The sequence below is a fragment of the Rhizobium sp. N122 genome, assembly GCF_002211295.1.
Taxonomy (GTDB): domain Bacteria; phylum Pseudomonadota; class Alphaproteobacteria; order Rhizobiales; family Rhizobiaceae; genus Rhizobium.
Genome location: NZ_LOKU01000015.1, coordinates 55,348 through 100,958, shown reverse-complemented (window position 1 = coordinate 100,958; position 45,611 = coordinate 55,348). Strand labels below are relative to the sequence as shown.

Here is a 45,611-nt window from a genome sequence, read left to right as displayed (position 1 = left end):
TCAATGGAACGGCGGACGGAGACCCAGGCTCTCCCACGGGCTTGGTGTCCCAAAGGTGCAACGGTCTTCCATCCGCCACCGCAATAGGCAGTACTACGCCAATAGCGGGTAAAGGGAAGTTACAAGGCGCAGGACAGGCTCGACCGGCCTGCGGCATTTTCGCCGCAGCGGCGATTCTGCAATCCACCCCCTTGTGCATTGCACAAGCTCAATATATCTATCAATATTATAAGTATGCTTATAAATTAACGATCGCAGGTTTTCATGAGCGCCACGCCCACCCTCGGCTTCCTTCTCCACGACGTCGCACGGCTGCTGCGCAAGCGGTTCGAGCAACGCGCGAAGTGCCTTGGGCTGACCCGGTCGCAGTGGCAGACGCTGGCCTATCTTTCCAACAATGAAGGCATCCATCAAAGCGGCCTTGCCGAAACCCTCGAAGTCGAGCCGATCACGCTGGTGCGCATCCTCGATAAGCTCGCCGAACGCGGGCTGATCGAGCGCCGCCAGCACCCGACCGACCGGCGCATCTGGCTGCTCTACATGCGCGAGGAAGCGCATCCGCTGCTCGCCGAAATGCGCGAGCTTGGCGACACCACCCGTGCGGAAGCGCTGCAAAGCATTACGGCCGAGCAGCGCGAGCAGCTTTTCCACATCCTATCCGTAATGAAGACGAACCTGGTTCAGGCATGCCGGAGCCCGGTCGACGAGAATGAGACGAACGATGGCTGATCAATCCCCCCTCCGCGTCGTTGCCGACGCCAATGCCAAGACACCTGTCGAAGAAAACCAAGCCAAACAACAGGAAACGGTAGCCGAAGCGCCTTCATCCAATTCAGCGCCGGCTGCCGCCGTGGCTGCGCCTGGCGGCAATAAGGTCCGCCGCCGGCGCAGCCTCACGCGGCCGATCCTGTTTGCCCTGCTGCCGGTGGCCCTTGTCGTCGGCGGTTACTATTACGTCAATGGCGGCCAGGTGATGTCGACCGACAACGCCTATCTCCAGGCCGATATGGTCGGGCTGACCACCGACGTCTCGGGCATCGTCGAGAAGATCGACGTGCACGAGAACGAGGCTGTAAAGGCGGGGCAGGTGCTCTTCAGCCTGAGAGCCGATTCCTTCAAGATCGCGCTCGACGGCGCCAAGGCGCAGCTCGGCGTGCAGCGCAACCAGATCATGAATCTCAAGGCCAGCTATCAGCAGTCGCTGGCCGAGATCACCCAGGCGCAAGCCGATCTGCCTTATTACCAGGATCAGTTCGACCGGCAGCAGAACCTGGTCAACAACGGCAGCGCGACGCAATCGGCCTATGACGAGGCCAAGCATAATCTCGAGGCCGCCCGGCAGAAGGTGACCGTCGCCAAGGCGGAAGCCGCAACCACGCTTGCCCAGCTCGGCGGTTCAGCCGATCAGCCGATCGAGGAGAACCCGCTCTATCTGCAAGCCAAGTCGAATGTCGACAATGCCCAGCGCGAACTCGATCACAGCGTCGTCAAGGCGCCGTTCGATGGCATCGTCACCAATGTCAACGCGCTGCAGGTCGGTTCCTACCTGCAGGCCTCGCAGCAGGCCTTCTCGCTCGTTGCCACCGATCATCTGTGGATCGCCGCCAGCCCGAAGGAAACCGAACTTACCTATGTCAAGCCGGGCCAGACCGCCGAGATCTACGTCGACACCTATCCCGGCGTGATGTGGAAGGGCAAGGTCGAGAGCATCAGCCCGGCCTCCGGCTCCAGCTTTTCGCTGCTGCCGGCGCAGAATACCACGGGCAACTGGGTGAAGGTGGTCCAGCGCATTCCGATGCGCGTCAGCATCGAGGATACCGAGGGCAAGCCGCCGCTTCGCGTCGGCATGAGCACGGTCGTCGATGTCGAGACCGGCCACGCCCGCGGCCTGCCCGATTTCGTCAACAAGCTTCTGGGCCGGCCTCAGGGCGGGGATGATGAGTAACGCTTCCGCTACCCCGGTCGCCAATCGCGGCGCAATCACGGCCTGCGTCATTCTCGCCGTCATCATGCAGGCGCTGGACACGACGATCGCCAATGTGGCGCTGCCCTATATCCAGGGCAGCGTGTCGGCCTCCGCCGACCAGATCAACTGGGTCCTGACCTCCTACATCGTCGCGGCGGCGATCATGACGCCGCCGTCCGGCTTCCTTGCCGCCAAGTTCGGCCGCAAGCGCGTGCTGCTCGTCGCCATCGCCGGCTTCGTGGCTGCCTCGGTGCTCTGCGGCCTGGCACAATCGCTGAACCAGATCGTCGCCTTCCGTCTGCTGCAGGGCCTGTTCGGCGCATCATTGGTGCCGCTTTCCCAGGGCATTCTCCTCGACATCTATACGGTCGAGGAACGCGGCTCGGCCATGGCCCTCTTCGGCGTCTCGGTCATGGTCGGGCCGGTCCTCGGGCCGGTTATCGGCGGCTGGCTGACCGACAACATCAGCTGGCGCTGGGTGTTCTACATCAACGTGCCGATCGGCGCGCTTGCCTTTGCCGGTATCGTCGTCTTCGTTTCGGAGACGAAGCGGGATGCGCTCGCTAAGCTGGATTGGTTCGGCTTCGGGATGATGAGCCTGTTCATCGCCTCGCTGCAGCTCTTCCTCGATCGCGGTGAGCAGCTCGACTGGTTCTCCTCCGGTGAGATCATGCTGGAAGCGATCATCTGCGCTGCCGCCTTCTATCTGCTTCTGGTGCATACGCTGACGGCGGAGAAATCCTTCGTCAATCCGAAGCTGTTCCTCGACCAGAATTTTTCGATCAGCATGGTCTTCATCTTCGTGATCGGCATTACCTATCTCGCCTCGCTGGCGCTGATGACGCCCTATCTGCAGACGCTGATGGGCTATCCGGTCATTACCGCCGGCATCGTCATGGGGCCGCGCGGGCTCGGCACCATGCTCTGCATGTTCATCGTCGGGCGGCTGGTCGGCAAAGTCGATACGCGCGCGTTGCTGGCGCTGGGCCTCGGGCTCACCGCATGGGCGATGTACGACATGACCGGCTGGACACCCGACGTCTCGCAATGGACGATCGTCTCGGTCGGCTTCATCCAGGGCGCCGGTCTCGGCTTTCTGTTCGTGCCGCTGACGACGATCGCTTTTTCGACGCTGCCAGCCCATATGCGCGGCGACGGCACCGGCCTCTACAACCTGTCGCGCAACATCGGCTCGGCGGTCGGCATCTCGATCGTTTCGGCGCTGATCGTCGAGAACACGCAGAGCAATCATGAATCGATTGCGGCCTATGTGACGCCGTTCAACCACGCCTTCAACGCGGTGGCGGCGCAGGGGCTCAGCCCGGTGACGGCGGCGGGGCGCGCTTCGCTCAACGAGATCATCACGCTGCAATCGACGATCATCGCCTACATGGACGATTTCAAGCTCTTGATGCTGATGTCACTCGCGGTCATTCCGCTGGTGCTCTTGCTGCGCAAGCCGAAGGCGGCGCCCGCCGTCGATCATAGCGCCGTCATGGAATAGGCTCTGGACTTTCACGCAATTCCGGACGCAAACCGCTGCACACTTTTGGTGGAATTGCTTAACGGAACGGCTTGCTGAGATAACGCGATCCCTGAATGCCGAAGCGCCATGGTGCTTCGGCATTTTTGGTGATGCCGATACGTTTTCCCGAGACGACAGGCACCGGCGCGGACGGCGTCAGCGCATAGGGCGGGCGGTCGAGCAGCCTGTCGTTGATCTCGATATCGATGCCGAGCGCCTGGCAAAGTTTGCCGGGGCCGCTGCAAAGCGCGGTCAGCCTGTCGGTGCCGCGCCGCTCCATCATCTGCGGGATTCCGGCTTCCGGCTCAAGGGCGCGGATGAGCACGGCCGAGCCCGGGTGGCAGACGAAATTCAGGCACCAGTACATGCCGTAAATGCGGTAGATGTAGACATTGCCGGGCCGGCCGTACATGGCGCCGTTGCGTTTGGTCGGGCCACGGAAACTGTGCGAGGCCTCGTCATCGGGAAAATAGGCTTCCGTCTCGGTGATGCGGCCGCCGGCGCCGCCGATCGTGAGATGGCAGCCGAGCAGGTCACGGGCAACGGCGATCGCGTCGCGCTCGAAAAACGCCCTGAGGCTTTCGCCATTAAGCGCGCCGGCGCCGATCGCGCCCGATATCATTCCACTCTCGGTCATGGCCGATGCAGATAACATCCCGGGCATCCGCGGTCATCCCGAAACCGCTTCATGCTTTGGGCCCACCCGTGTCAGCGGCCGGTATTCGGATCGCGCATCGGGATCGAGGATGATGTGACCGAGACCGCGTCACTCGCCGGGAAGGAATCCTCCAGGCCTTCCTGCAGCTCCTCTTCCAGCAAGGCCGGATCCTTGCCGCGCGCGCCGTCGTTATGGGCAGGTTCGATTGCTGCCGCAAGCAGGAGATTCGCTCGCAGCACGGCGTTTTCCGGGGTCAGTTCGGGCGTGCTTCGCAACGTCACGGCAATGCTGTCTTCGCCTTCGCCGCCGAATTCGACAACGAAGCCGTCTTCCGTCTGGTAGACGGTGATATCGTTGAGTGCCATGGCCGCTCTCCCCAAACGCTCATATTAGCAAAGCGCGTTTTCCGAATTTTGTCGAGCGAAGACCGTCACCAGCCAGTCGATGAAGACGCGTACGCGCGGCGAAAGCTGGCGGTTGCGGGGGTAGAGCACCGAGACCGATGTCGGGGTCGGCGGAAAATCCTCAAGCACATGGATCAGCGTTCCCTCGGCAAGATCTTTTGCGGCGTGATAACGCGGGATCTGGATCAGGCCCAGGCCCATCCTTGCTGCGGAAATGTAGCTTTCGGCGGCGTTGACCGTGATGGTGGCGGGAACGGTGACTTCGTGCACAGCGCCGTCGACGATGAATTCGAGCGGCAACAGGCTGCCGGTGCCGCTGGAGCGGAAGCCGACCATGCGGTGGCCGGTCAGCCGGTCGGGATGCTGTGGCAGGCCATGGGCGGCGATATAATCGGGTGAGGCGAGGGTGATCTCGTCGAGCATGGCGACACGCCTGATGATCATGTCGCTATCCCCGGGCGTGCCGGCGCGCAGCACGCAGTCGATGCCTTCGCGCACCAGATCGACCAGCCGATCGCCTTCGCTCATGTAGAATTCGATCTCCGGGTAGGTCCGGAGAAAAGACGGCAGGCTCGGCAGCACGAAATGGCGGGCGAGCGTGCCGTGCACATCGACGCGCAGCAGGCCCTTGGGCCTGGCGCCGGCAAAGGCGCCTTCGGCGTCCTCGATATCGGCGAGGATCGACAGGCAGCGCTGGTAATAGACTTCGCCGTCCAGCGTCGGGCTGACATGGCGCGTCGTGCGCTGGAGCAGGCGCACGCCGAGACGGCCCTCGAGCCGCTTCACTGCATCGGTGACGGTCGAGCGCGGCAGGCCGGTGTCTTCGGCGGCAAGGGTGAAGCTGCGACGCTCCACGACGCGGCAAAACACCCGCATGGCATCGAATCTGTCCATCTATTTGTTCGCCATTCCCGGATAGTGATGCCGAAGAATGCCAGATTATCCGTGAGACGAAAAGGCGCATCTTCTCCTCATCGAAACCCGATCAAGGAGAACGACAATGGCTTCCCACGAAAACGGCAAGATTGCCTTGGTCACCGGTGCTTCCCGCGGCATCGGCGCGGCCGTCGCCAAGCGCCTCGCCAAGGACGGTTTCACCGTGATCATCAATTATTCCAGCAATGCGGCCCCGGCCGAGGAGCTCGCCCGGGCGATCGAGCAGGCCGGCGGCAAGGCGCTGACCGAGCAAGCCGATGTCAGCGACGCGCAGGCCGTCCACCGCATGTTCGATGCCGCGGAAACGGCCGTTGGCGGTATCGACGTTCTCGTCAACAATGCCGGCATCATGATGCTCTCCTCGCTCGCCGAGGCTGACGATGCCAATTTCGACCGCCAGATCGCCGTCAATCTCAAGGGCACCTTCAATACGCTGAGAGAAGCGGCCAGACGCCTGCGCGACGGCGGCCGGGTCGTCAACCTCTCGACCTCGGTGGTCGGGCTGAAGCTGGAAACCTACGGCGTCTATGCCGCCACCAAGGCTGCCGTGGAAATGTTGACGGCGATCATGGCCAAGGAGATGCGCGGCCGCAACATCACCGTCAACGCCATCGCGCCCGGCCCTGTCGCCACCGATCTTTTCCTCAACGGCAAATCGGAGGAACTCGTGGCCCGCATGGCGAAGATGAATCCGCTGGAGCGCCTCGGCTCGCCTGAAGACATTGCCGCCGCAGTGGCCTTCCTCGCCGGCCCGGACGGCGGCTGGATCAATGGTCAGACGCTGCGCGCCAATGGCGGCCTGATCTGACGGGGGCCGTGCTCGCAATTATGTGAACGGGCTTGCGGAATTTTCCCTTACAATCCTGCGGAGAGTGCCTATATCTGTCTTATCGCGAAAGAGTGGAATTCCCTGCCGCTCTTTCCCGAATCTCCACAGCCTGCCGTGCCCTTCCTGCGGTGCGACAGGCTTGATGTTCAAAGTTGCACATTGCGGTCCGTTGAAGGTTCCCCCTGCCTTCCGGGCCGTTTTCTTTTGGCGCTCAGAAGTCGTTCAGTCTCGCCTCTACCAGAAGCTTGACCAGCCAGTCGACAAAGACGCGCACCTTGTTGCTGAGGTGGCGGTTCGGGGGGTAGACGACGTAGAGCGGCAGCGGATCGCGGCGCCAGTCCGGGAGCACGCGGACGAGTTCACCCTTTGCCATCGGCTCGCGCGCCATGAAGATCGGCACCTGCGCGATGCCGAGACCCGTCAGCGCAGCCGTCAGATAAGTGCGGCTATCGTTGACCGAGGCGATGTAACGCGGATTGGTCTCGATCACCTCGTTGTGCCGGCGAAATTCGAATGGCAACGTTCGGTTGTTTTGGGCGCGGAAATAGTTGACGGAGTAATGATCGGCCTCCAGCTCCTCCGGCCGCTCGGGCATGCCGAATTTCTCGATATAACCCGGCGAAGCGCAGGTGATCATCTCGACTTCGGAGACACGTCGCGCGATCAGCGACTGGTCGGCCGGGGTGCCGCCCCGCAGCGCGCAGTCGACATTTTCCGCAAGATAATCGACCGTGCGGTCGCCGACGCCGAGGTCGATGCGGATATCGGGATAACGCTGATAAAAATCGCAGAGGGCGGGAACGACGATCCAATCGGCGAAAGCACCGGCCATTTCGACGCGCAGCCGCCCGCTCGGCAGGCTCTGCGAATTGGAGAGGCTGCCGTCGAGTTCCTCCAGCTCCGAAATGATCTGAGCGGCCCGCTCGTAATAGAGTGCGCCATCCGTGGTCACCATGACCCGGCGCGTCGTACGATTCAAAAGCTTGGTGCGCAGATGCGCCTCCAGGCCCTGGATGAGATTGGTGACCGTCGCCTTGGGCATGGCGAGCATGTCGGCGGCGCGGGTGAAATTGCCCGTCTCCACTACGCGGATGAAGACGCGCATTGCCGAGAGCTGATCCATCGGTTTGAAATCCGCAGTTTGCGTTGCAACATTGTTCGAGATCTGGAACAGTGTAATCGCGATATCGCTTCTTATTCCCTGATTGGAATAACAATATCTTTTTTGTGCAAAATGCAAGCGGCAGGCGTTGTCCGCTTGTGGCTGGTGCAAAGAGACCGAAGCATGACGGTGGAATGGAAAGATATGATGCTGGATAAGGTGGCCATCGGCCCCGTTTCCGCACGCATCTACCAGGGCGCCGATTACGGCAAGGGTCCGCCCATCGTGCTTTACCTCCATGGCGGCGCTTTTCTCGACAGCGAGACGAATATCGACCGGCCGGTGGCGATCAGCCTCGCCAAATCAGGCGCCATCGTCGCCGCCGTCGACTACAGCAGCCTGTCCGGCAACCTGTTTCCGAAGGCGCTGGAAGTTTCCTTCTCAGTTCTCAGCTATCTCGCCAACAAGCGCGCCGCCGGTCTTGGCGACCGCAAGTCGCTGCTCTTCGTCGCCGCCGGCGTGGCGCTGAAGGCCCGCGACCAGATGCCGGATGCGCTCGACGGCCAGGTCTTGATTTCGCCGCTGCTCGATCCCTTCATGGGCACGTCCTCGATCCGCAAGGCCGACGCGATCGGCATGCGTCAGCGCTGGACGGAGGGCTGGAGCCATTACCTCAGCGGGGGCGGCTGCCACCCTTATGCGGCGCCCTGTCTCTGTTCGCGTCTTTCCGGCGTCGCGCCGGCATTGATCTTCACCGCCGAGGACGATCCTCTGCATGATGAAACACTCGGTTACGGTGCCCGCCTGAAACAGGCCGGCGTCGGTGTGCGCCAGCACGTCCTTCCCGCCGGGACGGGCTGGCCCTCGATTTATGGTGGGAAATCCGAAGGCGTGCCCGAATGGCAGGGGCATGTCAGCCGCCATTTCGGAAGCTTCCTTCGAGATGTAGGCGTCCAACCGCAATTGCATTGATCTGATATTTCGGCGGCTTGGGGCCGCAAGGAGAGTACTGATGACGTCCAGAAGTAAGCGCTGGGCCCTGGTGGGCGCCGGCATGGGCCTTGTTGCGTCGGTTTCAGGCGCCGCACTGTTTTTCGAACTGCCGATGAGCACAACCGCCACGGCCGCGTCCGCCCCGGCGCAGCCGCCTGCCATGCCGGTGACGGTTGCCGTCGTCGCGGCGCGTGACGTGACGGCCTGGGAAAGTTTCTCCGGCCGTCTCGAAGCCGTCGACCGTGTCCAGGTTCGTTCCCGCGTCGCCGGCGCCATCCTGTCGGTGGCCTTCCGCGAAGGGGCGCTGGTCAAGCAGGGCGACCTGCTCTTCACCATCGACCCCGCTCCTTACCAGGCGAGTGTGGCGCAGGCGCAGGGCCAGGTCGCTTCGGCCGAAGCCAAGGTCAGCCTGGCGCAGACCGAGCTCGATCGCGGCCGCAGGCTTTCCGACAATCGCACCATCTCCCAGAGCGATCTCGACCAGCGCCAGAGCGCGCTGGCCGAGGCGCAGGCGGGACTGCGTTCGGCGCAGGCCGCGCTGCAGTCGGCCCAGCTCGATCTCGATTACACCGAGGTGCGGGCGCCGGTGTCCGGCCGCATCGGCAAGATCGAAGTGACTGCCGGTAACCTGGTGGCGGCCGGCTCGACTTCGCCTGAACTGACGACGCTCGTTTCGGTCGATCCGATCTATGCGAGCTTCAATGCCAGCGAAGAAATGGTGACGCGTGCCCTTGCCCAGCTTCCGCAGACCGACAGCGCCCTGCCGCCGGTCGAGCAGATCCCAGTCGAGGTCGGCACGCTGGCCGACAGCGGCACACCGATCAAAGGCAGGCTGCAACTGATCGACAACGAGGTCGATGCCGCAAGCGGCACGATCGGCGTGCGCGCCGTCTTCGACAATCCGGGCGGGCGTCTGATCCCCGGCCAGTTTGTGCGGGTGCGCATGGGCCAGCCGAAGGCCGAGAACAAGATCGTCATCAGCGACCGTGCGGTCGGCACGGACCAGGACAAGAAGTTCGTCTTCGTCGTCGACGGCGAAAACAAGGTCGCCTACCGGCAGGTCCAGCTCGGCACACTGGCCGACGGCCAGCGGGTGGTCGAAAGCGGCCTGAGCGCCGGCGAGAAGATCGTCGTCAACGGTCTGCAGCGCATTCGTCCGGGCGCCGTCGTCATCCCGCAGATGGAAGAGAAGGTCGCGACCGCTCAGTAAGATTTCGCCCTCCCTGGGGGCAAGGCGATGCCTCGCCCGGGGAGGGCCCATGCCCGAAATGATATGACCTGTCGGTGGCCCCCAAGCCGCCGGAGAGGGACGTTGCATCCATGTTCACCCGGAGAGGGCTTTGAAATGAACATCTCCAGATTCTTTGTCGACCGCCCGGTCTTTGCCGGCGTTCTTTCAGTCCTCATCGTGGTTGCCGGCCTGATCGGTCTGCGCGCGCTGCCGATTTCCGAATATCCGGAGGTCGTGCCGCCGTCGATCGTCGTGCGCGCCACCTATCCCGGCGCCAACCCGTCCGTCATCGCCGAAACGGTGGCGACGCCGCTTGAGGAGCAGATCAACGGTGTCGAAGGCATGCTTTACATGGCCAGCCAGGCGACATCCGACGGTGTGCTCAACGTCACCGTCACCTTCAAACTCGGCACCGATCCTGACAAGGCACAGCAGCTCGTGCAGAACCGCGTTTCGCAAGCCGAACCGCGCCTGCCGGCGGAAGTCCGCGCACTCGGCATCACCACAGTCAAAAGTTCGCCCAACTTCATCATGGTGGTGAACCTCGTCTCCGACGGGGACAATCACGACATCACCTATCTGCGCAACTACGCGACCTTGAACGTCAAGGATCGTCTCGCCCGTATTGCAGGCGTCGGTCAGGTACAGGTCTTCGGCGCAGGCGACTATTCCATGCGTGTCTGGATCGACCCGCAGAAGGCCGCCGAGCACAATCTCGCCGCCAGCGACATCAGCAACGCGATCAGCTCCCAGAACATCCAGGCCGCTGCCGGCATCATCGGCGCGTCGCCGAGCCAGCCGGGCGTGGATCTGCAGCTCAACGTCAATGCCCAGGGCCGCCTGCGCACGCCCGAGGAGTTCGGCAACATCATCGTCAAGACGGGCGCCAGCGGCGAGATCACCCGCCTTCGCGATGTCGCCCGCATCGAGCTCGGCGCTGCGGATTACACCCTGCGTTCGCTGCTCGACGGCAAGCCGGCCGTTGCGGTTGCCGTGCTTCAGGCGCCCGGTTCGAACGCGATCGAGATCGCCGACAATGTAAACGCGACCATGAACCAGTTGCAGCTCGCCATGCCCGAGGGCGTGAAATACGAGATCGTTTACGATACGACGAAATTCGTGCGTGCCTCGATCGAGAAGGTCATCGACACGCTGCTCGAAGCCATTGCGCTGGTTGTTCTCGTCGTCATCCTGTTCCTGCAGACGTGGCGCGCCTCGATCATCCCGCTGATCGCGGTTCCGGTGTCGATCATCGGCACCTTCGCGGTCATGTATGTCTTCGGCTTCTCGATCAACGCGCTCAGCCTGTTCGGGCTGGTGCTGGCGATCGGTATCGTCGTCGACGACGCGATTGTCGTCGTCGAAAACGTCGAGCGCAATATCGAGCAAGGCTTGTCGCCGCGGGCCGCCACCTACAAGGCGATGAAGGAAGTCTCCGGTCCGATCGTCGCGATCGCGCTAGTCCTCGTCGCGGTCTTCGTGCCGCTCGCCTTCATCTCCGGCCTGTCGGGCCAGTTCTATCGCCAGTTCGCGCTGACGATCGCAATCTCGACCGTCATCTCGGCCTTCAACTCGCTCACTCTGTCCCCGGCGCTGGCCGCCCTTCTGCTGAAGGGCCATCATCAGCCGAAGGACTGGCTGACGCGGTTCATGGACGCCATCTTCGGCTGGTTCTTCCGCGGCTTCAACCGGGTCTTCGGCGCCGGCTCGAATGCCTACGGCAAGGGCGTGGGCGGATTGCTGTCGCGCAAGAGCATCGTCATGGTGATCTACCTAGCGCTGGTCGGTGCGACCTACAGCCTGTTCAGCACCGTGCCCGGCGGCTTCGTGCCGTCACAGGACAAGCAGTATCTGATCGGCTTCGCCCAGTTGCCGGATGCTGCAAGCCTCGACCGTACCGAAGACGTCATCAAGCGCATGACCGACATCGCGCTGGCGCAGCCGGGCGTCGCCAATGCAATCGCCTTCCCGGGCCTTTCGATCAACGGCTTCACCAACTCGTCCAATGCCGGCATCGTCTTCGTGACGCTGAAGGATTTCAAGGAGCGCAAGACGCCGGATCTGTCGGGGGGCGCCATCGCCATGGCGCTGAACCAGAAATTCGCAGCCATCCAGGATGCCTTCATCGCCATGTTCCCGCCGCCGCCGGTCAATGGTCTCGGCACGACGGGTGGTTTCAAGCTGCAGATCGAAGATCGTGCCGGCCTCGGCAACCAGGCGCTCGACGAGGCGACCAAGGCCGTGCTTGCCAAGGCCTATCAGACGCCTGAGCTTGCCGGGCTGTTCTCCAGCTTCCAGATCAACGTGCCGCAGCTCTATGCCGATCTCGACCGCGCCAAGGCCGAGCAGCTCGGGGTTTCCGTCACTGACGTCTTCCAGACGCTGCAGATCTATCTCGGTTCGCTCTATGTGAACGACTTCAACGCCTTTGGCCGCACCTACAGCGTCCGGGTGCAGGCCGATGCGAAATTCCGCGCCCAGCCGGAAGATATCGGCCAGTTGAAGGTCCGTTCGGCGTCCGGTGAGATGATCCCGCTTTCGGCCCTCCTGAAGGTGGAGCCGAGCACCGGTCCGGAGCGTGCAAACCGCTACAACGGCTTCCTTGCCGCCGATATCAACGGCGGTCCGGCACCGGGCTTCTCGTCCGGCCAGGCGCAGGCTGCGATCGAGAAGATCCTGCACGAGACCCTGCCTGCGGGCATCGACTTCGAATGGACGGATCTGACCTATCAGCAGATCCTTGCCGGTAATTCGAGCGTTGTCGTCTTCCCGCTGGCGCTGCTGCTCGTCTTCCTGGTGCTGGCCGCCCAGTATGAAAGCCTGACGCTGCCGCTTGCGATCATCATGATCGTGCCGATGGGTGTGCTGGCCGCGCTGACAGGCGTCTGGCTCACGGGTGGAGACAACAATATCTTCACCCAGATCGGTCTCGTGGTGCTTGTCGGTCTATCGGCAAAGAACGCGATCCTGATCGTGGAGTTCGCCCGCGAACTGGAGTTCGAGGGACGGACGCCGCGGGAGGCTGCGATCGAGGCCAGCCGCCTTCGTCTTCGCCCGATCCTGATGACCTCGCTGGCCTTCATCATGGGTGTCGTGCCGCTCGTCGTCTCCACCGGCGCCGGCGCGGAGATGCGCGCGGCCATGGGTGTCGCGGTCTTCTCGGGCATGATCGGCGTGACCTTCTTCGGCATCTTCATGACGCCGGTGTTCTACGTGCTGCTGCGCCGGATGACGGGTAACCGCCCGCTGGTCCAGCACAAGCCGGACGAACACAAGGAAGAAGAGGCGGAGGTCATCCGGCTCGCGGCGGAATAAACGGAATTCAACCTTCCTTTGTCGAGTAAATCGGGCGGGAACTTCGGTTCTCGCCCGTATCGTTTTCGGGCGGATGCGTCATCAAAACGGTTGCAACGATGGGTGAGGGGGCTATCAAAGACGAACAACAGTTGGGAGGACTGAATGACAGGTTCGAGCAGAGGTCATGACGGCAGGCGGATCGCCTTTCTCGGCACGGGGCTGATGGGCGCGCCGATGGCCCGCCGGCTGCTGGGCGCGGGCTTTGCCGTCACCGTCTGGAATCGCGATAGCAGCAAGGCCGAGGCCCTTGCGGGCGACGGCGCGACCTGCGCGGAAACACCAGCGGACGCCGTTTCGGGCGCCGACGTCGTCATCACCATGCTGACCAATGCCGAGGCGGTGAAGGACGTGCTGTTCGACCGCAAAGCGGCCGATGCGATGACATCGGGGGCCACGGTTATCGATATGAGTTCGATTGCCCCACATTTTGCCCGCGACCATTCCGCCAGGCTTGCCGAGCGCGGCATCGCTCATGTCGATGCGCCGGTTTCCGGCGGCGTCGTCGGGGCCGATGCCGGTACGCTCGCCATCATGGCGGGTGGCGAGAAGGATGTGATCGACGCGCTTGCCGATGTCTTTGCGCCGATGGGACGGGTGACCCGCGTCGGCCCAAGCGGGGCCGGCCAGCTTGCCAAGCTCGCCAACCAGCAAATCGTCGCGGTGACGATCGGCGCGGTCGCCGAAGCGATGATGCTGATTGCGGCCGGAGGCGGCTCGCCCGCCGCCTTTCGCGACGCCATTCGCGGCGGCTTTGCCGAGAGCCGTATCCTTGAACTCCACGGTAAACGCATGGTCGAGCGGCAGTTTACCCCAGGCGGTTCGTCCAGCAACCAGCTGAAGGACCTGAACGCCGCCATGGAGACCGCCAAGGCGCTGTCGCTGACGCTGCCCCTGACTGCGGCGGTGCACGCCGAATTCAGCGAATTCGTCGCAAACGGCAATGGCGAAAAAGATCATAGCGGCCTGCTCTTGTATCTCGAAGAGAAGAACGTCCTGCCGGGAGGCAAGAGGTGACGGACAGCCATTCTCCGAAGCGGCGACTGCGTTCGCAGGATTGGTTCGACAATCCCGACCATATCGATATGGCAGCGCTCTATCTCGAGCGTTTCATGAATTACGGTATCACCCCCGAAGAGCTGCGTTCCGGCAAGCCGATCATCGGGATTGCCCAGAGCGGCAGCGATCTCACGCCTTGCAACAGGGTGCATGTCGAGCTTGCCAAGCGCGTGCGCGACGGCATTCGCGATGCCGGCGGCATTCCGATCGAATTTCCCACGCATCCGATCTTCGAGAACTGCAAGCGCCCGACGGCGGCGCTCGACCGCAATCTCGCCTATCTCGGCCTCGTTGAAATCCTCTACGGCTATCCGCTCGACGGTGTCGTGCTGACGACCGGCTGCGACAAGACCACGCCTTCGGCGATCATGGCGGCGTCGACGGTCGATATTCCGGCGATCGTGCTCTCCGGCGGCCCGATGCTCGACGGCTGGCACGAGGGGGAACTGGCGGGCTCCGGCACGGTGATCTGGCGGATGCGGCGAAAATATGCGGCCGGCGAGATCGATCGGGAGGAATTCCTGCAGGCGGCGCTCGATTCGGCACCTTCCGTCGGCCATTGCAATACGATGGGCACGGCTTCGACGATGAACGCCCTTGCCGAGGCGCTCGGCCTTTCGCTGACCGGCTGTGGCGCCATTCCGGCTGCCTACCGCGAACGGGGCCAGATGGCCTACCGTACCGGGCGGCGCGCCGTCGAGATCGTCTTCGAGGACCTAAAGCCGTCGGATATTCTGACCCGCGAGGCTTTCCTCAACGCAATCCGCACCAACTCGGCGATCGGCGGTTCCACCAACGCACAGCCGCATCTGGCCGCGATGGCCAAGCACGCCGGCGTCGAGCTTCATCCCGACGACTGGCAGGTGCACGGCTTCGATATCCCGCTGCTGGCCAATGTCCAGCCGGCGGGGGCCTATCTCGGCGAGCGTTTTCATCGCGCCGGCGGCACGCCGGCGATCATGTGGGAATTGCTGCAGGCCGGAAAGCTCGATGGGAACTGTCGCACGGTGACGGGCGGGACAATGGCCGAGAACCTGCAGGGCAGCGAAGCCCGCGACCGCGAGGTTATCCGGCCCTTCGGCGAGCCGCTGAAAGAGAGGGCCGGCTTCCTTGTTCTCAAGGGCAATCTCTTCGATTTCGCGATCATGAAGATGAGCGTCGTCTCGGAGGATTTTCGCCGGCGCTACCTTCAGGAACCAGGGCGCGAAGGCGTCTTCGAGGGCAGGGCGGTGGTTTTCGACGGTTCCGAGGATTATCACCGGCGCATCAACGATCCCGATCTCGTCATCGACGAAAATACCATCCTCGTCATTCGCGGCGCCGGGCCGCTCGGCTGGCCGGGTTCGGCCGAGGTGGTCAACATGCAGCCGCCGGATCACCTGCTGAAACGCGGCATAAGCAGCCTGCCGACGATCGGCGATGGCCGCCAATCGGGCACGGCGGACAGCCCCTCGATCCTCAACGCTTCGCCGGAAAGCGCTGCCGGCGGCGGTCTCGCCTGGCTTCGCACCGGCGACATCATCCACATCGACTTCAACCACGGGCGTTGCGACATGCTGGTCGACGAGGCCGAGATCGAACGGCGCAAGGGCGACGGTATTCCGCCGGTGCCGGCGGATGCGACGCCATGGCAGCAGATCTATCGCCGCTCGGTGACGCAATTGTCGGACGGCGCGGTTCTGGAGGGGGCGGCGGAATTCCGCCGGATCGCCAAAAATCCGCCGCGGCACAACCACTGATCCTTCAGGGCGCCGTGGGCTGCAAGTTCTTTGATCCAAAAGGGGAAAATCGTAACGGACGGTTCACCTAGTGACTAGTTCGAGCATCGGGACAAGGCTTCATTAATGCCGGCTTGAGACCATATTGCAGTTATGGAAGCTTCTAAGGCTGAGACCGCGTTGCCAGAAAATAGACCCACCCGATCCGAACAAGAGTTTCAGGATCTGCTGCGCCGGCTCGAACTCGCTCTCGATGCATCCCGGATCGGTGTCTGGGAGCACAGCATCGCCAGGGACGGGATCTTATGGGATGCGCAGATGCACCGCCTCTACGAGACCGGCGAGACATGCCGGGAGGTGCCCGCATGGTTATGGTCGAATGCGATTCATCCCGACGATCGCGAACAGGCCGAACGCGACTTCGACCTGGCGATCGCCACCCGGGGCGCCTATAATTCGCAATTCCGGATCGTGCTGCCGAGCGGCGAAATCCGCCATCTGCGCTCACGCGCACATTTCTACGTGGATGCCGAGGGCCTGCCCTCCTTTATCGGCGCCGAATGGGATGTCACCGCCGACGTTCTGCTCAACGCTGAACTCGCCGGCCAGAAGATGGTGGCCGAGGCGAGAGCGCTGGCGCTCGAGGAAAGTAATGCCCGCATCGAGCATGTCGCCGATCACGATTATCTCACCGGCCTGCCGAACCGGCGCCTGCTCGACAAGCGGCTCGCCGAGCTGCCGGCCGACAGGAACATCACAACGCTTGCCGTGCTGCATCTCGACCTCGACCAGTTCAAGCAGATCAATGACAGCCACGGTCATGCGGCAGGCGACGCCGTGCTCAGGGCCGCGGCCCTTCGCATCACTGCCGCCATTCCCGCCAATGGTATGGTTGCCCGTGTCGGCGGCGACGAATTCGTTATCGTGCTCGTCAATTTCAGCGATCTCACCGAGTTGAAGCTGATTACCGACGACCTCCAGCGCCGGCTGCGCAAGAAGATCCGCTTCGGCCAGGAGATGCTGCAATCCGGCGCCTCGATCGGCGTTTCCTGGAGCGGCGATCGGCGGGCGCGCAATCTGTTTGCCGAATCCGACCTGGCGCTCTACCAGGCCAAGAAACTCGGGCGCAACCGCGTCGAATTCTTCACGCGGCAACTGCAGGAGGATCTGCGCGCCAAGCGTCGCCTTGCCGAGGAGCTGAAGCTCGGGCTGGAGCGCGGCGAGATCGTTCCCTATTATCAGGTGCAACTCGACGCCCGGACGCGTGAGGTCATCGGCTTCGAGGCTCTGGCGCGCTGGAAACATCCGGAGAAGGGCGTGCTCGCGCCGGGGGTATTCCTGAAGATCGCCGACGAGCACGGGCTTGCGGCCGAGATCGATGCGGCGATCCTCAAAAATGTTCTCGAAGACCGGTTGTTCTGGCTGTTGCAGGGCCTTGCGGTGCCGCGCATCGCCGTCAACATCTCGGCATCACGCCTTGCCGATCCGACGTTGCTCGGCAAGCTGAGGAAACTCGACATTCCGCCCGGCGTGATCGTCTTCGAACTGGTCGAGACGATCTTCCTCGACGACAGCGACGAAAAACTGCTCGATCATATCGGCGATATCAAACAGATGGGCATCGACATCGAGATCGATGATTTCGGATCCGGCCATGCCTCGCTCATCGGTCTCGTCAAGCTGCGGCCGAAGCGGCTGAAGATCGACCGGCAGCTCATCGCCGATGTCGTCACTTCAGCCGAGCAGCGGCACGTGGTGGGTTCGATCGTGGAAATTGCCAAGGCGCTCGATGTCGAAGTGATCGCCGAGGGCATCGAGACCGAGGCGCATGCCGTCGTGCTGGCGCAGCTCGGCTGCGATGGCCTGCAGGGTTACGCGTTTGGTTACCCCGCACCGGCGGCCGAGACGGCTCGTCTTTTCTCACCCATGGCGAGCGGGATCGAAAAGCATAAGACGGCGATGGGCGGAACGGCCCGGTGATCTGTCGGTCGGGACCGCCGGCAGGCTTTCGCGGTCGCGGAGAGATAATTGGCGCGCAAGTAATTTTCTTGAGGTTGCATCGGCATTGTTTCATGCTAATGCGGAAATCAAGCTTTCTGCATTGCACCGAAAAATGATTATACGCGTGGTCAAGATCATGAGCGCGGCTTTCCATCATTCGCAGCTGCAATCGGGGAGCCGGGGACCTGACAATTGCTTTGCGGTTGCCGGGATGGACTTGCGGGACATTCAATCTGGGAAAGTCGCATGAATTCGGAATTTGCCGTTCGTTCGATGCGGCCCGGCGAACTGGAACTCGTGCTCGAATGGGCGCGTCAGGAGGGCTGGAACCCCGGTCTCGACGATTCGCTTGCATTCCTCGAGGCCGATCCCTCGGGATTTTTCGTCGGCGCTATCGGTGAAGTCCCCGTCGGATCGATCTCCGTCGTCAAATACGGCGAGAGTTTCGCCTTCCTGGGCCTCTACATCGTCCATCCCGATTTCCGCGGCAAGGGTTACGGCAAGGCGATCTGGGAGACGGGCATATCAAGCGCGGGGCACCGCACGATCGGCCTCGACGGCGTCGCCGCACAGCAGGACAACTACCGCAAGGCGGGCTTCGAACCTGCCTATTCCACCATTCGCTACGGCGGCGTCGCCACCACCCTGCCGGTCTCGGCGCTTGCCGCGCACCCGGTCATGGATTCGCGCCTCGAAGGCCTGCAGCGTTTTGATTCAGCGATCTTTCCGCAGCCGCGGGATGGCTTCCTTGCCGCCTGGTGCACCGCTCGCAAGGGCCGCCGCTCGGCGGTGGTGCGCAAGAGCGGCAAGATCCGCGGTTACGGCACGATCCGCCGCTGCTACGAGGGTTACAAGATCGGGCCGCTCTTTGCCAATGATGCCGACAGCGCCGCAGCACTGCTTGCCGAATTGATCCCCGAGGCGAAAGGGGCTGGCCTCTTCATCGATGTGCCCGCGGAGAACCATGAGGCGGTGGCACTTGCCGAAGGCCTCGGGCTTCAACCGGTGTTCGAGACGACACGCATGTATCGCGGGCCGGCGCCGGCCACTCCGCTGAAGCACGTCTTCGGCGTCACGACCCTGGAGCTTGGTTAGCACAATGCGTTAATCCGCAGGTGAGGCCGGAACGGTCGGAGCCGAAGCTTTCGGCCGGCCTTTTTCGGCGATGGCGATACCGCCCAAGGTCAGTGCCAGTGCGATCATGTGGAAGAACTGCAGCTGCTCGCCGATCAGGGCGACGGAGAGCAGGGTTCCAAACACCGGCACGAGATTGATAAACAAGCCGGCCCGGTTGGCGCCGATCGCCTCGACACCCTTTATATAGAGGATCTGCGCAAGCAGCGACGGGAAGGTCGCCGTGTAGAAAGTGATGACCCAGCCGGCCTGATCCGGCCATTGCGCCGCACCGCGGCCAGCCTCCCAAAGCAGCAACGGCACCGAGGTCAGCATGGCGCCGAGTGCGGGGAAGGCCATCAGCGTGCGCCAGTCGACGGGCGGCTTCCAGCGCAGGAAGATCGTATAGACCGAATAGGCGGCAATGGCGATCAGCATCAGCCCGTCGCCGCGGTTCAGGCTCAATTGCAGCAGTGTTGTCAGGTCGCCGTGAGCGGCGGTCAGCGCGACGCCGATCAGCGTCAAGCCGAAGCCCAGACATTGCGCCAGCGAAATGCCGGTGCGGAAGAACATGAAATTCAACAGGAAGATCAGCATCGGGATGCCGGCCTGCTCGATGGCGACATTGATCGCCGTCGTATATTGCACGGCCGAATAAAGCATGGCGTTGAAAAGCGTGTAGCCGATGACGCCATAGAAGAAGAGCAGCGGCAGGTTCTTCCGGGCCACCGGCCAGTCTCTTTTGAGCTGCGGCACCGAGATCAGCGCGATCAGCGCCACGGCGATGAACCAGCGCAGGAAGGTCAGCATCATCGGGCTGATATGGCCGACTGCGAGCTTGCCGGCGACGGAGTTGCCGCCCCAGCAGAGGGTGGCGATAACGAGGCAGATGTAGGCCGTGGCTTGCAAGAGCGCTTTTCCCGTCTTTCCGCGACCGCCGAACGGCGTTTTGTGACGGGCAATAGCCTGCCGACTGCTGATTTGTCACGTAAAAAGCCCAATCACCTGTGACAACAGGGTCGCTTTCCCAAAAACAAAGCTTTATAGATGCGCGGGTTTGAGCAGGTGCGCGGTTTTCCGCAGGTAACAGGAAGAGTTGGATGACGAACGTAGTCGTGGTCGGTTCGCAATGGGGTGACGAAGGCAAGGGCAAGATTGTCGACTGGCTTTCGGAGCGCGCGGATATCGTTGTGCGCTATCAGGGCGGACATAATGCCGGCCATACGCTCGTCATCGACGGTACGAGCTACAAGCTGTCGCTGCTGCCGTCCGGCGTCGTGCGCCCGGGCAAAATGGCGGTGATCGGCAACGGCGTCGTCGTCGATCCGCATGCGCTGATCGCCGAGATCGGCCGGCTGGAGGCCCAGGGCGTGACGGTGACGCCTGAGAATCTGCGTATCGCCGACAATGCGACGCTCATTCTGTCGCTGCACCGCGAACTCGACGCGATGCGCGAGGATGCGGCGTCGAACAGCGGCACCAAGATCGGCACGACACGCCGCGGCATTGGTCCGGCCTATGAAGACAAGGTCGGCCGCCGCGCCATCCGGGTGATGGATCTTGCCGATCTCGACAGCCTTGCCGGCAAGGTCGACCGTATTCTGACGCATCACAATGCGCTTCGCCGCGGCCTCGGTGTCGCCGAAGTCAGCCACCAGACGATCATGGACGAACTGACCTCGATCGCCGATCGGGTGCTGCCGTTCCGTGACACCGTCTGGCTCTTCCTCGACAAGGAGCGCCGCAAGGGCTCCCGCATCCTTTTCGAAGGCGCGCAGGGCAGCCTGCTCGACATCGACCACGGCACCTATCCTTTCGTGACCTCGTCGAACACCGTGGCCGGTCAGGCCGCGGCCGGTTCCGGCATGGGGCCGGGCTCGCTCGGCTATATTCTCGGCATCACCAAGGCCTATACGACACGTGTCGGCGAAGGCCCGTTCCCGACCGAGCTGAAGGACGCGATCGGCGAGTTCCTTGGCGAAAAAGGCCATGAATTCGGCGTTGTGACGGGGCGCAAGCGGCGCTGCGGCTGGTTCGATGCCGCGCTGGTGCGCCAGTCGATCGCCACCAACGGCATCACCGGCATCGCGCTCACCAAGCTCGACGTGCTCGACGGCCTGGAGGAATTGAAGATCTGCGTCGGCTATATGCTCGACGGCGAACAGATTGATCATCTTCCCGCAAGCCAGGGAGCGCAAGCTAGAGTCGAACCGGTCTATATCACGCTGGAAGGCTGGAAGGAATCGACCGTCGGCGCGCGCAGTTGGGCTGACCTGCCGGCGCAGGCGATCAAATATGTTCGCCAGGTCGAAGAGCTGATCGGGGCGCCCGTCGCGCTCCTTTCCACCAGCCCGGAGCGGGATGACACGATACTTGTGACCGATCCGTTTGAGGATTAAGCTCACGGGTCACTGTAGAGGATAGTTCGGTCGGGTGCCGGACTTCTTGAGAAAGTACTGATGGCGGATTTTATTGCAGTTATTCGGCGAGCCGTTGACGGCCTGGCTGAAAATACCCCCGAGATGCGGGTGAAAGTCTACGAACGTGCCCGCGGCGCAGTGCAGCGGCAGCTCGAGAACATGAAGCCGCGTCCGCCGGAAACCATGCTGCAACGCCAGCTCGAGAAGCTCGAAGCCGCCATCCGCGAAGTGGAAGGTGAACACGCCGAGGCGCTGCCGCTCGATGAGCCGGTTGCCGAAGTCGCCGCGCCGGAATTCGCCGAAGAACAACCGGTTCACGAGGAAGGCGAACCGGCGCCAGCACCGGAGACGGCCGTTGAGGAGCCGGTTGACGAAGCCTCTGCGGAACCGCAGGCGGTTGAGGCCGCCGGCGAGCCCGATCACGTAGAAGCTGTCGCGCCGCACGAGCCCCAGGAAGAGCCCGCGGACGGGGAACCTCTCTCCGAGGAAGCACCCAGCCTCCCCACGTCCGTAGCGGCCGAAGCCGCCGCTCCCGCGCAGGCAGAGACACCGGTTCCTGCCGAAACATACTGGCATCCCTCGCATGAAGAGGAAGGGCCGGCCGAGGAATGGCATTCCGGCGAGCGAGGCGACATCGCTGCCGAGGCTTGGCCTGCAGATGATGAGCGCTGGCAGCAGCCTGCCGGGCATTGCAATGACGAAGCCGACGAATATCATGCTGACCAGCAGCATCCCGCGGAAGAGACCGCGGCCGAGCCGCCGGTGGTGGAAAGCGAGGAACCGGAGGCCGAGGAGGTTTACGAACCTGTCGCGCCGCTTCAGCCGGTCGCCCGCGGCATAGAGCATGCTTCCAACCGGCTGGTGGAGCCGGTCGCCAATTTCGATCGTCCGCAGGAATTCGTCGAGCACAGCCGCGAGGAGCCGTTGCAGGCTGATGCGGCGGCCCATTTCGATCCCGTCTGGGCCGAACCGGCCGCCGAAACGCTGGCTCCGGCGCCGAAGGATGCGGAGACCGAATGGGCCGAAGAGGAGCTCCGGCAGTATTCGCAGGCGGCGCCGACCACCCCGGATACTTCGGCGCGGGCCTTCGAGGAGGTGATCTCGAGCCTCGAAAAAGCTGCACCCGCCGCGGTCATGCCGGCGGCCAAGGAAAGCTTCTCCTGGGAGACCGCGGTCTTCGACGATCTGCCGCCGATCGAGGCCGGCAACAACAAGAAGACGCCGGTGGCCTCGCATTTCGACGATGTCGATATTTTCGCGGAAGTGCATAACGGCAAGCCGGCGGCTGCCGGCGGCGCGCCGAGCGAGGACTGGCGCGAGGCGAAGGCGCTGCGCGGCTACGACCGCCGCGGCTCGGTCGCGGCTGACGACGATGACGCCAATCCGGCGATGGATATCGATCAGATGGTCGCTTCCAAGCTGCACGGCAAGAATTTCCGGATGGAGCCGAAGCGCCGCCGCTTCGGCATCGGCACCGTGATCACACTCATCTTCGCGCTCATCTTGATCGGTGGCGGCGCCTATGCCGGCTGGATGAACAGAGAAGCACTGGTGGCGATGGTCGACGGTCTCGTCAGTTCGGCACCGTCGCAGGCGACCAGGAACGAGGCGGCAACACCGCCTGCCGGTCCCGCGACGCCCGCCGAGCCGGACGCGGCGACGCCGGCTCAGCCGACCACGCCGGGAGCGCAGAATACGCCCGCGGCGCCGGCGCAGCCGAACCCGAACCCGCAGGTCGCGTCCATGAACAATGACGGCGCCGCGGCCAATTCGAAATTCACCCAGCGGCTCCTGACGGATGGGACCGAGGTCGACAGCGGCCCGGCGACGGCGCCGGGAACGCTGACTGCGGAAGGAAAATCGGTCGCCGAACAGAATGTCGCGGCAGCGGATACGCCGCCTGCGACCGCGCAGGGCGATGTTGCCCCGGCCGAAACGCCGACGCCGAACGGCCCGGTGGCTTCGCCTCAGCAGACCGCCCCCGTCGGCTCGTCGCAGAAGATGTTCCTCTATGAAGAGCGTATCGGCCAAAGCTCGCCGACGGCGATCGAGGGATCGGTCGTCTGGAGCGTGCAGCACGAGGCCGGCCAGGGCGGCCGGCAGGAGGCGACGGTGCAGGGCAACATTACTGTGCCGGAGCGCAATCTCTCGGCTCTCGTTACCTTCAAGCGCAATTCCGATCCGTCGCTGCCGGCAAGCCATCTCGTCGAGATCGTCTTTTCGCTGCCGCCGAATTTCGAAGGCGGCAGCATCGACAGCGTCCAGCGCATTTCGATGAAGCGCACCGAGCAGGATCGCGGCGACGCGCTGATCGCGGTTCCGGCCAAGATCACCGACGATTTCCACATGATCGCGCTCAACGACTATCCCGATGCGCGCAAGGCCAATCTCGACCTGATGTCGACCCGCAGCTGGATCGATATCCCCGTCACCTACCGCAACGGCCGCCGCGCGCTGCTGACGATGGAAAAGGGCAATACGGGAACGGATGCCTTCAATGCCGCGATCAAGGAATGGACCGCGCTCGGGGATGTGTCGACGAGCCAGTGAGGTGTTTCGCGGGCGGTGAGGGGTATTTCGTTGCCCCTTGCTTGTGCTCCTCTACTGCCGCCACCCTTTGCCGGTTGGGAGAAAAATATGCGGCGGCATCCGATCCCTCCGGGCAAGCGGCTTGGCTCCCTCTTCTCCCCGCGGGGGTCGGATGAGGGGGCCGCACGGCACGGCCATTCATATTGCCCTTCGCTTGCGCTCAGCGCATTCGCGGCTTTGCCGCTCACCCCCTCATCCTGCCGGCATCTTCTCCCCGCCGGGGAGAAGGGGAATCGTGGCAACGTCTCGCTTCCTCCCTATGCATCCACTTAGACACAAAAACGCCACCTCCCTTGTAGGGAGATGGCGTTCAAATTCTTAAAGTTCAGTCCTATCAGGCCGTGGCTTCGACGACGCGGACGGCCTTCGCGCGTTCCTGGGCTTCCTTGCGGACGGCGTCCTGCACTTTTTCGAAAGCGCGAACCTCGATCTGGCGGACGCGTTCGCGGCTGATGTCGAATTCCGTCGACAGGTCTTCCAAGGTCACCGGATCCTCGGCGAGGCGGCGAGCCTCGAAGATACGGCGCTCGCGCTCGTTCAGCACGCTCATCGCTTTCGCCAGCATGCGCCGGCGGGTGTCGAGCTCGTCCTGCTCGATCAACACGTCTTCCTGGCTGTCATGGTCGTCCACCAGCCAATCCTGCCATTGGCCGCTGTCGCCTTCGGCCGCCTTGATCGGCGCGTTCAGCGAGGCGTCGCCGGAGAGGCGGCGGTTCATCGAAATGACCTCCTCCTCCGAGACGTTCAGCTTGGTGGCGATTTCGGAGACGTGCTCCGGCTTCAGGTCGCCGTCATCGATCGCCTGGATGCGGCCTTTCAGTCGGCGCAGGTTGAAGAACAGGCGCTTCTGATTGGCGGTCGTGCCCATTTTCACCAGCGACCAAGAGCGCAGGATATATTCCTGGATCGAGGCCTTGATCCACCACATGGCATAGGTGGCAAGGCGGAAGCCGCGCTCGGCATCGAACTTCTTGACAGCCTGCATCAGGCCGACATTGCCCTCGGAGACGACTTCGCCGATCGGCAGGCCGTAGCCGCGATAGCCCATGGCGATCTTTGCAACGAGGCGAAGATGGCTGGTGACAAGCTTATGGGCGGCGTCGCGATCGCCATGCTCGGCATAACGCTTGGCAAGCATGTATTCCTGCTGCGGCTCGAGCATCGGAAACTTGCGGATTTCGTCGAGGTAACGATTGAGACCGGCTTCGCCGGCGGTAATGGACGGCAAGGTATTTCGGGCCATAGTGCACCCTCCTAAAGTGAATTCCGGTTCCCGTTGGCAACGCGTCCTCGCGTTAAAAATGGCAAACCGGGACGTGCGGCTCTACTGCGAGCCCGCACTAAGTCAATATACAGATAAGTGTGGCGAAACGGCGGTTCAAGGTGCTGCTCACGCAGCTGTGAGAGGGGCGGAGCGGCGCCTCTATCCCCGCAACGCCTCGACCAGTTCCACCATATCATCGGGTAGCGGCACCTCGAAATGCATGATTTCGCCCGTGCGGGGATGCTCGAACTGCAGCATGAAGGCGTGCAGCGCCTGGCGGTTGAAACCGTTGACGACCTTGCGGATTTCTTCGGGCAGGCGATTGGCCTTGGTCTTGAAGCCGGCGCCGTAGACCGTGTCGCCGAGCAGCGGATGGCCGATATGGGCCATATGCACACGGATCTGATGGGTGCGGCCGGTTTCGAGGTGGCACTCGACCAGCGAGGCAAGTGCGGTTGCGTCGGGGTTCTCCTGGAAGCGCTCGATCACCTCGTAATGGGTGATCGCCTCGTCGGCGTCATGGCTGTCGGCGCGCTTGACGGCGCGACGCGTGCGATCGCCGGTGGCGCGGCCGAGCGGCGCGTCGACCGTGCCGGTCAGCGACCGCGGCCGCCCCCAGACAACCGCCTGATAGGCCCGCTCCAGCGGCATGGTGCGGCCATGATCGGCAAATTGGAGCGAGAGGTGGCGGTGGGCAATGTCGTTCTTGGCGACGACCATGACGCCTGTGGTGTCCTTGTCGAGACGGTGGACGATGCCGGGGCGGCGCACGCCGCCGATGCCGGAGAGCGTATCGCCGCAATGATGGATCAGCGCGTTGACCAGCGTTCCTGTCCAATTACCGGATCCGGGATGGACGACGAGACCGGAAGGCTTGGAGATGACGATGAGGTCTTCGTCCTCATGGAGGATATCGAGCGGGATGTCCTCGCCCAGCGGCGTCGGGTCTTCCGGCTCGGGCAGGGTGATCTCGAAACTGTCGCCGTTGCGCACCTTGCGCTGCGGATCGGTGACGGGTTCGCCGCGTAGAAAAACCTGGCCGTCCTTGATCAGCGCCTTGATGCGGCTGCGCGAAAATTCCTCGCCGACCTGCGCCGTCAGCCAGGCGTCGAGCCGGCCTTCGGCAGTTTCATCGGCGGTCAGGACTTTTCTATTGCCGGCTGCTTGTTTAAAGGGGTCGCTCAAGACGCTTCTTCTCCGACGTATTTTTTTAGAACGGGACGCACAGATGACCGCAATCGAGCCAGACGACCAGGAAGAGAAGCCCCTTGATCCGGCGATGGAAAGTGTCCGGCGCAAGATGGTCCGCCTGCAGATCGTTTCCGGCGCCATCATGTTCGTGAGCCTTATGGCGGTCTTCGGCGCGGTTGTCTATAAGACGATGCGCAGCGAACCGAAGCAGACGGCGGCGAGTGTTTCCGCCACCGGCGTGCCCTCGGATGCGCCGCTTGCGGGGACGGTTTCCCTGCCGCTCGGCTTCAAGGTGCAGTCCACCTCGTTTTCGGCAGGGCAGATCCTGTTTTACGGCGAAACGGCCGAAGGCAAGAGCAAGGCGCTGGTCTTCGACCTCAGCACCGGCCGGACCGTCGCCGATATCAGCGTCTCGGGCAATTGAGGCCGGCATGGCCGCCGTCCCGATCGCCATCGACAGCGCCGACGATCCGCGCATCGCCGAATTCCGTAGTATCCGCGAGCGCGATCTGACGGGCCGGGAAAACCGCTTCATCGCCGAAGGCACCGTCGTGCTGCGCATGCTCGCCGAGGCGCATGCGGCAGGCCGCGGCTTTTTTGCCGAGAAGATCCTGCTGCTGCGCAATCGCGTCGACGGCGTACTGCCGATCCTCGAGCGGTTGCCGGCCGATGTGCCGGTCTATGTCGCCGAGGCCGGTGTGCTGGATGGTGTCGTCGGCTTTCACATGCATCGCGGCGTTCTGGCGCTCGGCCGGCGGGAGGATCGCGCGGAGGCTGCCCTTCTCGACGCGCTGCCGGAACGGGCGCTGGTGCTCGTCGGCTGCGGCATTTCCAATCATGACAATGCCGGCTCGATGTTCCGCAATGCGGCCGCCTTCCGGGCGGATGCGGTGCTCTTCGACGAAACCTGCTGTGACCCGCTCTATCGCAAGGCGCTGCGTGTCTCGGTCGGTTCGGTGCTGAGCGTTCCGCACCGGCGCGGCGGCAAGGCACTGGATGTCCTGCTTTCGTTGGCCGAACGCGGCTTTGCCATCTGGACGCTTTCGCCGCACGGCACGACCGATATCCGCGCCATTCCGGCCTCGCCACGTATGGCGCTTGTCGTCGGCACGGAAGGGGAGGGATTGCCGGAGGAGCTGCTGGCGCGCTTTCAGAGTGCGCGCATCCCGCAGTCGGAGGAACTCGACAGTCTCAATGCCGCAACGGCAACGGGGATCGGGCTGTTTTCCATGGCGTCGGCGATGGGGCGGATCTAGGGTCCGGGAACTGCCGCACACTTCCCGGCGACATGCGCTACATGGCACACGTCAATGATGGAGCGCCGTGTCTTTTCAGACACGCGGCGGATCGGCGATAATCGCTGCTGCTCTGTCGGCAAGGCTGACGCGATCGTTCTGGTTCTTTTCCACACCATCGAGAAGCGTGCGGATCGGCGAGGAGGGACCCTCGTTGAGTGCGGTCAGCGCCACCATGTTGGCGGCGATCGAGGCGATCTCCTCGCGGATCGCGTCATCGCGGCCGGTTGCCGCCTTTGCCTTCTGGAGGCGCTCGGCAAGGGCGGCGCTGCGCTGGCGGACATCCTCGCCGATCCCAGACATGACAATGGCGGGGTCGAGCGTGGATGTCGTCGTGTCATCGGCCGACGGTTCCGCCGACAAGTCCGCGACTGTCCCGGCAAGGCCTGCGTCGCGGAGCACGCGGTTAACCTTGCGGATCTCGGCATTGGCGGCCTTCAACTGCTCCTTCAACTTGGCAATCTCCTGCTGGCGGCGAGCGACCAGGGTTTCCTTTTCGGCGGCGGAAGCGCTGTCGCGGGCGGCCTTGTCCTCCAGGCGGATTACCATGTGCTGCTGCTGCGTCAGTTTCTGTTCGGCATCCTTGGCGCGCTTCTGCAGCAGGTTGACGTCCTGGCGCAACGTGTCTCGTTCGTCGCGCAGCGCGTTGGCGCGGAATTTCAGGCTCTCCGCCTCGGTTTCGCGTGCGGCCAGATCGATCCGCAGCCCGTCGGTCTGTTCACCGAGCTTGCTCAGCCGCGTCCGCATCGTCGCCAGTTCGCTCTCTTTGTTGGCGGCGGATTGCTCGGCAATATGCAGATTGGTCTTCAACTGGCTGATATAATTCTCGTCCTTGCGCAGATGCGAGCGCTGCTCGGCGGCCTCGACATGCATTTCGCCGATCTGAGCCTGCAATTCGCCGATCTCGGCGGCAAGTCTGCCGGCATCGACGGCGAGCGCGTCGTGGCGAAGCTGGAGCGACAGGGATTTTTCGCGCTCCCGCAGCAGGTCCTGGGTGGTCCGGGCATTCTCGGCGGCATAGAGGGCGCGCACCATATCCTTCTGGGCGCGAACCTCCTGCGCGCTCAGCGGCATGGTCGCCTTCAGGCGGTTCTCGGTATACCAGACGATACGGCGGTGAACGGCGGGCGAGACCAGAAAGACGAGGAAGGCCGCGGTCAGGAAGCCCAATCCGAACAAGAGAGCATATTCGATCACGGCGCGGCCATCGATAAGAAGGTTGATAAGAGGTCAGCCGCGATGATTAAGCACGCATGACGCATATGGGCAAGGCCGCCGATGCGGACGGCGGCTCTTTCCAGCGGCTTTGCGGCCTCAGAAGGGGTTCCAGGTCGGCGCCTGGGTGATCTTGAGATAGCCGACATTGACACCCAGTCGGGCGCCGACGCCGGTGCGGATCGGCACGACCAGCACGTCATTGTTCTTGAGCAGCGTCATGCCGAAGCCGGCGATCACATAGGCCGAGCCGCTGACGCCGCCGAAGCGGGCATAGATGCCGTTGACGGAGGGCAGGTCGTAGACCAGCATCATTACGCGTGAGCCCTGGCCGCCATAGTCGAGGCCGAGCGAAGGGCCCTGCCAATAGAGATTATGTTCGCCGGCGTTCTTGGTGTTCAGCTGGCCTTCGCCGTAGGTCAGGCCGGCGATGAAGGCGCCGCCGCCTTCCTGTCCGAGGATGTAGCCATTCGGGAGGCCGTATTTCTGGAAGGCACTCTCGACGACTTTGGCAAGTCCGCCGCTGGCGGAGCCGAAGAAGGAGTGGCCGGCATCGACGATTTCCTGCATCGTGTACTGGCCGTTGTCCTGGGCGGAGACAGGTCCGGCGACCATCAGCGAGGAAAAGACGAGGGCCGAAAGCAACCTGCAGAAGCCGATCAATCGGTGCGGAAATCGAGGGCGCATGGTGTCATCCGTTCGTCGTTTGGCTGGAGCGGGCAACCGCTCGCGGCGATTGGTGCATTTTGCGCCGATGATCTTAACAATCGGTTTACCAAATATGGTGTCATTATGGCATTGAGTACGATCGCAAACTTCGCGCAATTTTGATGAAGCATATTCGCGGGCGCGATGAACTTGCCGCCCCTCAGGAGACGATGATGTCCAAGAACCTTAATCTCACCCTGGCCGGCCCGGATCTGGCCGCGCTTCTTTGCAGCCGCGTTTGCCACGATGTCATCTCACCGGTCGGTGCGATCAATAACGGGCTGGAACTCCTGGATGAGGGTGGTGCCGACGCCGATGCAATGGATCTGATCCGCACCAGCGCGCTCAACGCTTCGGTTCGCCTGAAATTCGCACGCCTCGCCTTTGGGGCTTCGGGTTCTGTCGGCGCCTCGATCGACACCGGCGAGGCCGAGCGCGCAGCCAAGGATTTCGCCATCGCCGAGAAGAAGACCGAAGTGATCTGGAACGGGCCGCGCGCCATCGTCGCCAAGAATCGCGTCAAGTTGCTGCTCAACCTCTTCCTCGTTGCCTATTCGGCAATTCCGCGCGGCGGCGTGCTCGAGGTAACGCTTGAGAATCCCGAGTTCGATGCCAGGTTCAAGCTGACGGCCAAAGGCAAGCTGATGCGCCTGCCGCCGAAATTCGTCGAGATATCGACCGGCGCGATCGAGGAAGCGATCGACGCGCATTCGATCCAGCCCTATTACACCGTCCTTCTGGCGCAGGAGTGCGGAATGACGCTTGATCACAGCGCCAGCGCCGAAGAACTGGTGTTCACGGCGGTGGCCGCAGCGGCCTGATTTCGCACGGGGACGGGTGTCCGTGCCCGTCCGGTAACGATTCCTTAGCCTGATGGACCTATTCTCCAGGGTTGTAAGAGGCCTCTCGCTGCGACGAATGCGAGGGGCAAAGGAGCGCCCATGCAAAGGTTCATGATCACCGATAATTCGGATATCGTCCGCAAGGTCGGCAAGCGCATTCTCTCCGAACTCGATTTTCTCGTCAGCGAGGCCTCCAACGCCGGCGAGGCGCTACAGCGCTGCCAGACGGAGCTGCCGGAATATCTGATCGTCGATTCCGGCATGGAAGGCGCCCTCGACCTCATCGCCGCCATCCGCGCCATGGACGGTGGCAAGGAAGTCAAGATCTATTACTGCGTCGTCGAGGCAGATCTGAAGAAGCTGATGGCGGGCAAACGGGCCGGCGCCACCGACTTCCTGCTGAAGCCCTTCGACCGCAAGATCCTGACCGCCGTCTTTGGAAACCGCGCGATCGCCGCCTGACGGCAAGTCTCTTCCTCTGCAGCGTGATGGCGAACGTGCAAGCACGTTCGGCCGCCGACACTCCGTTTCCCTGATCGAGACGTTTTAGTGCTGATCCAGCCTCAGACCCTCGTTATCGGGCGGCTTTTCATTGGCAGGCAGAAACGAAAAATCCCGCCGGAAGGGCGGGATCTTCGTTATCCGATAAGGGGGATCGGAAAATCAGGCGGTTTCGGCGTATTCGGCACCATCCGGCTCGCGCAGAACGTAGCCGCGGCCCCAGACGGTTTCGATGTAGTTGGCGCCGCCGGCAGCGTTGGCAAGCTTCTTGCGGAGCTTGCAGATGAAGACGTCGATGATCTTCAGTTCCGGCTCGTCCATGCCGCCGTAAAGGTGGTTCAGGAACATTTCCTTGGTGAGCGTGGTGCCCTTGCGGAGCGAAAGCAGCTCCAGCATCTGGTATTCCTTGCCCGTCAGGTGGACCCGCTGGCCGCCGACTTCGACAGTCTTGGCATCGAGGTTGACGATCAGTTCGCCGGTCATGATGACCGACTGGGCGTGGCCCTTGGAGCGGCGGACGATGGCGTGGATGCGGGCGACGAGCTCGTCCTTGTGGAACGGCTTGGTCATGTAGTCGTCGGCGCCGAAGCCGAGGCCACGAACCTTGTCTTCGATGCCGGCCATGCCCGACAGAATGAGAATCGGTGTCTTGACCTTGGACAGCCGGAGCGTGCGAAGCACTTCATATCCGGACATGTCGGGCAGGTTCAGATCGAGAAGGATGATATCATAATCATACAGCTTGCCCAGATCGACGCCTTCTTCACCGAGATCGGTGGTATAAACATTAAAACTTTCTGATTTCAGCATCAACTCGATGCTCTGCGCCGTAGCGCTATCATCCTCGATGAGAAGTACCCGCATAATTATCCCCTTTACCGCCGCCGAAAGGTGGTCTGGCCCCCTACACGATACCGAACACGCTACGTGATTTGGAAGCTGCCACGAAATGGTTAACAAATTCTAATTCACTCTGGCAAGGAGTATCGAATTTATTAAATATTTTTTCCATTTCTCTGTTTTCCAATAGGAATCTCAAATGGCACTTCTCATCTCCTACATTAGGAAAAAGCGCTAAGTGATTCATCCGACTCGCCAATGAAAAGGTTCGAATTTCATGCCTCGGCATTTACCGACCCTTAAATCATCGGGCCTATCATTAACGATGCCCGTAAACGAAAGGTTACCAGCGGTAGGTATTTGTTAATATCGCAGGAAATTTTTTAGCAAACCGTGTCAAAGCGGCGCGCAGGGCGGTTTCAAGTTGAGCCGGGGTCTCGCATCACGGGAGTAATGCGTATGAAGTCGCGAGAGAGTCTCGTTCGCCTGAAAGAGTTCCAGGTGAACGAAAAACGACGTCAATTGCAGCAATTGCAGATGATGATGTCCGAATTCGAACGGATGACGAAGGATCTGGAGAGCCAGATCGTCGTCGAGGAAAAGAAGTCCGGTATCTCAGATCCGAATCACTTTGCGTATCCGACCTTCGCCAAGGCCGCGCGTCAGCGGGCCGACAACCTGCAGGTTTCGATCAAGGAACTGAAGATGCAGGAAGAGTCGCTGGAAATGGCGCTCGAGGAAATGCAGGCGGAATATGCAAGGGCGACGGCGCTGGAAGAACGGGACACCAGCGCCCGAGCAAGGGCGTAAACAACGGCGGGCGCCGGCTGCGGCGCCCTGGGATCGCCACTGAGAAGCCATGTATGACGGGCGCGCTGTCCGTCATACATGGCTTTTGGTGTTTTCGCCGTCTGGCGTGCCGTCTGACTAGAGCCGCCGCATCATGCCGGAATCAGTTCACCACATCCCGCCATTCCGGATGGCGCTGTGCCTGCGCCTTGAAGAAGGGGCACAGCGGGATGATTTTCCAGCCGCCGGCGCGGGCCGCTTCCACTGCATAGAGAGCCAGTGCCTGGCCGACGCCCTTGCCGCGCAGCGCATCGGGAACGGCCGTGTGGTCGATGATGACGAGTGTCGACGATGTGCGCGAATAAGTCATCTCGGCTTCGTGCCCTTCGACCGCGGCCGCATAACGGCCGCCGGAGGGGCCTTCCTCGTTTCGAATGTCCATTGTCTTTCCTCGTAGCCGGATGGAGATATTGTCGCAGTCGACGGTGACACGGCGACGCGATCGTGCCAAGCCGGCGAGGCCATTGCTGGAGGAGACGGAGTGTTCATGAAAACTGTCGGGTCGGCGCGAGGTTCGGGTCTATGAGCGCGCTTTCGATGATCCGCCCCGTTCTGCTCGTTGCCGCGCCATTCCTGCTGGCGCTCGGCCTCATCCTGCCGCTGGTGCGATTCGAGACGCTGTATTTCTTCGATCAGACCCCGTCGCTCATCGAAATCGTCGTCTCGCTCTGGCAGGGCGGGGATGGGCTGCTGGCGGCGATCGTCGCATTGGTCTCGATCGTGCTTCCGTTTCTGAAGATGGTCGGGATCTCCGCGGAAGCGGCGGGTGCCGGCGGCGGGGCCGGCAGCCTATTTTATCGTCGCGTCGTGCCGCATCTGTCCAAGTGGTCAATGATGGACGTGCTGCTGGTCGCGATCGTTATTGCGGCGGCGAAGACAACGGGGTTGGCGGATGCCTTCACGCAGCCGGGTCTCTGGTGCTACGCGGCCTCGTCAATGATTTCGGGCCTTCTTCATTCCCTTACGGGAGATGCGTCCGGCCCGAAATAAATCTCGATGATGGCGTGCGATCAGTGACGATATTGCTGGATGCGCGTTGTGCGCAGGCCGGCGAGACCGTGGCTGTTGATCGACGATTGCCAGGAGAGGAACTCTTCGACCGTGAGCGTGTAACGCTCGCAGGCCTCTTCCAAGCTCAACAGGCCACCGCGGACAGCCGCGACAACCTCTGCCTTCCGCCGGATCACCCAACGCCGCGTATTGGGCGGCGGAAGATCCGCGATCGTCAGGGGGCTGCCATCGGGGCCGATGACATATTTCACTCGGGGACGTATCATTTCGGTCATTGGACTCTCTACACAACGCAAGACCACGGACGCCACTCTAGCCTGCCACATTTAAAAATTGCCTAAGCTCATCGTAAGACTTTGATAACAAATTTAGATGCCCCACGGGACCGGCGCTCTGAGACGGCCATCTGACACCCCGTCAACTTGCGGCCCTCTGCAATGAGGCTCCTCGCGGAGTATATATGGCTGATTTCCCAGGATGAGCTTTGTGGTGCTTGGCATAGAGATGAGCGCCAGACATCTCCGTTTTCCCGCTGGATCAGAGCCGGCTCGTGCTTTTGATGCTTGGCGTCCCTGGGATGTGGGGCAAAAGCCACGTCTGCCGATGCTTCGGCATGGAGCCTCTCGCTGCCGGCAGCGAGGTCCTCAGGAAGCGGACCATACGTCGCATGAGGATGAAAAAATCCGAACATGCGCGCGGCGATTGCATTGATGATACTGGATTTTTTTGCCTTCGCGGACCCATCGCTCCGGGATCGCGTCGAAGGCGGCAAGGAACGGCCCGGCGAGAGCGCAAAGTTTGCCGGCTTCGATTTTATTTGCTCGCGGCTTCCCTTGAAGGCGGTTCATCGGCAGCTTGCCGGAAAGCCTCGGCTTTTCCGGGGCCGCCGATTTAATGTTGTTCCAGCCGATTGGTGACCGTGAGGAAGCGGACGATCGGGCGGGTCTTCAGTGAGGCATCTTTGCGGGCGGCAGCGGCAAAATAAACCGCCGCTTCACCCGGCTTTTCAGGTGCATGCGCTGAAGAATTTTTCGTCAGCGCGCTCCCACGACGCTGATCTGAAACAATACACCTTCGTCTTCTCAGACGGGTGTTTGTGCCCGCAGGGACGCAGGCGATGGCGCACGGCGTGAAATCGCATGCGGCGCCCAAGGCAGTAATGAGATCGCGATCATTCTCGGTCTCGTCGCATATGGGTGGGGAATTGTCCAAAGCGCGCGATGCGCTAGCTCGATGCGCTGAGCCGCAGGAGGCGGCCGGCAGAGCACTCGGGTACCGGTTGCCCTTAGGCATCCGGTCCCTTCTCACAAATCTTAGAAGCCTTTTCCGCGGGTCAGTTCCGACACGACGGTACCGGCGATGATGCGGATATCCATCACGATCGAGAAGTTGGCGACGTAATAGAGATCGCTGACGATGCGGGCACGCGCCTTGGCCGGACGATCGGTCGGGCCGCGCAGGCCGCGCATCTGAGCAAGACCCGTCATGCCGGGGCGCATGGCGTGGCGCTGATGGTATTCCGGGACGAGCTCTTCGTAGAGCATGCCGCCGGCGCGCATGCCGATCGCATGGCAGCGCGGGCCGACGACCGACATGTGACCCATCAGTACGTTCAGCAGCTGCGGCAGCTCGTCGACGTTCGTGCGGCGCAGGATGGCGCCGACCCGAGTGATGCGCGGGTCGTTCTTCACCGTCTGGGCAACACCGGAGACATCGCAGAGATCGGTGCGCATCGAGCGGAACTTGTAGACCTTGATGGCCTTGCAGTTCTTGCCCCAGCGGGTCTGCTTGAAGAGCACCGGTCCCGGGCTGTCGAGCTTGATCAGCAAGGCGACGAACAGAAGGAAAGGGGCAAGGACGAGGAGGGCGCTCAACGACGAAACGATGTCGAACGCCCGCTTCAGGACAAGATCCATCCACGGCGCCTGCGGCGCATCGCTATGGATCACAGGGGTCTGGATCTTCAGGCTCGGCTGCTGGCGGCGGCTCGGCCGGAAGGACTCAGTCGAAATGCTGTTGTTTAGTTCCGTGATGCTCAAGGATCGTACTCTGTTGTCTTCGAGGGGCGCGGCGGCAATAGGCGATCAATGGTTTTACCCTGTCACCAGGGCTGCACTCAGGTCTTGGTAACCCTACTAAAACGGAAAAATGCGACAATTGTGTAATGGTGTCCAGAGAAATATCGCATCGCAATAAATCTTTCGCATCTGCGTTAAGTTGAGGCAAGCTCATGATATTTCGTTAATAATTGGAATTTCGTCAAGGTTTCTAGGCCTTTGGCGAGGGCTTTCGGGGGTCGTTCGGCGTGTTGTTTCGGCACGCGACTGTCGGTCGTCGAGGGGTATTTTTAACCAATCGCGCCGCGAAATTTTTTTTGCCGGGATGCGCGGTCGTTCCCAAACTGTGTCAGAATATGACAAAATCAAGGCGGGAAGCGGCACCGGAAAAGTGAAAAACGGGTTTCAGGCGGAGAATCAGCCAATCGGGCCGGCCGTTTGCGAATCACTCTCGGGCTGCCTGCCCGGACCTAGTCGCGCATAGCTGTAAGTTCAGGGATGGGTGCGGGTGGTTACGCCGGTTCGAGGACGCGTCTCGTGCCGCCCCAGGAGATGAAGTTCGGGTTGGCGAAGTCGAAATCGGCTGCGGCCCCAGTCTTGCCGTAGGTCAGCGGCGCTCCGTCGAGCGTCACCGTCGAACCGCCGGCGGCGCGCAGCACCGCATCGCCGGCCGCCGTGTCCCATTCCATCGTGCGGGTGAAGCGCGGATAGACGTCGGCCTTGCCTTCGGCCAGCAGACAGAATTTCAGCGAGGAGCCGATATTGGTGCATTTGGAGATGGCGTGGTGGGCGAGGAAGCTTCCGGTCTCCGGGCTGTTGTGACGAAGGCTGGCGAGTGCCAGCCTGTCGTCCGGCTGTGCGCGCACGGTGATCGCACTGCGCGCACCGACGGTGAAGTCATCGGTGACGACGAGCCTTTCGGCGTGGCCGCGTTCGCCCGAGAAGGCAAGCCCGAGTGCCGGGGCGTAGACGATGCCGGCCACCGGGGCGCCGTTCTCTATATATGCGATGTTGACGGTGAATTCCTGCCGTCCATCGACGAATTCTCGCGTGCCGTCGAGAGGATCGACCAGGAAGAAGCCGCGGCCGGCGATGTCGGGCACTTTTCCGGCGGCGACCGATTCTTCGGCCACGACGGGTATTTCCGGATAATCTCCAGCGAGATGAGCGAGGATGATGCGTTCGGCCTCCTCGTCGGCGACCGTGACCGGACTTGCATCCGCTTTCATGGCGACCGGGAAACCTTGGCGCAGGACCGTGATAATGGCCTTGCCGGCTTCGAGCGCCGCCCGTTCAAATGTCCTCAGCATTGTCCTTTTGCCGTTCGCCACGCGGGTCGAGCACCCCACTGTTGCTCGTCCGCAAACCATCCCTGTCACCACACACTCGATATGGTGTTTTCCATCGCGCTCTGCAGCCCCTAATGCAGTTCCACAAAGCTACCATAAGTTTTCAGAGTTGTCAGACGAAGAAGGGGCATATCCTCGTGAAATGCTATTCGCAAAAATCGCAGGCTTGGGGTCTGAATTTGCGCCATCTTCCAATTCTATGGAATAGCTTGCGCCACAAGCGACATAGGGAAATCGCCGACGACATCTCCGAACCGTTAACTCGGTGGCAGTTTCTGACTAAAAACAGGCGGTTCTTTGCCGATTTTCTGTGGATTTTGGTTCAAAATGCGCCACATAGGCCTGTTCTGACAAGAATTTGTCGGAGTAAATCCTTTTTGTCTTCACATTTCCACCGAAACCGGTATGCATTCGGCCTATGAGGTTCTCTGAAACGGGGAACCGAAGAACCAAAAAGAGATGCAGCCTGTTCGGTTCGCATCCAGGGGAAAACGACATATGGAGTATTTCGTCCAGCAGCTCTTCAATGGGCTGACGCTCGGATCCATCTATGGCCTTGTGGCTATTGGCTATACGATGGTTTACGGCATTATCGGCATGATCAATTTCGCCCATGGCGATATCTTCATGCTCGGCGGTTTCGCCGCTCTTATCGTCTTTCTCGTCCTCACATCCATCTTCGCAGGTCTCCCGGTGGCAATTCTGCTGCTGGCGATGCTTGTCGTTGCGATGCTGATGACGAGTTTGTGGAATTGGACGATCGAGCGCGTCGCATATCGTCCGCTGCGCGGTTCCTTCCGCCTGGCGCCGCTGATCACGGCGATCGGCATGTCGATCACGCTGTCCAACTTCATCCAGGTAACGCAGGGTCCGCGCAACAAGCCGATCCCGCCGATGGTGAGCACGGTCTATCAGTTCGGCAACATCTCGGTGTCGCTGAAGCAGATCATCATCATCGTGATCACGGCGGTGCTGCTGACGATCTTCTGGTACATCGTCAATCATACCGCACTTGGCCGCGCCCAGCGCGCCACGGAGCAGGACCGCAAGATGGCGGCGCTGCTCGGCGTCAATGTCGATCAGACGATTTCCATCACCTTCGTCATGGGTGCGGCGCTGGCTGCCGTCGCCGGCACGATGTATCTGATGTATTATGGCGTCGCTTCGTTCGCCGACGGCTTCACGCCGGGCGTGAAGGCCTTTACCGCAGCGGTTCTCGGCGGCATCGGCTCATTGCCGGGCGCCGTTCTCGGCGGATTGATGATCGGCCTGATCGAATCGCTGTGGTCGGCCTATTTCACCATCGCGTACAAGGATGTCGCGACCTTCGCCATCCTCGCTTTCGTGCTGATCTTCAAGCCGACGGGTATCCTCGGACGGCCGGAAGTCGAGAAGGTATAACGTCATGGCAAACATTGAACATTCTGCAGGCAAGCCCGATGCCGGACTTGTCCGCAAAGGCCTTACCGAAGCCCTTTTCGCCGCTGTCCTTTCGTTCGGCATGTTCGTTCTCTATGTCGGCCTCAAGACTGACCAGAACATCAACAACGAGCTGATCATCGTCCAACGCTGGGGGCTGCTTGCGATCTTCGTCGCGGTCGCCGCGATCGGCCGCTTTGTGATGGTCGTTTTCGTCAAGCCGAATATCGACCGCCGCAAGCTCAACAAGGCGCGCCAGGGCGATCTCGATATTTCGACGGACAAGAGCTTCTTCCATCGGCATTTCCTGAAAATTGCGCTGATTGCACTGCTGCTCTATCCTATAGTGATCGTGGCGCTTGTCGGTGCTCAGGGCTCACTGAAATGGGTCGACAATTTTGGCATCCAGATCCTGATCTACGTGATGCTCGCCTGGGGGCTGAACATCGTCGTCGGCCTCGCCGGCCTGCTCGATCTCGGTTATGTCGCCTTCTACGCGGTCGGCGCCTATTCCTACGCGCTGCTTTCGAGCTATTTCGGCCTGTCCTTCTGGGTGCTGCTGCCGCTTTCCGGCATCTTCGCCGCACTCTGGGGCGTCATCCTCGGCTTCCCGGTGCTGCGCCTGCGCGGCGACTACCTCGCCATCGTGACGCTTGCCTTCGGTGAAATCATCCGTCTCGTCCTCATCAACTGGACAGATGTCACCAAGGGGACGTTCGGTATCTCGAGCATTCCGAAGGCGACGCTCTTCGGCATCCCCTTCGATGCGACGGCCGGCGGCTTTGCCAAGCTCTTCCATCTGCCGATGTCTTCAGCCTATTACAAGATCTTCCTCTTCTATCTCATCCTGATGCTCTGCATGCTGACGGCCTACGTCACCATCCGGCTGCGCCGCATGCCGATCGGGCGAGCCTGGGAAGCGCTGCGCGAAGACGAGATCGCCTGCCGTTCGCTGGGGATCAACACGGTGACGACCAAGCTTACCGCTTTTGCGACGGGCGCCATGTTCGGCGGCTTCGCAGGCTCGTTCTTCGCGGCGCGCCAGGGCTTTGTTTCGCCGGAATCCTTCATCTTCCTGGAATCGGCAGTGGTTCTTGCCATCGTCGTTCTCGGTGGCATGGGCTCGCTGACCGGCATTGCGATCGCTGCGATCGTCATGGTCGGCGGTACCGAAGCGTTGCGCGAAATGGATTTCCTGAAAGCGGTCTTCGGGCCCGATTTCACGCCGGAACTCTACCGTATGCTGCTCTTCGGCCTCGCCATGGTCGTCGTCATGCTGTTCAAGCCGCGCGGTTTCGTGGGCTCACGTCAGCCGACCGCCTTTCTTAAGGAAAGCAAGGCAATATCCGGAAGCTTTACCAAGGAGGGCCACGGTTGATGAGCCCCGTTACCAACACGATGTCCAGCGATACGCTGCTCAAGGTCGAGCACCTGTCGATGAAGTTCGGCGGCCTGATGGCCATCAACGACTTCTCTTTCGAAGCCAAGCGCGGCGACATCACCGCGCTGATCGGGCCGAACGGCGCCGGCAAGACCACCGTCTTCAACTGCATCACCGGCTTCTACAAGCCTACGATGGGGATGATCACGCTCAACCAGAAGAGCGGCAAGCAGTATCTGCTGGAGCGTCTGCCGGATTTCCGCATCACCAAGGAAGCCAAGGTGGCGCGCACCTTCCAGAACATCCGGCTGTTCTCCGGCCTGACGGTTCTCGAAAACCTGCTCGTCGCCCAGCACAACAAGCTGATGAAGGCGTCGGGTTATACGATCCTCGGCCTTATCGGTATCGGTCCCTACAAACGGGAGGCGGCCGCATCGATCGAGCTTGCCCGCCATTGGCTCGAGAAGGCCGATCTGATCGACCGCGCCGACGATCCGGCCGGCGACCTGCCCTACGGCGCCCAGCGGCGTCTCGAGATCGCCCGCGCCATGTGCACTGGTCCCGAGCTGCTTTGCCTGGACGAACCGGCCGCCGGCCTGAACCCGCGGGAATCGGCAACGCTCAATGCGCTGCTGCAGAGCATCCGTGCCGAAACCGGAACATCTATCCTGCTCATCGAACATGACATGTCGGTGGTCATGGAAATCTCCGACCACGTCGTCGTGCTCGAATACGGCCAGAAAATTTCCGATGGCACGCCGGATCACGTCAAAAACGATCCGAAGGTCATCGCGGCCTATCTCGGTGTCGAGGATGAAGAAGTGGAAGAGGTGATCGCAACCGTCGAGCAGCTCGAAGGAGGCGCAAACTGATGGGCGATGAAGTAATGACGGGTCAACCGCTCCTTCAGGTGAATGGCGTCGAAACCTATTATGGCAATATTCGTGCGCTGGCCGGCATCGACGTCCATGTCAGCAAGGGCGAGATCGTCAGCCTGATCGGCGCCAACGGCGCCGGCAAGTCGACGCTGATGATGACGATCTGCGGCAGCCCGCAGGCCCGGACCGGCTCGGTCATCTTCGAGGGCCGCGACATCACGCGCATGCCGACCCACGAAATCGCTCGCTTGCGCATCGCGCAGTCGCCCGAGGGACGCCGCATCTTCCCGCGCATGACGGTTCTGGAAAACCTCCAGATGGGCGCCGGCCTCGACAATCTCAAATATTTCGCCGAGGACGTCGAGAAGATCTTCGCGCTCTTCCCGCGCCTGAAGGAACGCCACGCCCAGCGCGGCGGCACGCTTTCGGGTGGCGAACAACAGATGCTGTCGATCGGCCGCGCGCTGATGGCGCGACCGAAGCTGCTGTTGCTCGACGAACCCTCGCTCGGCCTTGCGCCGCTGATCGTCAAGGGCATCTTCGAGGCGATCCGCAAGCTCAACGAACAGGAAGGTCTCACCGTGTTCCTCGTCGAGCAGAACGCATTCGCTGCGCTGAGGCTTTCGCACCGCGCTTACGTGATGGTGAACGGCAAGGTGACGATGAGCGGCTCCGGCAAGGAACTGCTCGCCAATCCTGAAGTCCGCGCCGCCTATCTCGAAGGCGGAAGACACTAGCTCGAAGGGAGAGTTTGATATGCAGGGACTTTTCTTCGAAAGCGATGTCGGTGTTCGACTTGTCATCCGCGCGATCGTCGTGCTGATCGGCTTCTGGACGGCCTGGCGCGCCGGCAAGGCCGTGGCGGAAGGCTGGAACAACTATCCGCTAGCCGTCGTTTACACCTTCCTTCTCGCCTGGGCCATGCAGTTTCTGCATCACGCCCTGTTCAATGGGCCGATGCTCAGCGCGCTCTACTACAGCATCGATTTCGTGACGCTGCTGGTCTTCTCGACCGCCGGCTTCCGCTTTCGCCGCACCAATCAGATGGTCAACAACTATTACTGGCTGTACGAAAAAACTTCCGCGTTTTCGTGGAAGGACAAACATTGACAGTCCGTTGAAACTAGGCATGAATTGCCTTCAGAGTGGAACAGCTTTCCTGGCGCAGTCAATGGTGGGTAGTGCGCTGGGCCTTGGACCGGAACCCGCCCAAAAATTGGGAGTAACAATATGAAGAAGTCTCTTCTGTCGGCAGTGGCTCTGACGGCGATGGTCGCCTTCAGCGGCAACGCATGGGCCGACGTTCTCATCGCTGTCGCTGGTCCGCTGACTGGCCCGAACGCCGCGTTCGGCGCTCAGCTCCAGAAGGGCGCCGAGCAGGCGGCCGCCGACATCAACGCTGCTGGCGGCATCAACGGCGAGCAGATCAAGCTCGAGCTCGGCGACGACGTCTCCGACCCGAAGCAGGGCATCTCGGTTGCCAACAAATTCGTTGCCGACGGCGTCAAGTTCGTCATCGGCCACTTCAACTCGGGCGTTTCGATCCCGGCTTCGGAAGTTTATGCCGAAAACGGCATTCTCGAAATCACCCCGGCTGCTACGAACCCGAAGTTCACGGAACGGGGTCTCTGGAACACGTTCCGTACCTGCGGCCGTGACGACCAGCAGGGCGCCATCGCCGGCAAGTATCTTGCCGATCACTTCAAGGACGCCAAGATCGCCGTCGTTCACGACAAGACCCCCTACGGTCAGGGTCTTGCCGACGAAACCAAGAAGGCGATGAATGCCGCCGGTCTGACGGAAGTCATGTACGAAGGCATCAACGTCGGCGACAAGGACTTCTCGGCCCTCATCGCGAAGATGAAGGAAGCCGGCGTCTCGATCATCTATTGGGGCGGTCTGCACACCGAAGCCGGTCTCATCATCCGTCAGGCGGCCGATCAGGGCCTGAAGGCAACGCTGGTTTCGGGCGACGGTATCGTTTCGAACGAACTGGCCTCGATCGCTGGCGACGCCGTTGCCGGTACGCTCAACACCTTCGGTCCTGACCCGACGCTGAACCCGGCCAACAAGGAACTCGTCGAAAAGTTCAAGGCCGCCGGTTTCAACCCGGAAGCCTACACGCTCTATTCCTACGCTGCGATGCAGGCGATTGCCGGTGCTGCCAAGGCTGCCGGTTCGGTGGATCCTGAAGCCGTTGCCACGGCCATGAAGGAAAAGGGTCCGTTCCCGACGGTTCTCGGCGACATTTCGTTCGACGAAAAGGGCGACCCGAAGATTCCTGGCTACATCATGTACGAATGGAAGAAGGGCGCGGACGGCAAGTACACCTACGTTCCGCAGGGCTCCTAAGCATAGCTTCCCCATTTGACAGATGAGATTGAAGCCCGGTTCCGACCGGGCTTCTTTGCTTCGCGGAGGTATCAAATTCCGTCCGCCGCGGCGCTGCCAATCTGCTGCCGACGGTTTCCGCCCGATATTACCTACATCTCGTGCAGCACATGCGTCGCCTTCACGGCGGCCGAGGCCCGGTTCTCGACGCCGAGCTTCACGTAGATCTGTTCGAGGTGCTTGTTCACGGTGCGCGCCGACAGTCCGAGTATTTCGCCGATGTCGCGGTTGGCCTTGCCCTTGGCGATCCAGAGCAGCACCTCGGATTCGCGCTGGGTCAGCGAAAAGCGCTGGCGCAGCATCTCGTCGTCGCTGCGCTGATTGGCGGCGGTGAGACGGAAGAGATATTCGTCGGGGCCGATCGCGCCGAGAAAGGCGAGCTGCAGTGCCGCCTGGCCAGCATGGGCGATCGAAATGATGCCGTCGCGCACGGCGGCTGCGCGGTCGCGCATCCAGGTCGCGATATGGCGGACGACGATTTCCATGCCGTCATCGCTGCCCATGGCGGCATTGACCAGTCGCGTCGCCTGCGGCGTCGACCAGTGGATGGCGCCATCGCCTTTGACTGCTAGCAGATGGCGGCCGGCGGCGTCGAGTGCGACCCGGGCGCTCTGCGCCGAGCGGGCGTTGCGCAGATGCACACGGATGCGGGCGCGCAATTCGTCGATATTAATTGGCTTGGCGAGATAGTCCACTCCGCCGGATTCCAGCGCGTGCACGACATGCTCGGTTTCGGTCAGGCCGGTCATGAAGATGACAGGCACCTGCGCCACCGCCGCATTCGCCTTCAGCCTGCGGCAGGTCTCGAAACCATCCATGGCGGGCATGACGGCGTCGAGCAGGATCAGATCGGGCGTGATGCGCTCGACGATGCGAAGGGCCGCGGTGCCCGATGTGGCGATCAGCACGGAGAAGCCGGATTGTTCGAGCGCGTTGGTCAGGAAGCCCAGCGCTTCGGGCGAGTCGTCGACGAGCAGAACGATGTCGCGGGGGAGGGCCGGCTCAGCCAATGGATTCCACCTTTTCGTCGAAGTCGTGCAGGAACGTCATGAAGCCGGCGAGATCGAAGGCGGCGACATAGGCGCGAAGTTCATCGGTGAATGGCTGATTTGCCTCCACCTTGGCAAGGTCCGAAAGCTTGGCTTCGATGCCTCTGATATAGCCGATCTCGCCGAGCCGCAGCAATTCCTGCACATGGGCAGCGCCCGGGCTCAGCGCCGGCGCTTCGGTCTTCACTGGAGTAGCCGGCGCGGCGTCGGCATAGACCCATTTCAGGCCAAGATGCAAAGCCAGCTTGTCGCGCAGCTGGCGGATGTCGACCGGCTTGCCGATCGCATCATTGTGGCTGTCGTCGCTGTCGCCCAGAACGGCGGCATCGCCGATATTGGCCGAAAGCATCAGCATCGGCGCCGTCTGGCCGGCCTCGCGCAGGCGCGAGACCAGCTGCCAGCCGCTCATGCCGGGCATCAGGATATCGACAAGGAAAAGATCCGGCATGATGCCCTCGATCAGCGTCAGGCATTCGCCGCCGCCTGCTGCCGTCAGAACGATGAAATCGAGAGGCGCCAGGATTTCGCGCATCATCTCGCGGTGGTCTTCGTTATCGTCGACGACGACCACCGTGCGGCGCGGGCCGTCATATCCGACGATGCGCTTTTCCTGCGGCGCTGCGGCCACGGCGCGCATGACGGCGGACAGCATGAGGCGGACGCGGAAGGTCGAGCCCTCGTCCTTGACGCTCGAAACCGCAATCTCGCCGCCAAGCGTGTTGGTCAGAAGCCGGGTGATGGTGAGGCCGAGGCCGAGGCCCGGCATCGGCCGCACGCTTTCGGCCTCACCGCGCTGGAACGGTTCGTAGATGCGCGTCAGATCCTTTTCAGCGATGCCGCGGCCGGTATCGGTGACGGTGAAGGTCGCAACCTGGCTGCGATAGGCGACATCGAAGGTGACGCTGCCCTCGTCGGTGAACTTGATGGCATTGGAGAGCAGGTTGACGAGGATCTGGCGTAGCCGCTTTTCGTCGGTGCGGACGAATTGCGGCAAGGCCGGCGAGCGCTCGTGCAGGAAAGCAACGCCCTTCGCCTGCGCCTGCGGGCGGAACATGTCGACGATCTGGTCGAGGAAATCCTGGATGTTGATCTCATTGGAATAGACCTGCAGGCGGCCGGCCTCGATCTTGGAAATATCGAGTAGGCCGTCGATCAGCCCGGAGAGGTGCTCGGCGCTGCGCCGGATGACCTTGATCGAGGATTGGCGCGGCGCCGGGATGGTGTCGTCGCGCTCGAGGATCTGGGCGTAGCCGAGCACGGCATTCAATGGCGTGCGCAACTCGTGGCTGAGGCCGACGACATAGCGGCTTTTGGCGCGGTTGGCTGCCTCGGCCGTTTCCTTGGCATTCTGCAAGGCGGTGTCGGTCTTCTTGTGGGCGGCGATCTCCTTGAGCAGCAGCGTGTTCTGGCGCGAGGATTCCTCCTCGGCGACGACGCGGCTGTCATGGGCGAGCACATAGAACCAGCAGACGA

At 61.9% G+C, this 45,611-nt stretch carries 42 protein-coding genes (1 of these 42 running past the window's edge); 26 read left to right on the top strand and 16 right to left on the bottom strand.

Annotated elements, in window-relative coordinates; all coding sequences use genetic code 11:
• Nucleotides 1–264: 264 nt before the first annotated feature.
• The 3 genes from ATY75_RS13835 to ATY75_RS13825 are packed head-to-tail and all read left to right on the top strand — an operon-like array spanning nucleotide 265 to nucleotide 3,470.
• Nucleotides 265–729 carry a MarR family transcriptional regulator gene (locus ATY75_RS13835; protein WP_088937980.1) on the top strand — a complete coding sequence of 155 codons (465 nt, stop codon included), beginning with the start codon at nucleotides 265–267 and terminating at the stop codon, nucleotides 727–729.
• Nucleotides 722–1,945 (top strand): HlyD family secretion protein, encoded by a 1,224-nt coding sequence (locus ATY75_RS13830; protein WP_088937979.1) that lies wholly within the window; start codon nucleotides 722–724, stop codon nucleotides 1,943–1,945. The genes ATY75_RS13835 and ATY75_RS13830 overlap by 8 nt, the downstream gene beginning before the upstream one ends.
• Nucleotides 1,938–3,470, top strand: a complete 1,533-nt coding sequence (locus ATY75_RS13825; protein ID WP_088937978.1) for a DHA2 family efflux MFS transporter permease subunit — start codon at nucleotides 1,938–1,940, stop codon at nucleotides 3,468–3,470. The genes ATY75_RS13830 and ATY75_RS13825 overlap by 8 nt, the downstream gene beginning before the upstream one ends.
• Before the next feature lie 58 nt (nucleotides 3,471–3,528).
• On the opposite strand, the gene ATY75_RS13820 is transcribed toward ATY75_RS13825, so the two are convergent.
• Genes ATY75_RS13820 through ATY75_RS13810 form a run of 3 tightly spaced genes read right to left on the bottom strand, consistent with a single transcriptional unit; the run spans nucleotide 3,529 to nucleotide 5,447 of the window.
• Nucleotides 3,529–4,146, bottom strand: coding sequence for a DNA-3-methyladenine glycosylase (locus ATY75_RS13820; protein ID WP_088937983.1), 618 nt, complete (start codon nucleotides 4,144–4,146; stop codon nucleotides 3,529–3,531).
• A 53-nt stretch (nucleotides 4,147–4,199) separates the two neighbouring features.
• Nucleotides 4,200–4,514 carry a hypothetical protein gene (locus ATY75_RS13815; protein WP_088937977.1) on the bottom strand — a complete coding sequence of 105 codons (315 nt, stop codon included), beginning with the start codon at nucleotides 4,512–4,514 and terminating at the stop codon, nucleotides 4,200–4,202.
• Nucleotides 4,515–4,538: 24 nt separating this feature from the next.
• Entirely contained in the window at nucleotides 4,539–5,447 is a 909-nt protein-coding gene (locus ATY75_RS13810) for a LysR family transcriptional regulator (protein WP_088937976.1), read from the bottom strand.
• A 106-nt stretch (nucleotides 5,448–5,553) separates the two neighbouring features.
• Here ATY75_RS13810 and ATY75_RS13805 point away from each other — a divergent pair, with 106 nt between their 5' ends.
• Complete coding sequence (locus ATY75_RS13805) at nucleotides 5,554–6,297, top strand: SDR family oxidoreductase (RefSeq protein WP_088937975.1); 744 nt, start codon at nucleotides 5,554–5,556, stop codon at nucleotides 6,295–6,297.
• Between the two features lie 232 nt (nucleotides 6,298–6,529).
• Here the strand turns inward: ATY75_RS13805 and ATY75_RS13800 are convergent, their stop codons facing one another.
• The gene (locus ATY75_RS13800; RefSeq protein ID WP_088937974.1) at nucleotides 6,530–7,441 is read right to left on the bottom strand and encodes a LysR family transcriptional regulator; all 912 of its coding nucleotides are present in this window, start codon (nucleotides 7,439–7,441) and stop codon (nucleotides 6,530–6,532) included.
• Between the two features lie 162 nt (nucleotides 7,442–7,603).
• Here ATY75_RS13800 and ATY75_RS13795 point away from each other — a divergent pair, with 162 nt between their 5' ends.
• The 7 genes from ATY75_RS13795 (at nucleotide 7,604) to ATY75_RS13765 (ending at nucleotide 18,871) form a co-directional block, all read left to right on the top strand.
• On the top strand, nucleotides 7,604–8,392 hold the full coding sequence (locus ATY75_RS13795) for an alpha/beta hydrolase (protein WP_088937973.1): 789 nt from the start codon (nucleotides 7,604–7,606) through the stop codon (nucleotides 8,390–8,392).
• 40 nt (nucleotides 8,393–8,432) lie between these two features.
• Nucleotides 8,433–9,623, top strand: coding sequence for an efflux RND transporter periplasmic adaptor subunit (locus tag ATY75_RS13790; RefSeq protein ID WP_088937972.1), 1,191 nt, complete (start codon nucleotides 8,433–8,435; stop codon nucleotides 9,621–9,623).
• 135 nt (nucleotides 9,624–9,758) lie between these two features.
• Nucleotides 9,759–12,959: an efflux RND transporter permease subunit gene (locus ATY75_RS13785; RefSeq protein ID WP_088937971.1), complete on the top strand. Its 3,201-nt coding sequence runs from the start codon at nucleotides 9,759–9,761 to the stop codon at nucleotides 12,957–12,959.
• 144 nt (nucleotides 12,960–13,103) lie between these two features.
• Complete coding sequence (locus ATY75_RS13780; protein ID WP_088937970.1) at nucleotides 13,104–14,015, top strand: NAD(P)-dependent oxidoreductase; 912 nt, start codon at nucleotides 13,104–13,106, stop codon at nucleotides 14,013–14,015.
• The gene (locus ATY75_RS13775) at nucleotides 14,012–15,796 is read left to right on the top strand and encodes an IlvD/Edd family dehydratase (protein ID WP_088937969.1); all 1,785 of its coding nucleotides are present in this window, start codon (nucleotides 14,012–14,014) and stop codon (nucleotides 15,794–15,796) included. Before ATY75_RS13780 ends, ATY75_RS13775 begins: the two co-directional genes overlap by 4 nt.
• A gap of 132 nt (nucleotides 15,797–15,928) precedes the next feature.
• Complete coding sequence (locus tag ATY75_RS13770; RefSeq protein ID WP_088937968.1) at nucleotides 15,929–17,755, top strand: GGDEF domain-containing phosphodiesterase; 1,827 nt, start codon at nucleotides 15,929–15,931, stop codon at nucleotides 17,753–17,755.
• Nucleotides 17,756–18,022: 267 nt separating this feature from the next.
• Complete coding sequence (locus ATY75_RS13765) at nucleotides 18,023–18,871, top strand: GNAT family N-acetyltransferase (RefSeq protein ID WP_064840435.1); 849 nt, start codon at nucleotides 18,023–18,025, stop codon at nucleotides 18,869–18,871.
• Nucleotides 18,872–18,880: 9 nt separating this feature from the next.
• On the opposite strand, the gene ATY75_RS13760 is transcribed toward ATY75_RS13765, so the two are convergent.
• Nucleotides 18,881–19,798 (bottom strand): DMT family transporter, encoded by a 918-nt coding sequence (locus tag ATY75_RS13760; protein ID WP_064840434.1) that lies wholly within the window; start codon nucleotides 19,796–19,798, stop codon nucleotides 18,881–18,883.
• A 191-nt stretch (nucleotides 19,799–19,989) separates the two neighbouring features.
• Here ATY75_RS13760 and ATY75_RS13755 point away from each other — a divergent pair, with 191 nt between their 5' ends.
• Both ATY75_RS13755 and ATY75_RS13750 read left to right on the top strand, forming a co-directional pair.
• Nucleotides 19,990–21,288: an adenylosuccinate synthase gene (locus ATY75_RS13755; protein WP_003566044.1), complete on the top strand. Its 1,299-nt coding sequence runs from the start codon at nucleotides 19,990–19,992 to the stop codon at nucleotides 21,286–21,288.
• A 60-nt stretch (nucleotides 21,289–21,348) separates the two neighbouring features.
• The gene (locus tag ATY75_RS13750) at nucleotides 21,349–23,859 is read left to right on the top strand and encodes a hypothetical protein (protein WP_088937967.1); all 2,511 of its coding nucleotides are present in this window, start codon (nucleotides 21,349–21,351) and stop codon (nucleotides 23,857–23,859) included.
• Between the two features lie 373 nt (nucleotides 23,860–24,232).
• Here the strand turns inward: ATY75_RS13750 and rpoH are convergent, their stop codons facing one another.
• Complete coding sequence (rpoH, locus tag ATY75_RS13745; protein WP_049731684.1) at nucleotides 24,233–25,141, bottom strand: RNA polymerase sigma factor RpoH; 909 nt, start codon at nucleotides 25,139–25,141, stop codon at nucleotides 24,233–24,235.
• 180 nt (nucleotides 25,142–25,321) lie between these two features.
• Nucleotides 25,322–26,347: an RluA family pseudouridine synthase gene (locus ATY75_RS13740; RefSeq protein ID WP_088937966.1), complete on the bottom strand. Its 1,026-nt coding sequence runs from the start codon at nucleotides 26,345–26,347 to the stop codon at nucleotides 25,322–25,324.
• 43 nt (nucleotides 26,348–26,390) lie between these two features.
• Here ATY75_RS13740 and ATY75_RS13735 point away from each other — a divergent pair, with 43 nt between their 5' ends.
• Nucleotides 26,391–26,777 (top strand): hypothetical protein, encoded by a 387-nt coding sequence (locus ATY75_RS13735; protein WP_088937965.1) that lies wholly within the window; start codon nucleotides 26,391–26,393, stop codon nucleotides 26,775–26,777.
• 7 nt (nucleotides 26,778–26,784) lie between these two features.
• Entirely contained in the window at nucleotides 26,785–27,609 is an 825-nt protein-coding gene (locus ATY75_RS13730; RefSeq protein ID WP_088937964.1) for an RNA methyltransferase, read from the top strand.
• Between the two features lie 75 nt (nucleotides 27,610–27,684).
• On the opposite strand, the gene ATY75_RS13725 is transcribed toward ATY75_RS13730, so the two are convergent.
• Together ATY75_RS13725 and ATY75_RS13720 are read right to left on the bottom strand one after the other, a co-directional pair.
• A complete protein-coding gene (locus ATY75_RS13725; RefSeq protein ID WP_088937963.1) occupies nucleotides 27,685–28,845 on the bottom strand; it encodes a hypothetical protein in 1,161 nt (386 codons plus the stop codon).
• A gap of 117 nt (nucleotides 28,846–28,962) precedes the next feature.
• Nucleotides 28,963–29,550, bottom strand: coding sequence for an EipA family protein (locus tag ATY75_RS13720; RefSeq protein WP_064840428.1), 588 nt, complete (start codon nucleotides 29,548–29,550; stop codon nucleotides 28,963–28,965).
• Nucleotides 29,551–29,744: 194 nt separating this feature from the next.
• Between ATY75_RS13720 and ATY75_RS13715 the strand changes: the two genes are divergently transcribed.
• Complete coding sequence (locus ATY75_RS13715) at nucleotides 29,745–30,392, top strand: histidine phosphotransferase family protein (protein ID WP_064841427.1); 648 nt, start codon at nucleotides 29,745–29,747, stop codon at nucleotides 30,390–30,392.
• 120 nt (nucleotides 30,393–30,512) lie between these two features.
• On the top strand, nucleotides 30,513–30,875 hold the full coding sequence (locus ATY75_RS13710; protein ID WP_003566026.1) for a response regulator: 363 nt from the start codon (nucleotides 30,513–30,515) through the stop codon (nucleotides 30,873–30,875).
• Nucleotides 30,876–31,076: 201 nt separating this feature from the next.
• On the opposite strand, the gene ctrA is transcribed toward ATY75_RS13710, so the two are convergent.
• On the bottom strand, nucleotides 31,077–31,778 hold the full coding sequence (gene ctrA / locus ATY75_RS13705; protein WP_003542362.1) for a cell cycle two-component system response regulator CtrA: 702 nt from the start codon (nucleotides 31,776–31,778) through the stop codon (nucleotides 31,077–31,079).
• Nucleotides 31,779–32,213: 435 nt separating this feature from the next.
• On the opposite strand from ctrA, the gene ATY75_RS13700 reads away from it, so the two are divergent.
• The gene (locus ATY75_RS13700) at nucleotides 32,214–32,564 is read left to right on the top strand and encodes a hypothetical protein (protein WP_003566024.1); all 351 of its coding nucleotides are present in this window, start codon (nucleotides 32,214–32,216) and stop codon (nucleotides 32,562–32,564) included.
• A gap of 142 nt (nucleotides 32,565–32,706) precedes the next feature.
• Here ATY75_RS13700 and ATY75_RS13695 read toward each other — a convergent pair whose 3' ends face one another.
• A complete protein-coding gene (locus tag ATY75_RS13695; RefSeq protein WP_064840427.1) occupies nucleotides 32,707–32,985 on the bottom strand; it encodes a GNAT family N-acetyltransferase in 279 nt (92 codons plus the stop codon).
• Nucleotides 32,986–33,125: 140 nt separating this feature from the next.
• Between ATY75_RS13695 and ATY75_RS13690 the strand changes: the two genes are divergently transcribed.
• Complete coding sequence (locus ATY75_RS13690; protein ID WP_064840426.1) at nucleotides 33,126–33,593, top strand: paraquat-inducible protein A; 468 nt, start codon at nucleotides 33,126–33,128, stop codon at nucleotides 33,591–33,593.
• A 20-nt stretch (nucleotides 33,594–33,613) separates the two neighbouring features.
• Here ATY75_RS13690 and ATY75_RS13685 read toward each other — a convergent pair whose 3' ends face one another.
• Nucleotides 33,614–33,889, bottom strand: a complete 276-nt coding sequence (locus ATY75_RS13685) for a DUF1153 domain-containing protein (protein WP_007533628.1) — start codon at nucleotides 33,887–33,889, stop codon at nucleotides 33,614–33,616.
• Between the two features lie 414 nt (nucleotides 33,890–34,303).
• Here ATY75_RS13685 and ATY75_RS13680 point away from each other — a divergent pair, with 414 nt between their 5' ends.
• A complete protein-coding gene (locus tag ATY75_RS13680) occupies nucleotides 34,304–34,531 on the top strand; it encodes a hypothetical protein (RefSeq protein WP_088937962.1) in 228 nt (75 codons plus the stop codon).
• 396 nt (nucleotides 34,532–34,927) lie between these two features.
• Here the strand turns inward: ATY75_RS13680 and ATY75_RS13675 are convergent, their stop codons facing one another.
• Together ATY75_RS13675 and cysQ are read right to left on the bottom strand one after the other, a co-directional pair.
• Nucleotides 34,928–35,653 carry a sugar transferase gene (locus ATY75_RS13675; protein WP_064840424.1) on the bottom strand — a complete coding sequence of 242 codons (726 nt, stop codon included), beginning with the start codon at nucleotides 35,651–35,653 and terminating at the stop codon, nucleotides 34,928–34,930.
• Between the two features lie 530 nt (nucleotides 35,654–36,183).
• Nucleotides 36,184–36,981 carry a 3'(2'),5'-bisphosphate nucleotidase CysQ gene (gene cysQ, locus ATY75_RS13670; RefSeq protein WP_088937961.1) on the bottom strand — a complete coding sequence of 266 codons (798 nt, stop codon included), beginning with the start codon at nucleotides 36,979–36,981 and terminating at the stop codon, nucleotides 36,184–36,186.
• Nucleotides 36,982–37,518: 537 nt separating this feature from the next.
• On the opposite strand from cysQ, the gene ATY75_RS13660 reads away from it, so the two are divergent.
• The 6 genes from ATY75_RS13660 to ATY75_RS13635 all read left to right on the top strand — a co-directional run bounded on the left by ATY75_RS13660 (nucleotide 37,519) and on the right by ATY75_RS13635 (nucleotide 43,050).
• A complete protein-coding gene (locus tag ATY75_RS13660) occupies nucleotides 37,519–38,421 on the top strand; it encodes a branched-chain amino acid ABC transporter permease LivH (RefSeq protein ID WP_064840422.1) in 903 nt (300 codons plus the stop codon).
• A gap of 4 nt (nucleotides 38,422–38,425) precedes the next feature.
• Nucleotides 38,426–39,817, top strand: coding sequence for a high-affinity branched-chain amino acid ABC transporter permease LivM (livM, locus tag ATY75_RS13655; protein ID WP_064840421.1), 1,392 nt, complete (start codon nucleotides 38,426–38,428; stop codon nucleotides 39,815–39,817).
• On the top strand, nucleotides 39,817–40,692 hold the full coding sequence (locus ATY75_RS13650) for an ABC transporter ATP-binding protein (RefSeq protein WP_003581862.1): 876 nt from the start codon (nucleotides 39,817–39,819) through the stop codon (nucleotides 40,690–40,692). Before livM ends, ATY75_RS13650 begins: the two co-directional genes overlap by 1 nt.
• A complete protein-coding gene (locus tag ATY75_RS13645) occupies nucleotides 40,692–41,435 on the top strand; it encodes an ABC transporter ATP-binding protein (protein ID WP_171899801.1) in 744 nt (247 codons plus the stop codon). Before ATY75_RS13650 ends, ATY75_RS13645 begins: the two co-directional genes overlap by 1 nt.
• A gap of 19 nt (nucleotides 41,436–41,454) precedes the next feature.
• Nucleotides 41,455–41,808: a DUF6867 family protein gene (locus ATY75_RS13640; RefSeq protein ID WP_064840419.1), complete on the top strand. Its 354-nt coding sequence runs from the start codon at nucleotides 41,455–41,457 to the stop codon at nucleotides 41,806–41,808.
• 120 nt (nucleotides 41,809–41,928) lie between these two features.
• Nucleotides 41,929–43,050: a branched-chain amino acid ABC transporter substrate-binding protein gene (locus tag ATY75_RS13635; protein ID WP_064840418.1), complete on the top strand. Its 1,122-nt coding sequence runs from the start codon at nucleotides 41,929–41,931 to the stop codon at nucleotides 43,048–43,050.
• A gap of 131 nt (nucleotides 43,051–43,181) precedes the next feature.
• Here ATY75_RS13635 and ATY75_RS13630 read toward each other — a convergent pair whose 3' ends face one another.
• Both ATY75_RS13630 and ATY75_RS13625 read right to left on the bottom strand, forming a co-directional pair.
• Complete coding sequence (locus ATY75_RS13630; RefSeq protein WP_088937960.1) at nucleotides 43,182–44,099, bottom strand: response regulator transcription factor; 918 nt, start codon at nucleotides 44,097–44,099, stop codon at nucleotides 43,182–43,184.
• A protein-coding gene (locus tag ATY75_RS13625) for an ATP-binding protein (RefSeq protein WP_088937959.1) crosses the window boundary here: on the bottom strand, nucleotides 44,092–45,611 show its 3' end. The gene runs 1,867 nt beyond the window's last position; 1,520 of the gene's 3,387 nt are visible here — the last part of the coding sequence; its start codon lies off the right edge, out of view; its stop codon occupies nucleotides 44,092–44,094. Before ATY75_RS13625 ends, ATY75_RS13630 begins: the two co-directional genes overlap by 8 nt.

What these genes read in the sequence shown, in the direction of transcription:
- ATY75_RS13835 (WP_088937980.1), top strand. Translation starts at nt 265, where the DNA reads ATGAGCGCCACGCCCACCCTCGGCTTCCTTCTCCACGACGTCGCACGG.
- ATY75_RS13830 (WP_088937979.1), top strand. Translation starts at nt 722, where the DNA reads ATGGCTGATCAATCCCCCCTCCGCGTCGTTGCCGACGCCAATGCCAAG.
- ATY75_RS13825 (WP_088937978.1), top strand. Translation starts at nt 1,938, where the DNA reads ATGAGTAACGCTTCCGCTACCCCGGTCGCCAATCGCGGCGCAATCACG.
- ATY75_RS13820 (WP_088937983.1), bottom strand. Translation starts at nt 4,146, where the DNA reads ATGTTATCTGCATCGGCCATGACCGAGAGTGGAATGATATCGGGCGCG.
- ATY75_RS13815 (WP_088937977.1), bottom strand. Translation starts at nt 4,514, where the DNA reads ATGGCACTCAACGATATCACCGTCTACCAGACGGAAGACGGCTTCGTT.
- ATY75_RS13810 (WP_088937976.1), bottom strand. Translation starts at nt 5,447, where the DNA reads ATGGACAGATTCGATGCCATGCGGGTGTTTTGCCGCGTCGTGGAGCGT.
- ATY75_RS13805 (WP_088937975.1), top strand. Translation starts at nt 5,554, where the DNA reads ATGGCTTCCCACGAAAACGGCAAGATTGCCTTGGTCACCGGTGCTTCC.
- ATY75_RS13800 (WP_088937974.1), bottom strand. Translation starts at nt 7,441, where the DNA reads ATGGATCAGCTCTCGGCAATGCGCGTCTTCATCCGCGTAGTGGAGACG.
- ATY75_RS13795 (WP_088937973.1), top strand. Translation starts at nt 7,604, where the DNA reads ATGACGGTGGAATGGAAAGATATGATGCTGGATAAGGTGGCCATCGGC.
- ATY75_RS13790 (WP_088937972.1), top strand. Translation starts at nt 8,433, where the DNA reads ATGACGTCCAGAAGTAAGCGCTGGGCCCTGGTGGGCGCCGGCATGGGC.
- ATY75_RS13785 (WP_088937971.1), top strand. Translation starts at nt 9,759, where the DNA reads ATGAACATCTCCAGATTCTTTGTCGACCGCCCGGTCTTTGCCGGCGTT.
- ATY75_RS13780 (WP_088937970.1), top strand. Translation starts at nt 13,104, where the DNA reads ATGACAGGTTCGAGCAGAGGTCATGACGGCAGGCGGATCGCCTTTCTC.
- ATY75_RS13770 (WP_088937968.1), top strand. Translation starts at nt 15,929, where the DNA reads ATGGAAGCTTCTAAGGCTGAGACCGCGTTGCCAGAAAATAGACCCACC.
- ATY75_RS13765 (WP_064840435.1), top strand. Translation starts at nt 18,023, where the DNA reads ATGAATTCGGAATTTGCCGTTCGTTCGATGCGGCCCGGCGAACTGGAA.
- ATY75_RS13755 (WP_003566044.1), top strand. Translation starts at nt 19,990, where the DNA reads ATGACGAACGTAGTCGTGGTCGGTTCGCAATGGGGTGACGAAGGCAAG.
- ATY75_RS13750 (WP_088937967.1), top strand. Translation starts at nt 21,349, where the DNA reads ATGGCGGATTTTATTGCAGTTATTCGGCGAGCCGTTGACGGCCTGGCT.
- rpoH (WP_049731684.1), bottom strand. Translation starts at nt 25,141, where the DNA reads ATGGCCCGAAATACCTTGCCGTCCATTACCGCCGGCGAAGCCGGTCTC.
- ATY75_RS13735 (WP_088937965.1), top strand. Translation starts at nt 26,391, where the DNA reads ATGACCGCAATCGAGCCAGACGACCAGGAAGAGAAGCCCCTTGATCCG.
- ATY75_RS13730 (WP_088937964.1), top strand. Translation starts at nt 26,785, where the DNA reads ATGGCCGCCGTCCCGATCGCCATCGACAGCGCCGACGATCCGCGCATC.
- ATY75_RS13720 (WP_064840428.1), bottom strand. Translation starts at nt 29,550, where the DNA reads ATGCGCCCTCGATTTCCGCACCGATTGATCGGCTTCTGCAGGTTGCTT.
- ATY75_RS13715 (WP_064841427.1), top strand. Translation starts at nt 29,745, where the DNA reads ATGTCCAAGAACCTTAATCTCACCCTGGCCGGCCCGGATCTGGCCGCG.
- ATY75_RS13710 (WP_003566026.1), top strand. Translation starts at nt 30,513, where the DNA reads ATGCAAAGGTTCATGATCACCGATAATTCGGATATCGTCCGCAAGGTC.
- ctrA (WP_003542362.1), bottom strand. Translation starts at nt 31,778, where the DNA reads ATGCGGGTACTTCTCATCGAGGATGATAGCGCTACGGCGCAGAGCATC.
- ATY75_RS13700 (WP_003566024.1), top strand. Translation starts at nt 32,214, where the DNA reads ATGAAGTCGCGAGAGAGTCTCGTTCGCCTGAAAGAGTTCCAGGTGAAC.
- ATY75_RS13695 (WP_064840427.1), bottom strand. Translation starts at nt 32,985, where the DNA reads ATGGACATTCGAAACGAGGAAGGCCCCTCCGGCGGCCGTTATGCGGCC.
- ATY75_RS13690 (WP_064840426.1), top strand. Translation starts at nt 33,126, where the DNA reads ATGAGCGCGCTTTCGATGATCCGCCCCGTTCTGCTCGTTGCCGCGCCA.
- ATY75_RS13685 (WP_007533628.1), bottom strand. Translation starts at nt 33,889, where the DNA reads ATGACCGAAATGATACGTCCCCGAGTGAAATATGTCATCGGCCCCGAT.
- ATY75_RS13680 (WP_088937962.1), top strand. Translation starts at nt 34,304, where the DNA reads ATGCGCGCGGCGATTGCATTGATGATACTGGATTTTTTTGCCTTCGCG.
- cysQ (WP_088937961.1), bottom strand. Translation starts at nt 36,981, where the DNA reads ATGCTGAGGACATTTGAACGGGCGGCGCTCGAAGCCGGCAAGGCCATT.
- ATY75_RS13660 (WP_064840422.1), top strand. Translation starts at nt 37,519, where the DNA reads ATGGAGTATTTCGTCCAGCAGCTCTTCAATGGGCTGACGCTCGGATCC.
- livM (WP_064840421.1), top strand. Translation starts at nt 38,426, where the DNA reads ATGGCAAACATTGAACATTCTGCAGGCAAGCCCGATGCCGGACTTGTC.
- ATY75_RS13650 (WP_003581862.1), top strand. Translation starts at nt 39,817, where the DNA reads ATGAGCCCCGTTACCAACACGATGTCCAGCGATACGCTGCTCAAGGTC.
- ATY75_RS13645 (WP_171899801.1), top strand. Translation starts at nt 40,692, where the DNA reads ATGGGCGATGAAGTAATGACGGGTCAACCGCTCCTTCAGGTGAATGGC.
- ATY75_RS13640 (WP_064840419.1), top strand. Translation starts at nt 41,455, where the DNA reads ATGCAGGGACTTTTCTTCGAAAGCGATGTCGGTGTTCGACTTGTCATC.
- ATY75_RS13635 (WP_064840418.1), top strand. Translation starts at nt 41,929, where the DNA reads ATGAAGAAGTCTCTTCTGTCGGCAGTGGCTCTGACGGCGATGGTCGCC.